Source organism: Streptomyces sp. NPDC002044 (assembly GCF_040296725.1).
In the GTDB taxonomy this organism is placed as follows: Bacteria; Actinomycetota; Actinomycetes; order Streptomycetales; family Streptomycetaceae; genus Streptomyces; species Streptomyces antarcticus.
Map to the genome: position 1 here is coordinate 1 of NZ_JBEOXU010000026.1, position 57,671 is coordinate 57,671.

Genomic DNA, 57,671 nt, shown 5'->3' on the forward strand with positions numbered 1-57,671 from the left:
GCCGCCCACCAGGCCCAGGCCCAGCCCCCGGCGCCGGCCGCCCAGGCCCCCGCCGGGCCCGCGGCCCCCGCGCCGTCCCCGGGCTCGGCCGCCGGCGCCGGGCAGATCCAGGCCATGTGGCCCTCCGTCCTGGAGGCGGTCAAGAACCGCCGCCGCTTCACGTGGATCCTGCTCAGCCAGAACGCCCAGGTCGCGGGGTTCGACGGCGCCGTCCTGCAACTCGGCTTCCCCAACGCCGGAGCCCGCGACAACTTCGCGAGCAGCGGCAGCGAGGAGGTGCTCAAGGCGGTCCTCGCCGAGCAGTTCCAGGTCAACTGGAAGATCGAGGCCGTGGTGGGCGGCGGCGGACCGGCCCCGGCCGTCTCCTCCTCGTACGCGGCCCCGGCCCCGCCCGCCTACAGCCCGGCCCCGGCCCAGCAGGCCCCTGCCGCCCCGTACCCGCAGCAGCCCCCGCAGCCCCAGCAGTCGTCACCCTCGCAGCAGCCCCCGGCGCGGCAGGCGCCGCCGGTGGCGCCCGAGGACGACGTCCCCGAGGAGGACGATCCCGACCTGGTCGACAGCGCCCTGACGGGTCACGACCTCATCGTGCGGGAGCTCGGAGCGACGGTTGTGGAGGAATACACGAACGAGTAGGCCCCCGTAGTTGGGTGGCCGCACGAATCCGGCCGCGCCGTCCCGGCTAGGCTGAGCGGCGTGAAGGTCCTCGTCATCGGCGGCGGCGCCCGCGAACATGCCCTGTGCCGCTCTCTGTCCCTCGACCCCGACGTCTCCGCCCTGTACTGCGCTCCCGGCAACGCCGGCATCGCCGAGGTGGCCGAACTGCGCCCCGTCGACGCCCTCAACGGCACCGCGGTGGCCCGGCTGGCCGCCGAGCTCGGCGCCGGCCTGGTCGTCGTCGGCCCGGAGGCGCCACTCGTCGCCGGTGTCGCCGACAGCGTCCGCGCCGCCGGCATCCCCTGCTTCGGCCCGACCGCCGCGGCCGCGCAGCTGGAAGGTTCCAAGGCTTTCGCCAAGGATGTGATGGCCGCAGCCGGGGTCCCGACCGCGCGCAGCTACGTGTGCACCACGCCCGAGGAGGTGGACGCGGCGCTCGACGCCTTCGGCGCCCCGTACGTCGTCAAGGACGACGGCCTCGCCGCCGGCAAGGGCGTCGTGGTCACCTCCGACCGGGCCGCCGCCCGGGCCCACGGGGTGGCCTGCGACCGCGTGGTCATCGAGGAGTACCTCGACGGCCCCGAGGTCTCCCTCTTCGCCATCACCGACGGCGTCACCGTGGTGCCGCTGCAGCCCGCGCAGGACTTCAAGCGCGCGCTCGACGGCGACGAGGGCCCCAACACCGGCGGCATGGGCGCGTACTCCCCGCTGCCCTGGGCCGACCCCAAGCTGGTCGAGGAGGTCATGGAGCTGGTCCTCCAGCCGACCGTCGACGAGCTGCGCCACCGCGGCACCCCCTTCTCCGGACTGCTCTACGCGGGGCTCGCGATCACCGGCCGCGGCACCCGGGTCATCGAGTTCAACGCCCGGTTCGGCGACCCCGAGACCCAGGTGGTCCTGGCCCGGCTGCGCACTCCGCTCGCCGGCGTCCTGCTGCACGCCGCCAACGGCACCCTGGACTCCGAGCCCCCGCTCAGCTGGCGCGACGACGCCGCGGTCACCGTGGTCATCGCCTCGCACAACTACCCGGAGACCCCGCGCACCGGGGACCCCATCGAGGGCCTCGCGGAGGTCGCCGAGCTGGACGCGCCCGACGCGTACGTGCTCCACGCCGGGACCCGGCAGGAGGGCGACGCGGTCGTCAGTGCGGGCGGCCGCGTGCTGTCGGTGACGGCGACCGGTTTCGATCTGGTGCAGGCCCGCGAGAAGGCGTATAAGGCCGTCGCGCGGATCCGGCTGGACGGCTCCCAGCACCGTACGGACATCGCGGCCAGGGCGGCCGAAGGGCGCTGAGCCGCGTCGAGGTGGAACCGCGGGCCCGGTACGCACGAGGTGCGTCCGGGCCCGCCGGCATGTCCCCGGGCGATTGCATCCGGCCGCGTTCGAACGCACCCACCTTTACCCAAAGCCATTCCATCGGGTGATCGTCACCCGGTCTGCCTGACGTCCGGGCGTGCCCCAACTAGGGTGCGGCGCAAGCATTCCGGCACTTGGCCCACCGGCATTGCGATGTCAGGGGCGGGTGTCACAGTGGGGGAGTGAGCAAAGCCGCCGCAGGGCAGAGGGGGTGAGGTCCGGCCGTGTCCGGAACCGGTTCGATCATGGAAGTGGGCGTGCCGTCCGCGCGTTCCCGCGCCCTGGCCGTGCTGCGGGTACGCAGCAGGGCCCTGGCCGTCGGGCTGCTGCCCGCCGCCCTCGCGGTGGTGCTGGTCGCCGCCCGGATGACGGGCCGGCTGGCCGGTGACCCCTGGCCCGCGGTGACCCTGGCCGTCTGCGCGGCCGCCGTGGTGGTCCTGCTCGTCTGGGGGGCCTTCGCCGCGGTGGTGCTGCGGGCGAGTCCCGCCGTGACCCCGACCGTCCCGCTGTCGGAGAGCGCCGCTCCCGACCTGTACCGGCTGGTGCGCGACCTGGCCGACCGGATGGACGTACCGGCGCCCTCGGCGATAGCCCTGACCCCGGACTGCGACAGCTGGCTCGAGGACCGAACCCACGCCGCGCACCGCCGCGGCGGCAGGTCCGCGGGGCCGGAATCGCAGCCGGGGGCGGCCCCGGTGCTGGTGATCGGCTCGCCGTTCCTGTGGTGGATGCGGGTCGCGGAGCTCCGGGCCGTCCTCGCCCCCGTCGTCGCCGGTACGGGCCCCTCCGCGCACCCCGACATAGCCGACGCGCGCGGCTTCGTACGCGGGCTGGACGCCGCCGTGGACGTGGGCGGCCGGCCCGGCCTCGGCTGGATCGCCGGGCCCGCGCGGCTGCTGCTGCGGCTGTGCCGGGTGGACGCCGCCGAGATGGAGCGCGGCGTGGCCGCGGCAGCCTCGGACCGTGCACAGGGTGTGGACTACGGGCTGCGCATCGTCGCCCAGGAGCAGGTCGGCCTCGCCTACGCGGGCTGGGACCGGCTGCTGACCCGGGTCGCGCTGCCCGCCTGGCGGATGGGCCGCTGGCCGGCGCACCTCGACGCCGGGGTGGTCTCCGCGCTGACCGAGCTGTCCCGGCGGGACCGGCTGGCCGAGGGGTTCACCTCGCGCCTCGGCGAGCGGCCCGCCTGTGACCTGCTGGACCAGCCCGGGGCGATCGACGAGGCGACGTCGCTGCTGGCCGCCCGCCTCTTCCACGGCGGCCCGTCCGAGCCCGGGCCCGACTGGTCCCCCGTGGACTGGACGGCGTACCCGGAGGAGGTCGTGGACCGCAAGTGGCGCACCGAGGCGGCCCGCCTGCACTCGGCCCTGGACGCCCTGTCCGCCCCCGCGGGCGCCGCGGCCCCGGCGGTTTCCGCCCCGGCCGTCCCCGCGGGCGCCCCCGGCAAGACCGCCCCCGGTACGCCGGTCCCCGCTGCGGCCGCCCCCGCGGGCACCGCTCCGGCCCCCCCGGACGCCTTCACCGGGCCCACGCTGGAACGGGTGCTGGGCTACCTCACGGATCCCGCCGGCGACGGCGCGCCCGGCGAGGCGCTGGCCGGCCGCCTCAGCGGGGACCTGGCCCGCGAGGAGCGCGCCTCGGGCCCGGCCGACGGGGCCGGGAAGGCCCGTGGCGCGGACGCCGTACCGCTGTTCCCGCTGCAGCCGCCCCGCAGCGGCCGGGACCTGCTGGCCGACCACGTGACCGCGATGGTGTGCTGCGCGGCGGTGGACTCGGCCGGCGCCGCCCCCGGGCTGGACTGGCTCGACGGGCCGGTCCTGCTGGTCGGCGGAGCCCGTCGTTCCGATCTGGCGCCGCGCGTGCTGTCGCTGGTCGAGGACGGCGACCCGGGGCCGCTGCGGGACTGGCTCGCGGACCTGGGCGTGCGCCCGGAAAAGCCCGTCCGGCTGGTCTGACCCCGCGTCCGGACGGGCCGCGCCGCCGGCCACGGCTCGTACAGGCAAGCGGACGGGAATGTTCCACTCACGTCAATTCGCGACGAACGGTGACGGAGTGCGTGCGTTATGTGATGTGCTGGGACCGGTCGCGGTCCGGTGACCGGAAACGGTGACCTGAACGGTGACCGGAAACAGTGCCGGCGCGACGGCCCGGTGCATGCCCGTTCGGGGGAGCGAGGGAGGGGAGAGGTCATGGGTGCGGACCAGATCCGGCGTTGGGAGTCAGGTGCGCTCGCGCACGCGGTGAACGACCCCTTCGGGCAGGGGCCCCTGCCCTGGTTCCGGGGCAGCGAGCTGTACTTCGACGACACCGGCCAGGTCGTGCCCTGGTACGTGGACCCGGCCGCCGCGGCCGCGGGCACCGGCCGGATCCCCCGCGCCCGGAGCAACGGCGGCCCCCGCACCGCCGACGACGTGCACCGCCAGATCAAGGGCTTCACCTCCACCGGCGCCGTCACCCCCGGCGAGGCCATCGACTTCCACATCACCGTCGACCCGCCCCAGCAGTTCTCCGTCGACGTCTACCGGATCGGCCATTACGGCGGCGACGGGGCTTCCAAGATCACCACCAGCCCCCGGCTCTCCGGCATCGTCCAGCCGGCCCCCCTCGCCGCCGACCGCACCGTCTCCTGCCACCACTGGTGGATGTCCTGGCGCCTCCAGGTCCCGAGCTACTGGAGCGTCGGGGCGTACGTGGCGGTCCTGACCACCGTCGACGGCTACCGCTCCCACGTCCCCTTCACGGTCCGCGACGACCACCCCGCCGACCTGCTGCTCCTGCTCCCCGACATCACCTGGCAGGCCTACAACCTCTACCCCGAGGACGGCCGCACCGGCGCCAGCCTCTACCACGCCTGGGACGAGGAGGGGCGGCTGCTCGGCGAGCGGGACGCCGCCATCACCGTCTCCTTCGACCGCCCCTACGCGGGCGCCGGCCTGCCCCTGCACGTCGGCCACGCCTACGACTTCATCCGCTGGGCCGAGCGCTATGGCTACGACCTCGCCTACGCCGACACCCGCGACCTGCACTCCGGCCGCGTCGACCCGACCCGCTACCGGGGCCTGGTCTTCCCCGGCCACGACGAGTACTGGTCGGCCCCGATGCGCCGCACCGCCGAGCGCGCCCGCGAGCACGGCACCTCGCTGGTCTTCCTCTCCGCGAACACCATGTACTGGCAGGTGGAACTGGGCCCGTCCCCCTCCGGGGTCGACGACCGGCTCCTCACCTGCCGAAAACGCCGCGGCCCCGGACGCTCCAGCCTCTGGCGCGAGGTCGACCGCCCCGAACAGCAGCTCCTCGGCATCCAGTACGCGGGGCGGGTCCCCGAGCCCGAGCCCCTCATCGTGCGCAACGCGACGCACTGGATCTGGGATTCCACCGGCGCCGGCGAGAACGACGAACTGCCCGGCCTGGTCGCGGGCGAGGCCGACCGCTACTTCCCGCGCACGCAGCTCCCCGAGCACCAGGACCGCATCCTGCTCGCGCACTCCCCGTACCTCGACGGCGAGGGCCACCGGCGCCACCAGGAGACCTCGCTCTACCGCGCCCCGAGCGGCGCGCTCGTCTTCGCCTCCGGCACCTTCGCCTGGTCCCCGGCGCTCGACCGGCCGGGCCACGTCGACGAGCGGGTCCAGCGGGCCACCGCCAACCTCCTCGACCGGATCTGCAAGCACGACTGACCCCCCGGGCGGTGCGGGGGCCTCCGTGCGGGAGAATGGGGGTGCGCTCGTACAGAACCACAGGGAGACCCCGTGTCCGGATTCGTCGAAAAGCCCGAGCCGGTCCAGGTGCCGGGCCTCGTCCACCTCCACACCGGCAAGGTCCGCGACCTCTACCGCGACGGGGACGGCCACCTCGTCATGGTCGCCAGCGACCGGATGTCCGCATTCGACTGGGTGCTCCCCACCGAGATCCCGGACAAGGGCCGCGTCCTCACCCAGCTGTCCCTCTGGTGGTTCGACCAGCTGGCCGAGCTGGTCCCCCACCACGTCGTCTCCACCGAACTGCCCGCCGGCGCCCCGGCGGACTGGGCCGGCCGCACGCTGATCTGCCGGAACCTCGACATGGTCCCGGTCGAGTGCGTGGCCCGCGGCTACCTCACCGGCTCCGGCCTCGCCGAGTACGAGAAGACCCGTACGGTCTGCGGACTCGCCCTCCCCGAGGGGCTCGTGGACGGCTCCGAGCTGCCCGCCCCGATCTTCACCCCGGCCGCCAAGGCCGCCGTAGGCGAGCACGACGAGAACGTCTCGTACGAGGAGGTCGCGCGCACCGTCGGCGCCGAGACCGCCGCCCTGCTGCGCCAGGCGACCCTCGCCGTGTACGGCCGCGCCCGGGACATCGCCCGCGAGCGCGGGATCATCCTGGCCGACACCAAGTTCGAGTTCGGCTTCGCGGACGGCACCCTGGTCGCCGCCGACGAGGTCCTGACCCCGGACTCCTCGCGCTTCTGGCCCGCCGACCAGTGGGAGCCGGGCCACAGCCAGCCGTCCTTCGACAAGCAGTACGTCCGCGACTGGCTGGCCTCCCCCGCCTCCGGCTGGGACCCCAAGGGCGAACTCCCGCCGCCCGCACTGCCGCAGGAGGTCGTCGAGCGGACCCGCGCCAAGTACGTCGAGGCGTACGAGCGGCTCACCGGCCTGTCGTGGACCGCGGCCACCGGGACCTGAGACACGAAGAAGCCCCCCGGCCAGTGGCCGGGGGGCTTCTTGCGCTGAGCGGACAACGCGACTCGAACGCGCGACATCCACCTTGGCAAGGTGGTGCTCTACCAACTGAGCTATGTCCGCATGCGCCGTAGCGCGGTACCCACTATACCCAACCCCGCTCCCGTGCGAGACGCACCGCCGTGTGCCGGTTCTCGGCCCCCAGCTTCGTCGCCGCCGAGGACAGGTAGTTCCGTACGGTCCCCTGCGTCAGCGAGGCCCGCTCCGCGATCTCCGCGACCGGCGCCCCGTCCGCCGCGAGTTCGAGCACCTCCGCCTCCCGGGCGGTCAGCGGCGAATCCCCCGCGCTGATCGCGTCGGCCGCCAACTCCGGGTCCACATAACGCCCTCCGGCGTGCACGGTCCGGATCAGCTCCGCCAGCCGCTGCGCCGAGACGGTCTTGGGGGCGAAGGCCCGCACCCCGGCCGCCAGGGCCCGCTTCAGATGGCCGGGACGGCCGTGGCTCGTCACGATCATGGTCTTGCAGCCGGGGAGTTCGGTCCGCAGCGATGTGGCCACGCTCACACCGTCCGCCCCCGGCATCTGGAGGTCCAGCACCGCCACGTCCGGCCGGTGGGCGCGGGCCATCGCCAGGGCCTCGGGCCCCGAAGCCGCCTGCGCGACCACCAGCAGGTCGTCCTCCAGCGCGAGCAGGGCGGCCAGCGCCCCGCGGATCAGGTGCTCGTCGTCGGCGAGCAGCACGCGTACGGGGTTCACACCCGCACCTCCTCTTCTTCGTCCTTCGCGTCGCCGCGCAGCCGCCGCGCGGGGATCTCGGCCCGGACCCGGAAGCGGCCGCCGGGCGCGGGGCCGGCCTCCAGGGTGCCGTCCAGTGCGGCCAGCCGTTCGCGGAGCCCGGCCAGCCCCGAGCCGTGCCCGCCGTCGCCCGGCGGGGCCACGGCGGGCGCCCCGTCGTTCTCCACGACCAGGACCAGGTCCTCCCCGGCGTCCACGGCCGCGAGCCGGATCACGCAGTGCCGCGGCTCCCCGTGCCGGAGCACGTTCGTGGTGGCCTCCCGTACCACCCAGCCCAGCGCCGACTGCACCGCCGGGGGCAGCGGCCGGCGGTCCCGCAGTTCCACCCGGCAGTCGATCCCGGCGGCGCTCAGCACGCCCCGCGCGCCCTCCAGCTCCACCGCCAGGTCGGCCTCGCGGTAGCCGCGCACGACGTCCCGTACCTCCCGCTGGGAGTCGCGGGCGATCTGCTGCACCTCGATCATCTGGTCCACCGCCTCCGGGCGTTCGCGCCGGGCCAGCTGGACGGCCAGCTCGCTCTTGAGGGCGATCACCGCGAGGTTGCGCCCCATCACGTCGTGCAGGTCCCGGCCGAAGCGCAGCCGCTCCTCGGCGACCGCCAGCTGGGCCTGGAGCTCCCGCGAATGGTCCAGTTCCCGTACGGCCCGCACCAGCCAGGCCGAGAACCCGCAGGCGGCGACGAGGAAGAGGCCGCTCAGCAGGATGCCGACGCCGTACCCGAGGGCCTCCCCGGCGGGCAGGCCCATGCCGAGCATCGCCAGCGCGGTGCCCAGCGCCATGGCGGGGGCCGTCAGCAGCATGTGGCGGACCTTGCGCATGCACAGGACCACCGAGCCGCAGGTGAAGCACGCCAGACCCACGACCAGCGTCGGAGCCGTCTCCGGGGGCCCGCTCAGCCCGGCCCGGCGCAGGAGGAGTACGGCCAGGCACACCGCGGCGGTCACGGTCACGGCGGCCACGGCGAGCCGCGTCGGCCGTTCGCGCCGCTCCACGTGCCAGTCCAGCGCCCTGGAGGAGAGCACCCCGCACAGGACGGAGTGGACGCACACGCCGAGGAAGAGCGAGACGGGCAGCAGCGCCGACCTGGTGGCGGTCATGGTCCCCAGCGCGGCGAGGCCGATCGTCGTGATCTCGATCAGCACGAAGAAGTGGAACGACCAGCGCGTGTACAGCTCGACCTTCCCCGCACTGCTGCGGTTCCTCCACCAGCCGGTCAGCTTCGACACGGCGCCTCCCCCCGGCTCGTCCCGCGTCCTAGCGGCGCGGTTCCCAGCGGAACCACCGCTGAACAGCAAACACGCTGATCGCCGTCCAGGCCAGCGTGGTCAGCGCGGCCGCCGCCAGGTCCCCGTCCGCGGCGCCCCCGGACCAGCCGGCCCGCACCAGGGCCATCACACCGCTGAGCGGCAGCAGTTCGCAGAACGAGGCCAGCGCGTCCGGCAGCACGTCCGCCGGCACGAACAGTCCCGAGCCGAGCGACGTCAGCAGGAACAGCGGCAGCGTGGTGATGCCCGCGCTCTCCACGTTCCGGGTGACGGCGCCGGTCAGCGCGGACATCCCGGCCAGCAGCACGATCCCGGCGGGAACGGCGGCGGCGATCAGCAGCGGTTCACGCGGCAGCGGCACGTCGAGCGCGAGGGACCCCGCGACGACGAGGATGGCGATCTGGCCGAGGGCCAGGACGGCGGCGGGCAGCGCGGTCCCGGCGAGGATCTCCAGGTCGCCCGCCTCGCCGGTCCGCAGCCGCTTGAGGACGAGCTCCTCGCGCCGGGCGACGTAGGCGGAGACGAGGTTCATGTAGACGACGAGCAGCAGCACCATGCCGATCCCGCCGGTCAGGGTGGCCTCCCCGATGGCCCTGGCACCGTCCAGGCCGGTCACCGACGTGCGCAGGACGAACACCATCACCAGCGGCATCAGCAGCGCCACGCTCAGCGCGGCCCGGTTGCGCACCAGCAGCGTGAGCTCGCAGCGGCCGAGCGCGGCGAGGCGCCCGGGGTTCAGGGTCATGGTGTTCACCGGGCCCCCGCCCTCGTGTTCCCGCTGCGGCCGTCGGCGCTCCGGCGGTGCTGCGCGATCTCCAGGAACGCCTCTTCCAGGGAGGCGGAGCGGGCGTCGAGCCCGCCGAGTTCCACGCCGTGGTCGTGGGCCCAGCGCAGCAGCTCGGTCAGGTCGCCCTGGAGCCGTTCGGTACGGATCTCCACGTCCCGGCCGTGCGCGGCCGCGCGCAGCGTCAGCGGCAGCCGGGCCGGGGGCACGTCCGCCGGCAGGGCGAAGCGGATCCGGGCCGGCCGGGTCGCCGTCACCTCGGCCGGGGTGCCGGTCAGGACGAGCTCGCCCTCGTGGAGGATCGCGAGGCGGTCCGCGAGCTCCTCGGCCTCCTCCAGGTAGTGCGTGGTGAGCAGCACCGTGGTGCCCTGCGCCCGCAGTTCCCGTACCAGCGCCCAGGTGTCCCGGCGCCCTTCCGGGTCCATGCCGGTGGTCGGTTCGTCGAGGAACAGCACCTCGGGCCGCCCCAGCAGGGCCATCGCCAGGTCCAGGCGCCGCCGTTCGCCGCCGGACAGCTGCTTGACCCGTACGGGGGCGCGCGCGCCCAGCCCCACCAGCTCCAGCGCCTGCGCCGCCGGCCGGGCGCCGGAGGTGACCCCGCCCCACATCCGTACCGTCTCGGCGACGGACAGGTCGGAGGGGAATCCGCCCTCCTGGAGCATGACGCCGGTACGGGGGCGGACCTCGGCCCGCCGCGTGTACGGGTCCAGCCCGAAGACCCGCACCCGCCCGCCGCTCGGTGCGGCCAGCCCCTCCAGCAGCTCCACGGTGGAGGTCTTGCCAGCGCCGTTGGTGCCGAGCAGGGCGAAGATCTCGCCGCGCCGCACGGAGAAGGAGACGCCCCGGACGGCTTCGAAGCCCCCCGAGTAGCCGCGGCGCAGGTCCTCGGCGTCGATCACGGTGTCAGTCATGTCTCCAGCCTCGCGGCGCCCGGAAAGGCCGGGCAGTGCGCGCTGTCATGGCCACCGATGACATTTGTCAGGCGCGCCGCCGACCGGTGACTCGGGGCGGTCCGTCCCGAAAGGACGGACACACGAAGAAGGCCCCGGTCGCAATGACCGGGGCCTTCTCACTCTGAGCGGACGACGAGACTCGAACTCGCGACATCCACCTTGGCAAGGTGGTGCTCTACCAACTGAGCTACGTCCGCATGCGCCGCGCTGAACTACGCGCTCGGCAATGCGTGCATCACTCTACCTGATCCACTGTGGTGGCCGGTAAAGCGATGCAGAGCGGGTGACAGGAATCGCACACTGCGCCTTCCCTCTGGAAGAGGGATGTTCTACTACTGAACTACACCCGCACGACCTGGGGGGCTTTGACCTGCGGCCTCGCCCCTCGGCGTGATCCACACACTAGCCGACACAGGGGGGTGGATGGCAAATCGGCTCTCAGTGGGCCGCGTTGTACGCCTCGTAGATCCTCTTGGGGATGCGGCCGCGCGGCGGCACCTCGTGCTGGTTGGACCGGGCCCAGGCCCGGACGACCGCGGGGTCCGGTGCGATGGCCGTGTGCTTGAAGGCCCTCCCGGAGCGGGACTGCCGCCGGCCGGCGGCCATGAAGGGGGCGAGGCCCTTCCGCAGTTTCTTTGCGTTGGCCGGATTGAGGTCGATCTCGTACGACTTACCGTCCAGAGCGAACACGACCGTTTCCGCCGCTTCTCCGCCGTCGATGTCGTCGGAGAGCGTGACTACTACGCGCTGCGCCACGGATATCGGTCCCTTCGCGCGATCACCACCGCCTACTGACGTGCGGTGATGTCGCCTGTGTGGATGTTTCGGAGCAATGCATCTTTCCGTCCCCGTTGCGAAGCGGCAAAAGTCACTCGCACCGGGTGATTCCTTTGTACCTTGATTCCCATTGCATTGCGAAGCCCAGTTAATTCTCTCCGCGTGTCCCGCCGCAATGCCGGGGGCGTGGTTTTCCGGGGGATTTTGCGAAGCGTTGGTGAAGCCGAATCCCTCCGGGGATCACGGTCGAAGGATATCTACCCGCGTAGAAATTTTCGCCGGGTACGCTGAGGGAACCGCCTTCGCACCAACCACCACACGGGAGTGCCAGTGGCACGCGTCGTAGTCGACGTCATGCTCAAGCCGGAGATCCTCGACCCCCAGGGCCAGGCGGTGCAGCGTGCACTGCCGCGTCTGGGCTTCGACGGGATCGCCGACGTCCGCCAGGGGAAGCGTTTCGAACTGGAGGTGGAGGGACCGGTCGACCAGGCCGCCCTCGACCGCATCCACACGATGGCCGAAACGTTCCTCGCCAACACCGTCATCGAAGACTTCACCGTGAAGGTCGAGGCCTGACGGTGACCACTCGCATCGGAGTCGTCACGTTCCCCGGAACGCTCGACGACCGTGACTCGCTGCGCGCCATCCGCCTCGCGGGGGCCGAGCCCGTCTCGCTCTGGCACCGCGACAAGGACCTGCACCAGGTCGACGCGGTCGTCCTCGCGGGCGGCTTCTCCTACGGGGACTACCTGCGCGCCGGGGCCATCTCCCGCTTCTCGCCGGTGATGGAGACCATCATCGAGCAGGCCAGGGGCGGCATGCCCGTCCTCGGCATCTGCAACGGCTTCCAGATCCTCACCGAGGCGCACCTGCTGCCGGGGGCGATGCTCCGGAACAACCACCTGCACTTCATCTGCCGCGACCAGAAGCTGCGGGTGGAGAACGCGGAGACCGCGTGGACCGGCGACTACACCGCCGGCCAGGAGATCTCCATCCCGCTCAAGAACGTGGACGGCCGCTACACCGCCGACGAGCGCACGCTCGACGAACTGGAGGCCGAGGGCCGCGTGGCCTTCCGCTACGTCGTCGACGGCGACGCCGCCGACGGAGCCGGCAACCCCAACGGGTCGCTCCGCGACATCGCCGGCATCAGCAACGCCGGGGGCAACATCGTCGGCCTCATGCCGCACCCCGAGCACGCGGTGGAGCCGCTGGTCGGCACCGGCCGCACCGACGGCATCCCGTTCTTCACGTCGGTCCTGAAGAAGCTGGTCAACGCATGAGCCTGGACACGGTCAAGAACGCCGCGGAGACCCCGGACGCGGCCCAGCCCTGGAAGGAACTCGGCCTCAAGGAGGACGAGTACGCCCGCATCCGGGAGATCCTCGGCCGCCGCCCCACGGGCGCCGAGCTCGCCATGTACTCGGTCATGTGGTCCGAGCACTGCTCGTACAAGAGCAGCAAGGTCCACCTGAAGCAGTTCGGCGAGAAGATCCCCGAGAACGACGCGATGCTCGTCGGGATCGGCGAGAACGCCGGCGTCGTCGACGTCGGCCAGGGATACGCGGTCACCTTCAAGGTCGAGTCGCACAACCACCCCTCGTACATCGAGCCCTACCAGGGCGCGGCCACCGGCATCGGCGGCATCGTCCGCGACATCCTGGCCATGGGCGCCCGCCCGGTCGCCGTCGTGGACCCGCTGCGCTTCGGCGCGGCCGACCACCCCGACACCAAGCGCGTCCTGCCGGGCGTCGTCGCGGGCATCGGCGGCTACGGCAACTGCCTGGGGCTGGCGAACATCGGCGGCGAGGTCGTCTTCGACGCCTGCTACCAGGGCAACCCGCTGGTCAACGCCGGCTGCATCGGCGTGATGAGGCACGAGGACATCCACCTCGCCAAGGCCTCCGGCCCCGGCAACAAGGTCATCCTCTACGGCGCCCGCACCGGCGGCGACGGCATCGGCGGCGTCTCGGTCCTCGCGTCCGAGACCTTCGACGATTCGAAGCCGACCAAGCGCCCCGCCGTCCAGGTCGGCGACCCCTTCCAGGAGAAGCTCCTCATCGAGTGCACCCTGGAGATCTTCAAGGAGAAGCTGGTCGCGGGCATCCAGGACCTCGGCGGCGCCGGGCTCTCCTGCGCCACGAGCGAGCTGGCCTCGGCCGGTTCCGGCGGCATGCGGGTCGAGCTGGACACCGTCCCGCTGCGCGACGCGACGCTCTCGCCCGAGGAGATCCTCATGAGCGAGTCGCAGGAGCGCATGTGCGCGATCGTCGAGCCGCGTCACGTCGGCCGGTTCATGGAGATCTGCGAGAAGTGGGACGTCATCGCCACCGTCATCGGTGAGGTGACCGAGGGCGAGCGCCTGGAGATCTTCTGGCACGGCGAGCAGATCGTGGACGTGCCCCCGGGCACCGTCGCCCACGAGGGCCCCGTCTACCACCGCCCGTACGCCCGCCCGCAGTGGCAGGACGCGCTCCAGGCGGACGACGCGAACAAGCTTCCGCGCCCGGCCACTTCGGCCGAGCTGCGCGCGCAGGTGCTCGCGCTGGTCTCCTCCCCGAACCAGGCCTCGAAGTCGTGGGTCACCGACCAGTACGACCGGTTCGTGCAGGGCAACACCGTCCTGGCGCAGCCCGAGGACGCGGGCATGATCCGCATCGACGAGGAGACCAACCTCGGCGTCGCCATGGCCACCGACGGCAACGGCCGCTTCGCCAAGCTCGACCCGTACACCGGCGCGCAGCTCGCGCTGGCCGAGTCGTACCGCAACGTCGCCGCGACCGGTGCCAAGCCCCTCGCGATCTCGAACTGCCTGAACTTCGGCTCGCCCGAGGACCCGGACGTCATGTGGCAGTTCGCCGAGGCCACCCGCGGTCTCGCGGACGGCTGCCTGGAGCTGGGCACCCCGGTCACCGGCGGCAACGTCTCGCTCTACAACCAGACGGGCTCCACCGCGATCCACCCGACCCCGGTCGTGGCGGTCCTCGGTGTGATCGACGACGTCAACCGCCGGACGCCCATGGCGTTCGCGGAGCCCGGCCAGCTGCTCTACCTGCTGGGCGACACGGCCGAGGAGTTCGGCGGTTCGGCCTGGTCCCAGGTCGTCCACGACCACCTCGGCGGCATGCCGCCGAAGGTGGACCTGGGCCGCGAGAGGCTGCTCGGCGAGATCCTGATCTCCGCCTCCCGCGACGGCATGGTCGACGCCGCGCACGACCTGTCCGACGGCGGTGTGATCCAGGCGCTCACCGAGTCCTGTCTGCGCGGCCGCAACGGTGCGCGGATCGTGGTCCCCGAGGGCCTGGACGCCTTCACCTTCCTGTTCTCCGAGTCCGCGGGCCGGGCCATCGTGTCCGTTCCGCGCAGCGAGGAGCTGCGCTTCACCGACATGTGCGGGGCGCGGGGTCTGCCGGCCGCCCGCATCGGCGTGGTGGACGGCGACGAGATCGAGGTCCAGGGCGAGTTCACGCTCCCGCTGGCCGAACTCCGCGAGGCCCACGAGGCGACGATCCCGGCGCTCCTCGCCTGATCCCGCTCCGTCGCGGGCCCCCGTCCGGACGCGTTCCGGGCGGGGGCCCGTTCGTGTCCGGACGGCTCGTACCGGCCTTGTGCGTGATTACGTCATCACGTAGTTTCGAGTCATGGAGCTTGAGGAGCGTGTCGCGGAGCTGGAACGCCGCCTGACCGAGGTGGAGTCCGGGCGCCGGGCCGCCGCCCGGCCGGAGCCCGCCGAGGGGGACTTCTGGGCCCTGGAGGGCTGGAAGGAGCAGCTCGGCGCGCTCGGCGCCGACGAGGGCGGGGTCCTGTTCACGGGCGCCGTCACCCTGCCCACCGGAGAGCGGTACGAGTGGCAGCAGGCCGCGGTCACCGGCTCCCTCCTCGGCGGCGCGGCGCACGACGCCTCCGAGGAAGAAGCCCACGGCGGGGCCGGCGGCGCGGGCACCGCCGAGTCCCTGGCGGCCCTCGGCAGCCCCGTACGGCTGCGGCTGCTGCGCGAGATCCTGGCCGGCCGGCGCACCGCCGCCGAGCTGACCGCCCTCGACGGGGTCGGCACGAGCGGGCAGGTCTACCACCACCTGCGCCAGCTGACCGCCGCCGGCTGGGTGCACCCGGTCGGCCGGGGCCGCCACGAGGTCCCCGGCGCGCGCGTGGTCCCGCTCCTGGTCCTGCTCTCCGCCGCGACCCCGTGAGGTGAACCCGCCGTGCCCAAGCCCTTCCACATCCTCTACCGGATCCTGCTGGTCCTCGCGTTCGCCATGATCGCGGTCGACCTCACCGTCGGCCTGCCCTTCGGCATGCTCTGGTTCCTGCTGTGCGCCGGAGCCGGCGCGCTGCTCCACGCGGCCGTCGGGGCGGGGGCGGCGCGCGGTGCCCGCACCGGCGAGCCGCCGATCGAGGTCGAACCGCCCGTCTCGGGGCGCTGGTCGGCACTCAACAGTCCGGCCGACCGGACGCCCAGCCACGGCACGCACCGCTACGGGCAGGCATGCGCCATCGACCTCGTGGCCGAGGGGGAGCCGGGCTCCGGCCGGGAGCGGCCCGCCTTCGCCACCTTCCGGCCGCTGGTCCGCCGCCCCGACGACTTCCCCGCCTTCGGCGCCCCGGTGCTCGCCGTCGCGGATGCCACCGTGGTCCGTACGAGCGACCGGGCGCGCGACCACCTGAGCCGCAACTCCGGTCCGGCCGCGCTCTACCAGATGCTCCTCGCCGGCGGTTTCCGCGACCTCGGGGGCGTCGGCCCGGTCCTCGGCAACCACCTGGTCCTGGACCTCGGCGAGGGCAGGTACGCCCTCTACGCCCACCTGCGCCGCGGCTCCCTCACGGTGCGCCCGGGAGACCGCGTCGCGGCGGGCCGGCGCCTCGCCGACTGCGGCAACTCGGGCAACTCCACCGAACCGCACCTGCACTTCCAGCTGATGGACGGCCCGGACCCCGACACGGCCCGCGGACTGCCCTTCACCTGGCGCGGCGTGGGCGTCCCGGCCGCCGGTGCCGTCTTCGACACCGCTGCCCCGGTGTTCCCCGGGCCGGAGAAGGCCGCCGAGTAGGGTCGGGGCCATGCCGCCCGCCAGGAAGAAGCAACGCGCCTACGACCCCGCCAAGATCCGCGCGGCCGTCACCGCGCAGTTCGGCCATGTCGCCCGCGCGGTGGGGCAGTTGCCCCCCGGGCAGCTGGCGCGGCCCAGCGGGCTCGGGGACTGGACCATCGCCGACCTCGCCGCGCACGTCGCGTGGATCGCGGACTCCCTCGCGGCGGGCCTGGACCGGCCGCCGGCCGCCGTCGCCGGGCTGCCGGCCGTCGAGTGGCCCTTCGCCACCGCCTCCCTCGCCGGAAGGATCTCGGAGGCGGCCCGGGAGACCCTGGTCGGCGCCCCGCTGCCCGAGCTGTACGAGCGGGCGGCCGCCCGGCTGGCCGAGGCCCTCGACGCCCACCCGGGCCACCGCGTGCTCGACCTGTGGATCGGGAACATGACCCTCGCCGACTTCATGGTCACCCGCACCGTGGAGCTGGTGGTCCACACCGACGACCTGAACCGGGCCGCCGGGCTGGAGATCCCCGTCGAACGCCAGGCCCTGGCCGCCTGCACCCGGCTGCTCGCCGACGCCCTCGCGGTACGGGCGCCGGGCGGGTCGGTCGAGGTACGGATCCCCCCGTTCGCGGTGGTCCAGTGCATCGAGGGGCCCCGCCACACCCGCGGCACCCCGCCGAACGTGGTGGAGACCGACCCGTTGACGTGGATCCGGCTCGCGACCGGCCGGACGCGCTGGGCGGACGCGCTCGACGCGGCCCTGGTGCGGGCCGGCGGGGAGCGGGCCGACCTGTCGGCGCTGCTCCCGCTGATGAGCTGAGCGGAACCGGGCCGGCCCGCCGACGAGCCGCGGAACCGGGCCGGCCCGCCGACGAGCCGCGCGGAACCGGCCCGTCCGGCCCACGAGCCGGGCGGAACCGCTCCGGCGGCCGTTCCGTCACAGGGGCATGCGTACTCTCCGGAACCTCACCCCCGGCCTGGCCCTCGTCCTCGCCCTCGCCGCCTGCGGCGGCGGAGCGGGGGAGGAGCCGGCCGATCAGCCGCCCGGCGGCCAGGGCTCCTGGCGCGTCGAGTCCCTGACGACCGGCGGCCGGACGCTCCACGCGCCCGCCGCGGCCCGCCTCGACCTCGCCGGGGACGAGGCCAAGGGCAACTACGGCTGCAACGGCTTCACGGCGAAGGTGGTCCCCGAGGGCGGGGCCGCCCTGACCGTCACCCCCGGCATGTCGACCACCATGGCCTGCGAGAACCAGGCGTTCGAGATCGAGTTCGCCAAGCTGTTCCGGGGCCGGCTCACCCTCGACCGCGGCCCCGACCGGCTCACCCTGAAGACCGCCGACGGGAGCACCCTCGCCATGACCTCCGCACCCGCCGACCCGGACGCCCCGCTGACCGTCACCGAGTGGACCGTCGAGTCCCTGATCAGCGGCGAGAGCGTGTCGTCCGTGCCGGCCGCGGCGGCCGGCAAGGCCCGCTTCACCCTCGCCGCAGACGGCGCCGCGAGCGGCAGCCTCGGCTGCAACCGGTTCAGTTCCAAGGCCACCGTCGACGGGGCCACCGTCGTCTTCGGGCCGCTCACCACGACCCGGATGGCCTGCCAGGGCCCGGAGGGCGAGGTCGAGCGCACCCTGACCGGCCTGCTGGGCAGCGGCCCGCTCACGTGGAAGGTCCAGGGCGGCACGCTGACCCTGACCGCCCCCGACGGCGCGGGCCTGGGCGCGAAGGCGGGCTCCGCCGCGGAGTGACCGCGCCCCGGCCCGCCGCGAGGAAGCCCGCGCCGCTGCCCGGGCGCCCCCTGCCCAGGGGGCGCCCGCACGGCGCCGGAACCCCTCCCGGCTCAGACCGGGTACGGCAGCAGCCCCGCGTCGGTCTTCTCCCAGGCCGCCCGCAGCTCCGCCAGCCGGGCCGGCTCCACGGCCGCCTTGTCGGCCTGCTCGCGGACGTCACCGGCCAGGTTGAACAGCTGGTCCCGGCCCGCCTTGCCGCGGTAGTACTTCCAGTCGCCCCGGCGCAGCGCCCGCTCCCCGCGCACCCGCCAGAACAGGTCCCGCTGGGCCGGCTTCTCGCCGCGCAGCAGGTATCCGGCCAGGCTCACGCCGTCCAGCGGGTACGCCCGGTGCGGCCGTGTCCCGGCCACCTCCAGCAGCGTCGCCGTCCAGTCCGGGCTGAACACCGGGACGTGGCTGACCTGGCCGCCCTCCAGACGGGCGGGCCAGCGGGCGATGTTCGGGACCCGGATGCCGCCCTCCTGCAGCGACGCCTTGTTCCCCGACAGCGGCCAGTTGTACGAGAACCGCTCGCCGCCGTTGTCGCTGGAGAACACCACCAGGGTGTTGTCCTCCTGGCCGGAGCGCTTCAGCGCCTTCAGCACCTCGCCGACCGACCGGTCGAGGTCCTCGACCAGCTGCTTGTACTTCTCGACCGAGCCGCCGTCCTGGTGCCACAGCGCCCGCCCGTCGCCCGCCTTGATCCGGCGGACGATCTCGGCGCTCTCCTCCGTGTCGCCCTCGGCGATCCACGGCCAGTGCGGGGTCGTGTAGTTGAGGTTCAGCAGCCACGGCTTGCCGTGATGCTCGCGGCCCACGAACTCGCTCGCCCGCTCGGTGATGATCCGCGTGTAGTAGCGCAGGTCCTTGTACTCGGTGTCGCCCTCGTAGAGGTCGTACTCGCCGCCCAGGCCGAGCTTGGAGTAGTACTCCAGGGCCCCGCCGAAGTTGCCGAAGAACTCGTCCCAGCCGGACTTCGTCGGGCTGTAGTCGGGCAGGTAGCCGGCGTGCCACTTCCCGATCAGCGCGGTGGAGTACCCCGCCTCCTTCAGCAGCGAGGCCAGCGTCGGGTGCGTGGGCTCCAGGCCCGCCGACTTGTCGGCGATCGGCTCGGCGAGACCGCCCTTGGTACGGGCCGGGTAGCGGCCCGTGTACAGGCTGAACCGGGTCGGGGAGCAGGTCGCCGAGCCCGAGTAGGCGTCGGTGAACCGGACGCCCTGGCGGGCCAGCCGGTCCAGGTTCGGGGTCTTGATGTGCGGGGACCCGTACGAGGACAGGTCGGCCCAGCCCAGGTCGTCACCGAGGATGAACAGGATGTTCGGACGACGGGACCGGCGGTCCCGCGCGGCGCGGAACTCCCGTTCCTCGGGGGCCGCGTGGCGCTCCTCGGCGGCCTGCGCCGGCGAGGCGCCCAGCCCCACCGCGGCGGCGGCCGCGGTCACACCGACCGCACCCCCGAAGGCACGCCGGGACAGGGGGGATTCGTTCGAGCTCACAGAGGTACTCCAGGGCACGGCCCGCCGGCCCGCCCGGGGGCGGCGCGCAGCGGCGCACGGCACGGCGGGGCGGGCTCGGACGGGGAGCAGGAAAAAGAAAAGGAAATGCGAAAGGGAAAAGGCGGATGCCTACGCGCAGCGACGACAGATGGCGCTCGCGACACGGACCAGGTCCACGTGCCGGCGCTCGACGAGGGTGACGGTGCGGTCACCGAGAGGCTGCATGGGGCGGAGCTTGTACGAACCGGCAGGCACCTGTCAACCAGGGCATTCCGGATTTCGAGACGGTCACCCTCCGCACGGACGGACCGACTGTCCGCACTGTGACTTTTTCCCGGCCGTCCCCAATTCGGACCAGTGGTCGATCTCGCCTACACTCGGTTCCGTGCCTCGTGGTGATGGACGACTCAACCACGACCTGCTCCCCGGAGAGAAAGGCCCCCAGGACGCTTGCGGCGTCTTCGGTGTCTGGGCTCCGGGTGAAGAGGTCGCCAAGCTCACCTACTTCGGACTGTATGCACTACAGCACCGCGGACAAGAGTCCGCGGGAATCGCTGTGAGCAACGGTTCCCAGATCCTCGTCTTCAAGGACATGGGCCTCGTTTCCCAGGTCTTCGACGAAACCTCTCTCGGCTCGCTCCAAGGTCATATCGCGGTCGGTCACGCCCGCTACTCGACCACCGGGGCCTCCGTCTGGGAGAACGCCCAGCCGACCTTCCGCGCGACCGCCCACGGCTCCATTGCCCTGGGTCACAACGGCAACCTGGTGAACACCGCCGAGCTCGCCGAGATGGTCGCCGACCTCCCCCGTCAAGACGGCCGTGCCACCCAGGTGGCCGCCACGAATGACACCGACCTCGTGACCGCCCTCCTCGCCGGACAGACCGACGACGACGGCAAGCCCCTGACCATCGAGGAGTCGGCCACCAAGGTCCTCCCGAAGGTCAAGGGCGCCTTCTCGCTCGTCTTCATGGACGAGGGGACCCTCTACACCGCCCGTGACCCGCAGGGCATCCGCCCGCTGGTCCTCGGCCGCCTGGACCGCGGCTGGGTGGTCGCGAGCGAGACCGCCGCCCTCGACATCTGCGGCGCCAGCTTCGTCCGCGAGGTCGAGCCGGGCGAACTCATCGCGATCGACGAGAACGGGTTGCGCACCTCGCGCTTCGCGGAAGCAAAGCCCAAGGGCTGTGTCTTCGAGTACGTCTACCTGGCGCGCCCCGACACCGACATCGCCGGCCGGAACGTCTACCTCTCGCGCGTCGAGATGGGCCGCCGCCTGGCGAAGGAAGCCCCGGTGGACGCCGACCTGGTGATAGCGACGCCGGAATCCGGCACGCCCGCCGCCGTCGGATACGCCGAGGCCAGCGGGATCCCGTACGGAGTCGGCCTGGTCAAGAACGCCTACGTCGGCCGGACCTTCATCCAGCCCTCGCAGACGATCCGCCAGCTCGGCATCCGGCTGAAGCTCAACCCCCTCAAGGAAGTCATCCGGGGCAAGCGCCTGGTGGTCGTGGACGACTCGATCGTCCGCGGCAACACCCAGCGCGCCCTGGTCAAGATGCTCCGCGAGGCCGGCGCGGCGGAGGTCCACATCCGGATCTCCTCGCCGCCCGTGAAGTGGCCGTGCTTCTTCGGCATCGACTTCGCGACCCGGGCCGAGCTCATCGCCAACGGCATGACGGTCGACGAGATCGCCACCTCCATGGGCGCGGACTCCCTCTCGTACATCTCGCTCGACGCGATGATCGAGGCGACCACCATCCAGAAGCCCAACCTCTGCCGGGCCTGCTTCGACGGCGAGTACCCGATGGAGCTGCCCGACCCGCAGCTCCTGGGCAAGCAGCTCCTGGAAACCGAGCTGGCCGGCGGCACGGACGCCGCCGACGCGCTCCGCCGCCCGTAGGCCGGATTCCCGTCCGGCCCGCTCCACCTGCGCCGGGCCCTGTCTTTGAGGCTTCTCCCAGGGCCCGGCACCACCCGCAGTAACGACACGAAAGCTCTCTCCTGTCATGACAGAGAAGACCACCGGTGCCAGCTACGCAGCCGCAGGCGTGGACATCGAAGCGGGCGACCGCGCCGTCGAGCTGATGAAGGAGTGGGTGAAGAAGACGCAGCGCCCCGAGGTCCTCGGCGGCCTCGGCGGCTTCGCCGGCCTCTTCGACGCCTCCGCCCTCAAGCGCTACGAGCGCCCCCTGCTGGCCTCCGCCACCGACGGCGTCGGCACCAAGGTCGACATCGCCCGCCAGCTCGGCGTGTACGACACCATCGGCCACGACCTGGTCGCGATGGTCATGGACGACATCGTCGTCTGCGGCGCCGAGCCCCTCTTCATGACCGACTACATCTGCGTCGGCAAGGTGCATCCCGAGCGTGTCGCGGCCATCGTCAAGGGCATCGCCGAGGGCTGCGTCCTCGCCGGCTGCGCCCTGGTCGGCGGCGAGACCGCCGAGCACCCGGGCCTGCTGGGTCCCGACGACTTCGACGTCGCGGGCGCCGGCACCGGCGTCGTGGAGTACGACCGCCTCCTGGGAGCCGATCGCATCCGTACGGGGGACGCCGTCATCGCGATGGCCTCCTCCGGCCTTCACTCGAACGGGTACTCGCTGGTCCGGCACGTCCTCTTCGACCGGGCCGGAATGTCCCTGGACCAGGAGATCGCCGAGCTCGGCCGCACCCTGGGCGAGGAGCTGCTGGAACCCACGAAGATCTACTCCCTGGACTGCCTGGCCCTCACCCGTACGGCCGAGGTGCACGCCTACTCGCACATCACCGGCGGCGGCCTCGCGGCCAACCTGGCCCGGGTCATCCCGGACCACCTGCACGCCACGGTCGACCGGTCGACCTGGGCCCCCGGCGCGATCTTCGACCTGGTCGGCAAGGCCGGCCGGGTGGAGCAGCTGGAGCTGGAGAAGACGCTGAACATGGGCGTCGGCATGATGGCCGTCGTCCCCGCCGAGTCGGTGGACGTGGCGCTGACCGTGCTGTCCGACCGGGGCGTCGACGCGTGGGTCGCGGGCGCCATCGAGGATCGACGCAGCCTGGACCGCGGCGACCACACCGGGGGCGCCACCCTGACCGGCACCTACGCGAGCTGAACAGCACCGAAACCCGGCCCGGGGCTATGCCCTGGACCGGGTTTCGGCTTTCTGTCCTGCTGTGCCGACGCCGTTGGCGTCAAGCGCCGCGGCGGTGTGCCGACGGACCGGACTCTTCGTCCTCGTCGTCGTCATCGCCGTTGTACCGAGCCGCGTACTGCGCGTACGGGTCGTCGTCGTCATCGTCCTGATCGTCATCGACCTCGACCGGCTCGCTGATAGGCAGCGGCTCCGTCGGCGATGCGCCCAGCTCGTTGGCCAGACGCGAGAGATCAGTCCCGCCGCTGTTGTACTTCAGCTGGCGGGCGACCTTTGTCTGCTTGGCCTTGGCCCGGCCGCGCCCCATGGCTCGACCCCCTCGGTGACGGGGCTCGACGGCCCCAGAGTCTGACACGCGTTCATGGTTCGGAGCGGGCTCTCCGTGGAGAGACCGTCCGTAGGGGTTTAACGGTACCTGCTTCCGCGGCCATACGGTACGCCGCCCGCATGACGCGCCCCGGTGCAGAACCAGCGGGGCACCCCGTCCTCGCTGGTCAGCTGCGATTTTAACCCTTTCCTGGCGGGCGACCCGCCGAAGCGCAGTGAGTTCCGTCTCGCCGCGCCCCCGGCGGGCGCCCCCAGGGGTCCCCGGAGGGGTCAGACCGCGCGCACGGCGCGGGCGTCGGACATCCGCTGCTCGGCGATCCGGTCGGCCGCGGCGGCCGGCGGGATACCGTCCGCCTTCGCACGTGCGAATATGGCGAGGGTGGTGTCGAAGATCTTCGTCGCCTGGGCCTTGCAGCGGTCGAAGTCGAAGCCGCGCAGCTCGTCGGCGACCTGGATCACGCCGCCCGCGTTGACCACGTAGTCCGGGGCGTAGAGGATGCCGCGGTCCGAGAGGTCCTTCTCGATGCCCGGATGCGCGAGCTGGTTGTTCGCCGCACCGCAGACGATCTTCGCGGTGAGGGCCGGCACCGTCTCGTCGTTCAGGGCCCCGCCGAGCGCGCAGGGGGCGTAGACGTCCAGGCCCGGAACGCGGATGAGCGCGTTCGTGTCCAGGACCGCCGTGACCTTCCCCGGGTGCTTCTCCAGGATCCGGTGCACGGACTCTTCCCGTACGTCCGTGATGACGACCTCGGCGCCGTCCTCGAGCAGGTGCTCGACCAGGTAGTGGCCGACCTTGCCCACGCCCGCCACGGCGACCTTGCGGCCGCGCAGGGTCGGGTCGCCCCACAGGTGCTGCGCGCTGGCGCGCATGCCCTGGAAGACGCCGAAGGCGGTGAGCACGGAGGAGTCGCCCGCGCCGCCGTTCTCGGGGGAGCGGCCGGTCGCCCAGCGGGTCTCGCGGGCCACGACGTCCATGTCGGCCACGTAGGTGCCGACGTCGCAGGCGGTCACGTAGCGGCCGCCGAGAGACTCCACGAACCGGCCGTAGGCCAGCAGCAGTTCCTCGCTCTTGAGGACGTCGGGGTCACCGATGATCACGGCCTTGCCGCCGCCGAGGTCGAGACCGGCGAGGGCGTTCTTGTACGACATGCCGCGCGAGAGGTTCAGCGCGTCCTGGACGGCCTCCTCGTCGGAGGCGTACGCGTGGAAGCGCGTACCGCCGAGGGCGGGGCCCAGGGCGGTGGAGTGGATCGCGATGACGGCCTTGAGGCCCGTGGCTCGGTCCTGGCACAGCACGACTTGCTCGTGGCCGCCCTGTTCCGTACGGAACAGGGTGTGCAGGACGCCGTCGGTCATTTCGGTCACGGTGGTGACTCCCATGGAAGAGATGCGGCGGAATGACGCCCGCCCTGCGGGTGGGGGAGGGCGTGCTGGGAGCAGCGTAAGACCTGCGGGGCCCGCTGAGGCGACCTGTCCGGGGATCGGAACCCTCCCGGAGTACGGACCCCCGGGCGCGGGGGTTCCGGGGGCGCCCGCGGCCGTCCGCCACGCCGCCGGCGCCCCGGAGGTGAACCCGGCGCCCAAAGGGGGGAGGTAGGAGGGCGTGAGTGAATCCCCCGAGCCCCAGCTGCCGGCTGCCCGCACGGCGCCGACCGTCCCGTACGCCTCCTACCTGCGCGTCTACGAGCCACTGGCCGCCTTCCCCGAGCCGGAGCGTGCCCACTGGGCCGACTACGCCCGGCGCGGGGTGAGCCCGACGGCCCAGGACGAACTGCGCCGGTCGCTGGCCGACTTGGTGCGGGTGCCCGTGGTCGGGGTCCCGGCGCAGGAGAGCGCCGACGCCTTCACGGCGGAGGTCGGCGGGGTGCTGCTGGTCTGCCCGTGGCGCACCCGGCTCCGGGGCTGGCTGGCGCTCCAGGAACTGGTGGAGTGGTTCCCGCTCCCGGTGCTGGACGCGGCGCTCCCGCCGGACGCGCGCCGCCGGGCGACCGACGACTACGAGCGCTGGCGCGAGCGGAACCCGGACGCGCGCCCCTGGATCCGTACGGGGGTCTGGCAGGTGCCGCTGCGCTGGTTCGTGCTGGTGGCGGACGAGGAGCGGGAGTACGTGCCGGGCCGGCGGCTGCGCTACCGGACGCCGATGGTGCAGGCGCGCCGGCGGCTCGCGCGGGCCCTGCGGGTCCTGCGGGAGGCGGAGGGGTACGGGATGCTCGCCGACGGCCTGGTGGAGGTCGGCAGCTGGCTGGAGGAGTTCCACCCGGGCTCCATGGTCGAGCTGGACTACGGCGGGCTGCTGCACGCGCTGCCGGCGGACCGGCTGGCGGGAGACCGCTCGGCCCGGGACCTGGCCTCGGGCCTGGACGCGCTGCGGACGGGCGACACCGAGGGTGCGGTCGAGACGTACGAGGAGCTCGCGGAGCGCTGGAGGGCGGTGCGGGAGAGGCTGTTCGCGAATTAGGCCAGAAGTCGCCGCTACGGCCGGATCCGACCCCTGAAGGGGGCGCACGTACCGCTGTCTATCGGTCGATCAGCCATAAGTGCCTGATCAGAGCCCTGATCGTGAGATTTGGGACGTAGTGCCAGGACCTTCGTCCCGATACGGGCCATTGGCCCAAGCGTGACGGACCGCACTATCTACACCCTTGCGCCCTTCCCCTACCCTCGTGCCAAAATAGGACAAGGAGTCCGGGGAGGGTTCCTTCCGTCCAACTAAGGGTGGAATGCTCGGCATTGCGCTCTACGGGGGGTCTGACGACTCCTGATCGCTCTGTGACTGATCGTCACAGTGGGGTGACTGTCCGTTATGGGGCGGTCCATCGGCTTCCGCCGCTGATGAACACCTCGGAGGGCAATTCCGTCGGTTTGGCCCTTGGGGCTGGACGGATGGTGTAGTTGTAGTGCCGAGGACAAGCCGTTCGTCCTATAACCGACTCGGCCCGCGTATGTCCATTTCGGGCACCGCGGGCCAAGGTGCAGAATTTAGAGGAAAGAACCGAGATGGTTCGGTTCTCCCGAGGAGGCCGCTCATGACCGCTCGCACCCCTGATGCCGAGCCGCTGCTGACCCCGGCTGAGGTTGCCACGATGTTCCGCGTGGACCCGAAGACGGTCACCCGCTGGGCCAAGGCTGGCAAGCTCACGTCCATCCGCACCCTGGGTGGACACCGCCGTTACCGCGAGGCTGAGGTCCGCGCACTGCTTGCGGGAATTCCGCAGCAGCGCAGCGAGGCCTGAGGTTCCGCAGCACCCCTGTTTTAACGGGTCGTATTCGGGTCCCCCAATCCGATGAAACCCACATTGCTTCATGCGGCCGAACCTGCCCCAACAGGTTCACCGGTCGTTGATCGCGCTGGACTCCGCCGGGTCCAGCGCGATTTTTTTATGCCCAGGTCAGGGCGGTATCGGGCCGGACCGGGTCGCGCGGAGCGTTAGGTGCCATTGCACATATTAAATCGAGAGTGCGTAGGGGTGCGATAAAAGTACACGTCTCAAAAACCCGTACGGTGACTCCCGTCACAGATGATCACTCTTGTACATCCGGCAATGCACCCCGTAAGGGGAGGTCCCGCGCGAAGCGCGTCATGCGAACGGGGGATTCTGCGGCCCGAGCGGCCCGGCCCGCTGCCCCGGGAGCCGGAGCGCGGTCCCGCCCGTGGCCGCCGGACCGGTCAGGCGCGCGCCTGGGCCGTCGGGGCGGGTGTCCGGGGTGTTGGAGCGCCGGCGGCTCCCGGGGGGCCCCAGGGGCCGCCCAAGGCCGCCGCCGGGACTGTCCCCGTCAACGCGTCAGGGCCCGTATCCCCTGGGGGATACGGGCCCTGACGTTTCCTGCGAACCTGACGGGACTTGAACCCGCGACCTCCACCTTGACAGGGTGGCGAGCTAACCAACTGCTCCACAGGTCCTTGCTTGCTGCCGATCACCCGGCTGCGAAACAGACTGTACAGCAGCTCAAGGGGTGCAGTCGAACCGGTCAGGGGGCCGCGGCGTCCACCGCCTTCACGATCCGCTTGTCGGAGACCGGGTACGCCGTCCCGAGCGCGTGGGCGAAGTAGCTGACCCGCAGTTCCTCGATCATCCAGCGGATGTCGGTGACCGCGGCCGGCACCGGACGGCCCTTCGGCAACTGCTCCAGCAGCCAGGCGTACTCGTCCTGCATCTCGTGGACCTTCTGCATCCGCGTGGTGTCGCGCTGGACGCCCGTCGGCATCTGCTGGAGCCGCCGGTCGACCGCCACCAGGTAGCGCATGAGGTCGCCGAGGCGGCGCAGGCCGGTGAGCGTCACGAAGCCGGCCGGCATCAGCGCCGCCAGCTGCGTCTTCACGTCCTGCAGGTTCGCCACCAGGGTCAGGCTGTTCGTCGCCTTCAGCCGGCGCTCGCAGGCCTGCCAGGCGGCCAGCACCTGCTGCACCTGCGCGACCGTGCGGACGGTCGTGTCCACCAGGTCGGCCCGGACGGCCTCGTAGAGCGTGCGGAAGGCCGCCTCGTCCCACGCCGGGCCGCCGTGGGCGGCGATGAGCCGGTCGGCCGCCGCGGTCGCGCAGTCGTCGAACAGCGCCTGGATGGAGCCGTGCGGGTTCCGGGACAGGGCCAGCTTCTGCTGGTTGGTCAGGTGGTCCGAGGCGAACTTCGCCGGGTTCACCGGAATGTTCAGCAGGATCAGCCGCCGGGTCCCCAGCCACATCGCCCGCTGCTGCTCCGCCTCGGTGTCGAAGAGCCGTACGGAGACCGTGCCCGCTGCCGCTCCCTCGTCCACCAGCGCCGGGTACGCCTTCACCGGCTGGCCCGCGCGCCGGGTCTCGAAAACCCTGGCCAGCGTGCCGATGGTCCAGTCGGTCAGCCCGGAGCGCTCCACCGACTCCCCGCCCGCCCGCTCCGCGGTCGCCGCGGCGGCCTGGGACAGCGCCTTGCGGGCCTTGGGCCTCAGGCGCAGCCGCAGGGCCTCCAGGTCCTTGTCCTCGGCGAGGTTCTTGCGGCGCTCGTCGACGATCCGGAAGGTGATCTTGAGGTGGTCCGGGATGCGGGTCAGGTCGAAGTCCTCGGCCGCGACCGGCACTCCGACCATCCGCTGCAGCTCGCGCGCCAGCGTCACGTGCAGGGGCTCCTGCAGCGGCACGGCGGTCGCCAGGAAGCGGCCCGCGAAGTTGGGCGCGGGCACGTAGTGACGGCGGACCGGTTTCGGCAGCGAACGGATCAGCTCGGTGACGACCTCCTCGCGCAGCCCGGGGATCTGCCAGTCGAAGCCCGCGTCGGTGACCTGGTTCAGCACGTGGAGCGGCACGTGCACGGTCACGCCGTCCGCGTCCGCCCCCGGCTCGAACTGGTAGGTCACCCGGAACTTCAGCTGCCCCTGGTGCCAGGAGTCCGGGTAGTCGGCCTTGGTGACCCCCGCGGCCTTCTCCGTCAGCAGCATCTCGCGCTCGAAGTCGAGGAGTTCGGGCTCCTCGTGCTTCTTGTGCTTCCACCACGAGTCGAAGTGCGCGCCCGACACCACGTGGTCGGGGATCTTCTGGTCGTAGAAGTCGAAGAGGGTCTCGTCGTCCACGACGATGTCGCGGCGCCGGGCCCGGTTCTCCAGCTCCTCCACCTCGGTGAGGAGGCGGCGGTTGTCGGCGTAGAACTTGTGGTGGGTCTTCCAGTCGCCCTCGACCAGCGCGTTGCGGATGAACAGCTCGCGCGAGACCTCGGGGTCGATCCGGCCGTAGTTGATCTTCCGCTGGGCGACGATCGGCACGCCGTACAGCGTGACCTTCTCGTACGCCATGACGGCCGCCTGGTCCTTCTCCCAGTGCGGCTCGCTGTACGTGCGCTTGACCAGGTGCTGCGCGAGCGGCTCGACCCACTCGGGCTCCACCCGGGCGTTGACCCGGGCCCACAGCCGCGAGGTCTCCACCAGCTCGGCCGACATCAGGAACTTCGGCTGCTTCTTGAACAGCGACGAGCCCGGGAAGATCGCGAACTTGGCGGACCGGGCCCCCAGGTACTCGTTCTTGTCGGTGTCCTTCAGGCCGATGTGCGACAGCAGGCCGGCCAGCAGCGAGACGTGGATGACCTGCTCGGGAGCGTCGGCCTCGTTCACGTGGATGCCCATGGACCGGGCGACCGTGCGCAGCTGCGAGTAGATGTCCTGCCACTCCCGGATGCGCAGGAAGTTCAGGTACTCCTGCTTGCACATCCGGCGGAACGAGGAGGAGCCGCGCTCCTTCTGCTGCTCGCGGACGTAGCGCCACATGTTCAGGAAGGCCAGGAAGTCGCTGGTCTCGTCCTTGAAGCGGGCGTGGTTCTGGTCGGCCTGCGTCTGCTTGTCCGAGGGCCGCTCGCGCGGGTCCTGGATGGACAGGGCGGCCGCGATGACCATGACCTCGCGGACGCAGTTGTTCTTGTCGGCCTCCACCACCATGCGGGCGAGGCGCGGGTCCACGGGCAGCTGGGACAGCTGGCGGCCCATCGGCGTGAGCCGCTGCCCCTTCCTGCCCTCCGCGGAGGACTTCTCGCCCTGCTCCAGCGCGCCGAGCTCCTGGAGCAGCTGGACGCCGTCGCGGATGTTGCGGTGGTCCGGCGGGTCGATGAAGGGGAACTTCTCGATCTCGCCGAGGCCGGCCGCGGTCATCTGCAGGATGACGGAGGCCAGGTTGGTCCGCAGGATCTCGGCGTCCGTGAACTCCGGACGGGAGAGGAAGTCGTCCTCGGAGTAGAGCCGGATGCAGATGCCGTCCGAGGTACGGCCGCAGCGGCCCTTGCGCTGGTTGGCGCTGGCCTGCGACACCCGCTCGATGGGGAGGCGCTGCACCTTGGTGCGGTGGCTGTAGCGGGAGATCCGGGCGGTGCCCGGGTCGATCACGTACTTGATGCCCGGGACGGTCAGCGAGGTCTCGGCGACGTTCGTGGCCAGAACGATCCTGCGGCCCGTGTGCTGCTGGAACACCCGGTGCTGCTCGGCGTGCGAGAGGCGCGCGTAGAGCGGGAGGATCTCGGTCAGGCGGAGCCCCCGCTTCTCCAGCGCGTCCGCGGTGTCGCGGATCTCCCGCTCGCCGGAGAGGAAGACCAGGACGTCGCCCGGCCCCTCGGCCTGCAGTTCGTCCACGGCCTCGCAGATCGCGGTGATCTGGTCCCGGTCGCTGTCGTCGCCCTCCTCCTCCAGGAGCGGGCGGTAGCGGACCTCCACGGGATACGTGCGACCGCTGACCTCCACCACCGGAGCGTCCCCGAAGTGCCGGGAGAACCGCTGCGGGTCGATGGTCGCCGAGGTGATGATCACCTTGAGGTCGGGGCGCTTGGGCAGCAGCGTGGCGAGGTAGCCGAGCAGGAAGTCGATGTTCAGCGACCGCTCGTGCGCCTCGTCGATGATGATCGTGTCGTAGGCGCGCAGCTCGCGGTCCGTCTGGATCTCGGCGAGCAGGATGCCGTCCGTCATCAGCTTCACGAAGGTCGCGTCCTGGTCCACCTGGTCGGTGAACCGGACCTTCCAGCCGACCGTCTGGCCGATCTCGGACTTCAGCTCCTCGGCGATGCGTTCCGCGACCGTGCGGGCCGCGATCCGGCGGGGCTGGGTGTGCCCGATCATGCCCCGGACGCCACGGCCCAGCTCCATGCAGATCTTGGGGATCTGCGTGGTCTTGCCGGAGCCGGTCTCGCCCGCGACGATCACGACCTGGTGGTCGCGTATCGCCTCGGCGATCTCGTCCTTCTTCTGGCTGACGGGCAGGTTCTCGGGATACGTGACCTCCGGCATCCGCGAGGCGCGCCCGGCGAGCCGCTCGGCGGCCTTCGTGGCCTCCGCTGCGATCTCGTCGAGCACGGCCTGCCGGGCCTCGGGCTGGCGGATACGGCGGGCGCCCTCGAGGCGGCGGCCGAGGCGGTGCGCGTCACGGAGGGAGATCTCACCGAGAAGCGTCTGCAGGGCGGCGAAGGAAGTAGACATACCTGGTCGAGGATCTCACCCGGGGCGGCCGGGTGGCGAACGCATTTGTGCCCCTCCCCGTACCATTTCGGGACGAGTACCCCAGTTGTGTGAGTGAGAGGCAGCCCACCTTGTCCCGCCGTCGCCGTGTGTGGTGCCTCGCGGCAGCCGCGCTCGCGATGCTGCTGGGGGTGCTGGCGGGTCCGCCGGCGACGGCGGCGCCCGGATCGGGCCCGGCGCCGGTCTCCCCCGCGGTCCTCGCGGGGGCCGCGGCTTCCGGCACGGTGCAGGCGGCCTTCGCGGCGGCCCCCGGCGACCGGGGCCCCGTCTGCGATCCGGGGGCCGCCGGCCACGGCGTCCCCGCCGTCCCGGCGCGTTCCGGGGCCGACCACGCGCAGGCCCCGGCGGCCCGGCCGGCGCCCGAGGAGGCCCGGCCGCACGGCACGGCGCCCGTACGGGTCCCCGTACGCGGGCCCGACCGGCCGGCGCCCGGCCCGGTGGAGCTCTCCGTACTGCGGCACTAGACGGACCGGTCCCCCCCGGTCCGCCCCACCACCCCACCCGCAGTCCTGGAGCACCCGCATGCCCTCTTCCGCGTCCTCTTCCTCCCGCAAGCCCCTGCTGTACGCCGCCGGGGTCGCGCTCGCCGCGATCACCCTCGGTCTGGTGTCCTGGCAGGCCACCGCCCCCACCGAGCGGCCCTCCGGCGGGCCCGCGGCCGCCGCCTCCGGGCCCGCGGCCGACTCCGCCGCCGACCCGGCCGCCGCGCTGAAGGCGCTCGCCCGCCGCGAGTCCGGCGACAGGCTGGCGGTGGGCCGCGCCGACGCGCCCGTCGTCCTGATCGAGTACTCCGACTTCGCGTGCGGCTACTGCGGCAAGTTCGCCCGCGACGTCGAACCCGCGCTGGTGAGGAAGTACGTCGACGACGGCACCCTGCGCATCGAGTGGCGCAACTTCCCGATCTTCGGCGCCGCGTCCGAGGCGGCCGCCCGGGCCGCCTGGGCGGCCGGGCAGCAGGACCGGTTCGCCGCCTTCCACGCCGCCGCGTACGCCGACGGCTCGAAGGAGAAGGGGTTCGGCGAGGCCCGCCTCCTGGAGCTGGCCCGCCAGGCCGGCGTCCCGGACCTGGAGCGCTTCGCCCGGGACGCGGCCGGCGAGCGGGCCGCGTCCGCCCTGGCCGAGGACCGGGAGGAGGGCTACTCCATCGGCGTGACCTCCACCCCGTCCTTCCTCGTCAACGGTCAGCCGATCGCGGGCGCCCAGCCGCTGGCCGCCTTCGACGCCGCCATCGCCAAGGCCGGGGCGGCGGCCCGGAAGTGACCGGCATCGGATACCTGGCCGCCCTGCTCGGCGGCCTCCTCGCCCTGCTCAGCCCGTGCAGCGCGCTGCTGCTGCCCGCCTTCTTCGCGTACTCGATCGACTCGGGGTCCCGGCTGCTGGCCCGGACCGGGATCTTCTACGCGGGCCTGGCCACCACCCTCGTACCCCTGGGCGCGGCCGGCTCGTACGCGGGCCGGTTCTTCCACGGCAACCGCGACGCGCTGGTCCTCGCCGGCGGCTGGCTGATCATCGCCCTCGGCCTCGCCCAGATCCTCGGCCTCGGCTTCGCCTCGAAGCGCGCCTCGGAGCTTTCCGGGCGGATCCGGCCGACGACCGCCCTGTCGGTGTACGCGCTCGGCGCGGTGTACGGGCTGGCCGGCTTCTGCGCCGGGCCGATCCTCGGCAGCGTCCTGACGGTGGCCGCGGTCAGCGCCAGCCCCGCCTACGGCGGCCTGCTGCTGGCGGTCTACGCCCTGGGGATGGCCGTACCGCTGTTCGTGCTGGCGCTGCTCTGGGAGCGGTTCGATCTCGGCCGTCGGCGCTGGCTGCGCGGGCGGGCCTTCACGGCGGGCCGCTTCGAACTGCACACGACCTCGCTGCTGTCCGGGCTGTTCTTCGTCACCCTGGGCGCGCTGTTCCTCGCCTACGACGGGGCGAGCGCGCTGCCGGGGCTGCTGGACGTCGACGATTCGTTCGCGGTGGAGCAGCGGGTCCGCTCGCTGGCCGGCGGGGTTCCGGACGGGGCGCTGCTCGGGCTGGTCGCGGCCGGGGCGGCCGCCGTGGGCCTGATCCGGTGGCGCCGCCGGGCGCGGCCGGCCGCCGGGACCGGCGGAGCGGCCGGGGCCGCCGAGGGGGAGTAACGGCGAAGGCCCCGTCCGATGGACGGGGCCTTCTGGTGGTGGCTGGGGCCGGGGTCGAACCGGCGACCTATCGCTTTTCAGGCGATCGCTCGTACCAACTGAGCTACCCAGCCACGAAACCGTTTCCGGCTTCAGCGAACCTGACGGGACTTGAACCCGCGACCTCCACCTTGACAGGGTGGCGAGCTAACCAACTGCTCCACAGGTCCTTGCATTGTGCGAGAACAAGTCTCGCACATGGTGTTGCGTACCCCCAACGGGATTCGAACCCGTGCTACCGCCTTGAAAGGGCGGCGTCCTGGGCCACTAGACGATGAGGGCTAAAGGCCCGCCGGGCGCTTCTCAGCGCGTCGGGGACGTCAGAAGCATATGGGATCCGGGGAGCTATCGCCAAAACGGTTTCCTCCGGAGGGACAATGGCCCGGTGCTGGAGATGACGCGCGAGGAGTTCGAAGAGCTCGTCGCAGAGGCCCTGGACCGCATCCCGCCGGAGCTCACGCGGCTGATGGACAACGTGGCGGTGTTCGTCGAGGACGAACCTCCCGCCGACGACCCCGAGCTGCTGGGGCTCTACGAGGGGACTCCGCTGACGGACCGCGGCGAGTGGTACGCCGGGGTGCTGCCGGACCGGATCACCATCTACCGCAACCCCACGTTGCGGATGTGCGAGGACCGGGAGAGCGTGGTCGCCGAGACGGAGGTCACCGTGGTGCACGAGATCGCCCACCACTTCGGGATCGACGACGACCGCCTGCACGAGCTGGGCTACGGGTGACCCGGCCGGTCCCCGGCGGTGACGGCGGCCCGGTCGACCCCGACGTCGACCTGCGCGTGCCGGCGCAGCGCGCCGAGCCGCAGGGCCGGGTCCTGGCGGCCGTGGCGGCGGGCGGTGCGGCCGGGGCGTCGGCGCGGTACGGGATCGGACTGCTGTGGCCCGCCGCGCCCGGGGCCTTCCCGTGGGCGACCTTCTGGGTCAACGCGGCCGGCTGCGCGCTGATCGGCGTACTGATGGTGCTGATCGGCGAGGGCGGCCGTCCGGGGCGCCCGCTGGTGCGGGCCTTCGCCGGGGTCGGGGTGCTGGGGGGCTTCACCACCTTCTCCGCGTACGCCCTGGACTTCTCGCGGCTGCTGGACGAGGGGGAGGCGGGGACCGCGCTGGCGTACGCCGGGCTCACCGTCGTGGCCGCGCTCGGCGCCGTCTGGGGGGCGGCCGCGCTGACCCGGCGTGCGGTCGGGGGGCGCGGGTGAACTGGCTGCTGGTGGTGGCGGGCGCGGTCGTCGGGGCGCCGCTGCGGTACCTGACCGACCGCGCGGTGCAGGCGCGGCACGGCACGCTCTTCCCCTGGGGCACCTTCACGGTCAACGCGGCCGCCTGCCTGGTGCTCGGCGCGCTGGCCGGGGCGGCGCTGGCCGGGGCCTCCTCCTCGCGGCTGGACCTGCTGCTGGGGACCGGGCTGTGCGGGGCGCTGAGCACGTACTCGACGTTCTCGTACGAGACGCTGCGGCTGGCCGAGCGCGGCCGGACCTTCCTGGCCGCGGCGAACGTGGGCGCTTCGGTGCTGGTGGGGCTGGGCGCCGTGCACCTCGGGTCGCAGGTGGCGCGGCAGCTGTTCGCCTGACGGCGCCGGGCTTCGCGCGCAGCGGGTGCGCGCGGGGGCGTGTCCCTCACGGGTCAAAGGGAGTTGGGCACATTGACCCGCACATGCGGACTGCTCATCGCCTCATCACCCATGCTCCGGAGGTGCCCCGTGCGCCAGTTGTCCGCATCCCTCCGCCTGGCCGCAGCCGCGCTCGCGGTCGCGGCCTCGGCGGGCTGCATGAGCGTCGGCGAGGACGCCGCCACACCCGGTCCCTCCTCCTCGGCCGACCGCGGCGGCGCCGCGTCGGGCGGAGCCTCCGGCACCGGCCGCGGCTCGGGGGTCCACGGCAACGGGCAGGGCGTCAAGGACGGTACGGGGACCCGCGACGGCAAGGCCAGGGAGGACGGCAAGGGCTCCGGCGCGACCGGTGCCACCCCGAGCCCGGGCGCCCCGAGCGGCCCGCCGGGGGCGCCCTCCCCGTCGGCGGGACCCGGGGGCGGCGCGGGCGGCCAGGGCCCCCAGCAGCCCCCGCCGGGCGGCTCGGGCGGAACCGCGGGCGGCGGTTCGGGCGGGGGCTCGGGCGGCGGCCAGCCGCCGGCCAGCCCGCCACCGGAGCCGCCGCCGCCGACGCCCCCTGTGACGGAACCCACTCCGTCACCGCCGGTCCAGCCGACCCCGGAACCGGAGCCCAGTACCCAGCCGCAGCCGCAGGTGTAGCCGGCGCGGACCGCCTGCCGTGACGTCGGCAGGCCCTCCCGGGATCGGACATCGTCGCAGTTCAGGGCGGTGTTGGGTGGGGCGACTTGCCAGACCCGGGGGAGGGTGCGTATGGTTATAGATCGTTTGATCCCATTGCCCGGCGCCGACTCCGAAGAGCGCCGTGTGGCGCGTACTCTCCCCAACCGTGGCTGACCGCATTGAGGCGGTCGATTTGCGATTCACGGAGTTTGGGCGCGTGCCGAGACTCCGGAAGGTTTCGCATTTCGCATGTCCATTTCCAGTTCTGACCGTTCCGTCATGCCCGAGAACGACTCCAACGAGATCGTCGACGCCGAGGCCCTTGTGGTCACCGAAGCCATTGAGGCCATCGAGGCGGACGAGATCATCGAGGCCCTCGAGGCCGACGTGAGCAACACCGACGTCCACACCGACGACGAGTCCGTCGCGTCCGACGACTCCGACGAGTCCTTCGAGGACTCCGCCGCCGACTTCGACGACGACAGCGACGACACCGACGCCGACGCCGAGCCCACGCTCACCTTCAGCGACCTCGGTCTGCCGGACGGCATCGTGCGCAAGCTCGCCCAGAACGGCGTCACCGCGCCCTTCCCGATCCAGGCCGCGACCATCCCGGACGCCCTGGCCGGCAAGGACATCCTCGGCCGCGGCCGCACCGGCTCCGGCAAGACCCTCTCCTTCGGTCTGCCGACCCTGGCCTCGCTGGCCGGCGGCCACACCGAGAAGAAGAAGCCCCGCGCGATCATCCTCACGCCGACGCGTGAGCTGGCGATGCAGGTGGCGGACGCCCTCCAGCCCTACGGCGACGTGCTCGGCCTGAAGATGAAGGTCGTCTGCGGCGGTACCTCCATGAGCAACCAGATCTTCGCTCTGGAGCGCGGTGTCGACGTCCTCGTCGCCACCCCGGGCCGTCTGCGCGACATCATCAACCGCGGTGCCTGCTCCCTGGCGAACGTCCAGGTCGCGGTCCTCGACGAGGCCGACCAGATGGCCGACCTGGGCTTCCTGCCCGAGGTCACCGAGCTGCTCGACCAGATCCCCGGCGGCGGCCAGCGCATGCTCTTCTCCGCCACCATGGAGAACGAGATCGGCACCCTGGTCAAGCGCTACCTGACCAACCCGGTCACGCACGAGGTCGACAGCGCCCAGGGCAACGTCACGACCATGACGCACCACGTCCTCGTCGTGAAGCCGAAGGACAAGGCGCCGGTCACGGCCGCCATCGCCGCCCGCAAGGGCCGCACGATCATCTTCGTCCGCACCCAGCTGGGCGCCGACCGTATCGCCGAGCAGCTCGTCGAGTCCGGCGTGAAGGCCGACGCGCTGCACGGCGGCATGACGCAGGGTGCCCGTACCCGCGTCCTCGCCGACTTCAAGGACGGCTACGTCAACGCGCTCGTCGCCACCGACGTCGCCGCCCGCGGCATCCACGTCGACGGCATCGACCTGGTCCTGAACGTGGACCCGGCCGGTGACCACAAGGACTACCTGCACCGCTCGGGCCGTACCGCCCGCGCCGGCAAGTCCGGTGTCGTGGTGTCGCTGGCGCTTCCGCACCAGCGCCGCCAGATCTTCCGCCTGATGGAGGACGCGGGCGTCGACGCCACGCGCCACATCGTCCAGGGCGTCGGCGCGTTCGACCCGGAGGTCGCCGAGATCACCGGTGCGCGTTCGCTCACCGAGGTCCAGGCCGACTCCGCGAACAACGCCGCCAAGCAGGCCGAGCGCGAGGTCGCCGAGCTCACCAAGCAGCTGGAGCGCCTGACCCGCCGTGCCGGCGAGCTGCGCGAGGAGGCCGACCGCCTGGTCGCCCGCTCCGCCCGTGAGCGCGGCGAGGACCCTGAGGCCGCTGTCGCCGAGGTGGCCGAGGCCGCCGAGGCCGAGGTCGCGGCTGCCGCCGCTGCCGCCGCCGCCGAACTGGCCGCGCAGGAGCGCCGCGAGGAGCAGCGCGCCTCGCGTGACGACCGCGGCAACTTCGAGCGCCGTGACAACCGCGGCGGCGACCGCGGTGGTGACCGTGGCGGCTTCCGCGGCGGCGACCGTGACAACCGCGGTGGTGACCGCGGTGGTGACCGTGGCGGCTTCCGCCGCGACGACCGCGGTGGCGACCGTGGCGGCCGTCCGTCCGGTGGCTTCAACCGTGACGACCGTGGTGGCGACCGTCCGTCCGGCGGCTTCCGTCGTGACGACCGCCCGTCCGGTGGCTTCCGTTCCGGCGGCGACCGTCCGACCGGTGGCGGCTTCCGTCGCGACGACCGCCCCTCGGGTGGCTTCAACCGCGATGACCGCGGTGGCGACCGTCCCTCCGGTGGCTTCCGTTCCGGCGGCGACCGACCGTCCGGTGGCTTCCGTCGCGACGACCGCCCCTCGGGTGGCTTCAACCGTGACGACCGTGGTGGCGACCGTCCCTCCGGCGGCTTCCGTCGCGACGACCGCCCCTCGGGTGGCTTCAACCGCGATGACCGTGGTGGCGACCGTCCGTCCGGTGGCTTCCGTTCCGGCGGCGACCGTCCGACCGGCAACGGCACCTTCCGCCGCGACGACCGTCCGACCGGCGGCAGCTTCCGCCGTGACGACCGCCCGGCCTCCGGTGGCTTCCGCTCCGGCGGCGCCGGCGACCGTCCGTACGGCCGCCGCGACGACAACCGCCCCTCCGGCTCCGGCTCGACCGGTTCCACGGGTTCCTTCGGTGGCCGTCGCGACGACAAGCCGCGCTGGAAGCGCAACGGCTGATCCCGGCCTCCGCTCGGCCGGTCCGGCTGAACTGAACGCCTGACAGGGCCCCTACGACATCGTCGTAGGGGCCCTGTCGCGTCCGCGACCCGGCCCCGGCCGCCGGCCGACAGGCCGGGCACGCGATACCCGATCGGCTGACCGGCGCTGTCCGGCTATGCTCTGGGGTGAGCGCGTGGAGGGCCATTAGCTCAATTGGCAGAGCAGCGGACTTTTAATCCGTTGGTTGTCGGTTCGAGTCCGACATGGCCTACTCGTCGCAGCGTCGGCTGGGACGTTCTGGCGTGCTCGTTCTGTGGCCCGCCCGGGATCCTCCGGGCGGGCCACAGCGCTGTGTACGGGCCCACGACGCGGGTGATGCGGCGCGGGAGTTCCCGACAGCCGTGCTCTTCCCCGGTGTTCGGGCGCGTCCGGGGGCGCGGAAGCGGCTGCGCGGTTCCCGTGAAGGGTCGGCCTCCTGGGGCAGTTGTAGGGCTCTGACCTGCGGTGATGGCCCTCTCCTGGGCTGTCGGGAGGTTAATTGGCCGGGGCTTCCCCCCTGATGGCGTAGAGTTGTGTTTACCGACGCGGGGTGGAGCAGCTCGGTAGCTCGCTGGGCTCATAACCCAGAGGTCGTAGGTTCAAATCCTGCCCCCGCTACTCAGTACGAAGGCCCGGTTCCCCTTGGGGAGCCGGGCCTTCGTCGTGTTCCCCCGACCTGCCGTGCCGTCACCCGGTCGGCCTCCGCCGGGTCGCCCCGGAGGTACCCGGGCGCCAGCCTGGAGGGGGAAGGCGGCGGCGGCCCGCACCCGTGCGAGGACCGGGCGGCAGGAGAGCGGCGTGGCGGGGCTGGGCCAGCGGGACGGCGGGGAGCGCGCGGGCGGTGCCGGGAACGGCGGGGGTGCCGGGAACGCCGGGGGCGGTGCCGGGAACGGCGTGGCGCGCCGGGTCGTGCGGGTCCTGCCGGGCGCGCTGATCGCGCTGGGGCTCTTCTTCGACGTGATGACCCCGCCCAGTTTCACCGGGTCCCCCTTCTTCACGGCGGCTCCGCTGATCGCGGCGCCGCTGTTCAGCTTCCGGGCCACGGCGCTGACCGGGGCCCTGGCCTCGCTCGCGGTGGTCCTGCTGCACCTCCACAACGGCACCACCTGGAAGGTGGAGGCGATGACCGAACTGGCCACCGTCCTGACCGTGTCCGGGCTGGCGCTCCTGATCAACCGGGTGGTGCGGCGCAGCGGGGAGCGGCTCGCCTCGGCGCGCGGGATCGCCGAGGCCGCGCAGCGGGCGGTGCTGCCGACGCCCGCCGAGCGGATCGGCGGCCTGCACGTCTGCGCCGCGTACGAGGCCGCGCAGGCCGACGCCTTCATCGGCGGGGACCTGTACGCCGTCCAGGACACCCCGTACGGGGTGCGGCTGGCGGTGGGGGACGTACGGGGGAAGGGGCTGGGGGCGGTGGAGGCCGTCGCCGTGGTGCTGGGCGCCTTCCGGGAGGCGGCGGAGAGCGAGCCGACGCTGGAGGGCGTCGCGCAGCGGCTCGAGCGCGCGCTGGCCCGGGAGGGCAGCCGGCGGGACAGTCTGGACGCGGTGGAGGGGTTCACGACGTGCGTACTCGGTGAGATCCCCCCGGGGGCGGAGGTGCTGCGGCTGGTGAACCGGGGCCACCCCGAGCCGCTGCTGCTGCACGCGGACGGCAGACTGGCCGTCCTCGCCCCGGCGGACCCGGCCCTGCCGCTGGGCATGGGCGAGCTCGGGGGGTGGCCGGACCGGGCGCAGGAGTGGGCCTTCCCGGCGGGAACCACGCTGCTGCTGTTCACGGACGGCCTGACCGAGGCCCGGGACGGCGCGGGAGTCTTCTACGAACCGGCGGAGCGGTTGCGGGGGCGGGTCTTCCCCGGCCCCGACGCGTTGCTCAGCGCGCTCGGCAGCGATGTGCGCCGGCATACGGGCGGCGGGGCGACGGACGACATGGCCCTGCTCGCGGTGGGACGGCCGGCGCAGGGGCAGCCGGAGCGGCGGCGGACCGTACCGGTGGTGCCGCGGGACGACGGAATGTGACCGTCTGTGCGCGAAGAGACGCTCTCCGCAAGTGATGTGACGAACCATCATGTCGCGTCTGTGGCTGGAGGGGTGCCGGAATCGGTTGGGTTTTGCGGGTATTGATCAGGCTATGAGGCGGAAAGTGATGGCCAAAGCCACTCGGTGAGTGGCCGATTGGTGCGAACGATCAATCGCAACAGCTTGGAATCACTCCCCTGCGTCTATTACCGTTCGATAACGCAGCGCGGTCGTCGCGGCCGTCGCAAGAGACGGCGCCGTGCGTGTGTTCGCCATGAGGAGTGTGCCCCGGTGGCCTCCAACCTGCCCGCTCCCGAAGGCACCGAGATCCAGGAGCAGCCCACTGCGGGTGCCTGGGGCGAGTGGAATCCCACCGAGGACTCGGTCCGTCCGGTCCGCGGCAAGCACCGGGTGGCCCGGCAGCGCGGCGGACTCGCCCGCAGCTCCACCGTGCTGGGCGTCGGCGTCATAGCGGCGGTCGGCGCGGGCGGCATCGCCACGGCGCAGGACCGGCCCCAGGTCGCGATATCCCTGCCCTCCCTGCCCTCGCTGTCGGACGTGATGGACACGGGATCCTCCGGCGGCAACGCGCGCCAGGAGGACGGCGGTTCCGGCGGGGCGGCCGCCGCGGCCGCCGGGAGCGGGATCATCCCGCGCCAGGCGGACCGGGGCACCGACGCCGGAGAGGTGCTGCGCAACCGCATCCTCCAGCAGGCCGAGTCCCAGCAGGACGCCGCCGAGGCGCAGGTCCGGGCGGAGGCCGAGCGGATCGCCCAGGAGGCCGCCGCCGAGGAGGCCAAGGCCAAGCGCGAGGACGCCCGCAAGGCCGCGGAGAAGGCGGCCGCCGAGGCGGAGGCGAAGACCGTCCGGGAGGCGGCGCAGGCCCGCGAGGCCGCGGAGGCCAAGGCGGAGCAGGCCCAGCAGGCGGAGCGGGCCGAGCGGGACCGCGCCGCCACACCGTCCGGCGCCTACTCCCTGCCCACGTCCGCGTACACCCTCACCTCCCGCTACGGGGCCTCCGGCTCGATGTGGTCCTCCGGGCACCACACCGGTCTCGACTTCGCCGCCCCGACCGGCACTCCGGCCAAGGCCGTGGCCGCGGGGAAGATCGTCTCGGCCGGCTGGTCGGGCGCGTACGGCTACCGGATCGTGCTGGAGCTGGAGGACGGTACGGAGGTCTGGTACTGCCACCTGTCCTCGATGTCGGTGACCTCGGGCTCCGTCGCCCCCGGCGAGACCATCGGCCGTGTCGGCGCCACCGGCAACGTGACCGGCCCCCACCTCCACCTGGAAGTGCGCACGGGCGGATCGACGGTGGACCCGATGGCGTGGCTGAACTCCAAGGGCCTGAAGGTCTAGGGCGTCTGCGCCCTACGGCCCCGGGACGGGCCTGGTCCGTCCCTCCGCGAAGGGCGGCCTCGGACCCGGTACGCCCGTCGTGCCCGGTACGCCCGTGCCGCCCGCCCGTGCCGGCGTACCCGCGGCGGCCATCGGTCCGGGGCGGTACGGCGCGTCGTACGAGGGCGGCAGCAGTTCCTCCATGGCCGCCGCCCGGACCAGCGCGGGTCCCGCCGTCGCCCGGCGCTGCCAGAGCCGGTGCAGCAGTTCCCGCTCCCGTCCGGCGAAGTCCGCGTGCCCCGGCGGGCCACCGCGGCGGGCCCGGTTGCGCAGCAGTGCCAGGGCGGCCGCGTCCGCCTCGTACCGGGCGACCGCCCGTCCGGCGGCCCGGCCCCCGCTGCGCCGGGCCAGGGAGCGGGCCAGTGCCCGGGCGGGCATGGAGGCCAGGGCCGGAACCTCGGCGGGAGCGAGCCAGCCCGCGGCCGCGTACACGGCGAGTTCCCCGGCGACGGCCCGCAGCCGGCGCCGCCGTATCCGTACGGCCAGCCACACCAGCAGCCCGAACACCGGAGCCATCACGCAGCCGTAGATCACGTAGAACCCGTACGCGCCGAACCGCGACGAGCCGTTCCACAGCGCGTGCAGGCCCATGGCGGCCGCCAGCCCGAGGAGCGGCAGACCCACCCGGGACGCGCGGCGGGAGGCGAGGGCCGCGGCGCCGAAGCCGAGGCCGGTCAGCACGGTGAACAGCGGGTGCGCGAACGGCGACAGCACCACGCGGACGAAGAAGGTCGCCGCGGTGACCGAGTCGAGCACGGGGGTGCCGTGGGCGAGGTCCTCGTCGAAGGCGGTGCCGAGGTAGAGGATGTTCTCGGTGAAGGCGAAGCCGGTGGCGGTGAACCCGGCCACGACGAAACCGTCGGCGGGGCCGGTGAAGTGCCGTCTGCGGAACACGAACACCAGCAGCAGGGCGGCCGCCTTGGCGCTCTCCTCCACCACCGGGGCGATGGCCACGGAGCCGAGCTGGTCGGCGTCGGAGGGGTCCGCGGTGGCCGCGGCTATCCACTGGGTGGCGAAGCTGTTGGCCAGTATGGCGATCAGCGCGGCGGTACAGGCGCCCCAGCCGAAGCAGAACAGCAGTTGGTGCCGGGGCGCGGGCGCGGCCCGCCCCAGCCACCGGAAGGCCGCCAGGAGCGGCGCCACCGGCACCAGGGCCAAGCCGAGGCCGACGAGGAACCCGCGCGTACCGGTCTGCTCCCGCACGAGTTCGAGGATCGAGACGCCGGTGACGGCGAGCAGGACGACGAGCACGCTCGTGCGGACCGCGCCCGACGGACGTGCGAGCACACGGGGGAGCGCTCGGAACACGTCATGACCCTACCGAGCCGGTCCGACACGGGCGGTGACGTTGTCAGTTCTGCGTGCGACGGAAGAGCAAGTCGTGTACGAGGTGGCCCTTGTCCAGGCCCTGGCCCTCGAAGCGGGTCAGCGGGCGGAACCCGGGGCGGGGCGCGTAGCCGCCGTCCTCCTGGGTGTTCTCGAAGTCGGGGTGCGCGGTGAGGACTTCGAGCATCTGCTCGGCGTACGGCTCCCAGTCGGTCGCGCAGTGCAGCACGGCTCCGGGGGCCAGCCGCGTCGCGGCCAGGGTGAGGAACTCGGGCTGGATCAGGCGGCGCTTGTGGTGGCGGGCCTTGGGCCACGGGTCGGGGAAGTAGACGCGCAGGCCCGCCAGGGAGTCGGGCGGCAGCATCTCGCGGAGCAGGATGATGGCGTCGCCGTTGGCCACGCGGACGTTGGTCATCCCGCCGCGCTCGGCGAGGGCCAGCAGGTTGCCCTGGCCGGGCGTGTGGACGTCGGCGGCGAGGATGCCGGTGTGGGGGTCGGCGGCGGCCATCTGGGCGGTGGCCTCGCCCATGCCGAAGCCGATCTCCAGGACGACGGGGAGGCCGTCGAAGAGGGCCTTCAGGTCGAGGACGTCGTGGCCGTCGATGTCGAAGCCCCAGGTGCCCCACAGGCGCTTGAGGGCTTCGCCCTGGCCGGTGGTGACCCGGCTGCGGCGGGGCTGGAAGCTCCGGATGCGCCGCTCGTGGTGCGAGCCGGCCGGGTCCGGCGAGGGGCCGTCGGGGAAGCGGGGCTCGGTGCGCCACTTGGGCGGCACGTACGAACCCGCCTCCGGCGCGGTGTCCGGGAGGCGGGGCGACTGGGGGTTCAGGGACTCAGGCACAATGCGCTGATTCTACGACGGGACCCCGCACCTGGCCGCTCGGCCGGCGAGCCCGTCCACCCCGCCGGCTCCTGCGAGGCCCACCCCGCCCGGCGGGGCCACAACCGGACCCCGCCGGAGTTCGGGGGACACGACACAGCCTCGCCGGCGTTTGAGGCGCGGGGTCCGTGGCGGAGCGCCGGGTGCCGGTCAGCCGCGCGGGCCCGGCGTTCCGGAGTCCGGGGGCACGGCCCCCGGGGGCCCGGTCAGGCCGAGCCGAGGGTTCGAAGAGCTCGGGCGGCGATCTCGCGGCCGATCGGGAGCGAAGCCGTCGCGGCCGGCGACGGTGCGTTCAGGACGTGCACCGTGCGCGGCGCCTCCCGGATCAGGAAGTCGTCCACCAGGGTGCCGTCGCGCAGCACCGCCTGCGCGCGGACCCCGGCGCCGGCGGGGCGGAGGTCCTCGGGGGTGACGGCCGGCAGCAGCCGGCGCACGGCCTGGGCGAAGGCCCGCTTCGACAGCGAGCGGTGGACCTCGCCCGCGCCGTACCGCCAGTGCCGCGCGGCCATCCGCCAGGAGCCCGGCCAGGCCAGCTCCGAGGCCACGTCCAGCGGCCGGACCGTGCCCCAGTCGTAGCCCTCGCGGGCCAGGGCCGGCACGGCGTTCGGGCCGACGTGGACACCGCCGCCGATGCCCCGGGTGAGGTGGACTCCGAGGAACGGGAACGCCGGGTCCGGCACCGGATAGACCAGGCCGCGGACCAGGTCCGGCCGGTCGAGGTCGTAGTACTCGCCCCGGAAGGGGATGATCCGCATGCCCGGGTCGTCCCCGGCCAGCCGGGCGATGCGGTCGCACTGCAGGCCCGCGCAGTTCACCAGGACCCGGGCCCGGACCACCAGCCCGGACGTGGTGCGCACCGCCACCGCCGAGGCGCGGCGGGAGATCAGGTCCACCGCGCCGCCGTAGACGATCTCCGCGCCCGAGGACTCCGCCAGCTGCGCCGCGACCCGCCCGTAGTCCACGATCCCGGTGCTGCCGACGTGGATCGCGGCCAGGCCCCGCACCTCGGGCTCGTAGTCCGAGATCTGCGCCGGGCCCAGCTCGCGGACCGGGATGCCGTTCTCCCTGCCGCGCTGGACGAGGGCGTGCAGCCGCGGCAGCTCCTCGCGCTCGGTGGCGACGATCAGTTTGCCCGTCACCTCGTGCGGGATGCCGTGCTCCGCGCAGAACTTGACCATCTCCGCGGCGCCGCGCACGGCGAAGCGCGCCTTCAGCGACCCCGGGCGGTAGTAGATCCCGCTGTGGATCACACCGCTGTTGCGGCCCGTCTGGTGCCGGGCGGGCCCGGCCTCCTTCTCCAGGACGACCACACGGGTCCCCGGAGCCAGGCGCGCCAGGGCGTGCGCCGTCGACAGGCCGACGATCCCGCCGCCGATCACCAGCACATCGCAGTCCACACCGCCGCCCACGCTGACACCTCCCACCCCTGCATACTGCACCCCGCCACCGACAACACGACTACGCGGGGGCCACCAGCAGCGGGCGGGCCCGTTCGCGCAGCTCCGCGACGCGCGGCTCGTCCCCGTACGGTTCCAGCCGGTGGAGCAGGTCCCGTACGTATTCGGTGGTCCGCGCGGACGAGATCCGGCCCGCCACCTCGACCGCCCGGGTGCCCGCCGCGCACGCCGCGTCCAGATTCCCCGATTCCAGCTCGGCAACCGCGCTCACGACCAGCCGCAGCCCGTGCGAGCGCACGTACTCCTCGGTGGGCCGGGACAGCGCCTGCTCGGTGAAGCGCCTGACCTGGCCGGGGAGTTTGAGATCCCGGTAGCATTCCGCCGCATCGGCCGCGAACCGGTCATAGGAGTAGAAACCAAGCCAGGTCGGATCCGGGTCGCCGGCGCGGGCGCGCTCCAGCCAGCCCTCGGCCGCCCGCAGCGCCGCCCCGGCGGCGGCCGAGTCGCCCGCCTTGGCGTGCGCGCGGGCCTCGACGAGGCGGAAGAAGCTCATGGTGCGGGCGGTGGCGAGGCCGCGGTTGCGCTCGACCGCGGCCTGCGCGAGGTCCACGCCCTCGTCCGGGAAGTCCCGGTAGGTCGCCTGGAGGGACATCGAGGCCAGGACGTACCCGCCGAGGGGGACGTCCCCGGCCGCACGGGCGAGCCGCAGCGCCTGGATGTAGTAGCGCTGGGCGGCCTCCTGCTGGCCGGTGTCGAAGGCCATCCACCCGGCCAGCCGGGTCAGTTCGGCGGTCGCGCCGAACAGCGCGCGCCCCACCTCGTCGGTGTACGAGCCGAGCAGCAGCGGCGCCGCGTCGACCCGCAGGCACTCCGGGACCATGGACGAACGCCAGTCCCCGCCGCCGTACTTGGAGTCCCAGCGGCGCGCGTCCTCGGCGGCCTCGCGCAGCTTCGCCACGTCGCTGTGGCCCACGCGCTGCGGGGCCGGGTCGGACGACTGCGGCTGTGACTGCGGCTGAGGCTGAGGCTGGAGCGGCTGATGCGCGGACGGTTGCGGTTCGGGGCCGGCGGGGCCCGCGGGCCCCTGCTCGCCCGACGGCTGTACGGGCACCGCGACGGCCGCCGGGGCCGGGCCCGCCGGGGCGGGGGCCGGGCCCGCGGGCTCCCGTGCCACCGAGCCGTCCGCGGGGGATATCAGCCACCGCGAGGCGGGCGTCGCGTACGCCGCGACGGAGAACGACCCCGCGAGCGACTGCCAGATCCCGCCACCGCCGCGCCGGCCGGCGAGGTCGAGCCGGTAGAGGTCGGTGGCCGAGCGCACCGCCGCGCCCATGTCCCGGGGAAAGGCGAGGCCGACCTCGGGCGCGGGGTCCGCGTCCGCCAGTCCGATCTCGTGCAGCGGCACCGGCCGCCCCAGTTTCGCGCCGATCGCGGCCGCGATCAGATGCGGGGCGGCGCCCTGCGGCACCATCCCCTTCGACACCCAGCGGGCCACCGACGTCTTGTCGTACCGAAGCGTCAGACCGCGCTGTGCGCCGAGATCGTTGACCCGCCGGGCCAGTCCCGCGTTGCTGATGCCCGCGAGGGCGAGGACGGCGCCGAGCTTCTCATTGGGCTCGCGGAGCTCCCTGGACATGCGCCACCCCTCGTCACACGCGGAACGCAGACGCCGCCGGGGCATAGGCGCCCGGCATTTCGTAAACCCAGCGTAGTTCCCCGCCTCCCAAGCGTTAAGGCCCCTCCGTCCGTATGGCGGGATTGTTGTCCGTTTGCACAGTCGGGCCCCGGGCCGGACCCGGGGCGCACGCGCCGCGGCGTGCTCCGGCCGTGTGGCCGTGCGCCCGCCCGTGCGCTCTGTCCCGTCCCGGGAAGCGGCGATTCGATGTGCGGTGCGTGGGTCGGCCCACTGCGCGGATCGGGCGGGCCGGGGGATGCCGTCACCTCAATCCCCGCGGGTGGCGGAACGGTCCGGGGGGCGGTTTCCGCCTCCCGCACCGCGCCCGCACAGCGGCTGCCGGGGTCACACCTCGGCTCTCGGTACGGTCGAAGAATGGCCGAAAGCGACCTATGGGACGGTGGGAACGGAACGCCAAATACCGCATGGTCGGGGCGTGTTCGTTTGCATGTGCGCCCCCTTTAACCCCTCTCGCACGCCTGTCCCGTGGCAGCATGGACCCGAGCCACCCGGGGTCCCGTCGGCCGCGCCCTCAGCGCCGTCCGTGCTGCCTGTGCCCCGGTCATGTGCCCACGGGCTGGGGAGGCGGCGGTGCGCTGGTTGGTGGGTTGGAGCAGTATCGCCGCGAGCTTCGGCACGGCCGGCCGCGTCTCCGGGCACGGCGCCGCACGGGCCCCCGGCCACGGGCCCCGGCACGGCTCCGGCCAGGGCGGATACGACTCCAACGGGCACGGCCCCCAGGGGTACGGCTCCAACGGATACGGATCCGACGGGTACGGATCCAACGGATACGGTGCCAACGGATACGGTGCCAACGGATACGGCCACCCCGACAGCGGCTACGCCGACGCCGGCGCCCCCCTCCGCGGCGGCATCGCGGACGCCGCTCACCCCGGTGACCCCGGCGCGGACGCCGAGCGCACCGTCCACCCCGTCGGCGCCCAGCTCCTGTGGGGCGACCCCGACCCCCTGTGGGCCGTCGGCGACTGGCGCCCCGACGAGATCCGCATGCTCACCGCCGACCCCGCCGACCCCTTCACCCGCCTCGCCGTCCTCGGCGTCTGCGGCGCCACCGACGCCGAGCTGCGCCGCGCCCTGTACGCCGCCCGCGGCGGGGCCCTGCGCCACCTCACCCAGTGGTCCGGCAGCTACACCGCCGTCGTCCAGGCCGGCCGCCGGATCACCGTCGTCGGTGACCTCGCGGGCGCCCGGCCCGTGTTCTACACGCCCTGGGCGAGCGGAACGGCGTACGCCACCGCCGCCCTCCCCCTCGCCGACCTCATCGAGGCGCAGCTCGACATCGGCCACCTCGCCGCCCTGCTGGCCTGCCCCGAGAGCCCCGAGGCACTGGGCGACGGCACACCGTACGCCGGAGTCCGGCGCATCCCGCCCGGGCACGCGCTCATCCTCCGCGAGGGCTCCCGCGAGATCACCGGCTACGAACCGGTGGCCTCCCTCGCGGTGGCCGCGCCCGAGGCCGACCCCGAGCGCGCCGTGGAGGGCGTACGCGAAGCTCTGGTGGACGCCGTGCGCGCCCGGCTCACGGCGCCGCGCCATGCCCCCGACGCGATGCCGCCGTACGATCCCGGCCCCGTACCCGGAATGGGCCCCGCCGACCGGCGCGCGGCCCGCGGCGCCCCGGCCCCCGGCGTCGGCGCCGACCTCTCCGGCGGCAGCGCCTCCGCCACCCTCGCCCTGCTCGCCGCCGGCCTGCCCGGAGCGCCGGGCACCCTGCTGAGCCCCGCCGGGGCCCGCTTGCTCGCGGTCACCTTCAACGACCTGGCCACCCCGCAGGGCCGCGAGCCCGAGATGGAGCGGGCCCACGCCATCGCGGCGGACCCGCGCCTGCACCACGTCGTCGTGGCCGCCGCCGAGGAGGCCCTCCCGTACGCCGACCTCGATGGGCCGCTGACCGACGAACCCGGCCCCTCGCTGGTGTTCGCCGCCCGCGAGCGGCGCCGGCTGGCCGCCGGCTCCGCCGACCACTTCACCGGCCACGGCGCCCGCCAGGTCCTCGACGCGCACCCGGCCCGCCTCGCCGACCTCCTGATGGACCGCCGGCGCCGGTACCTGCTGCGTCCGGTGGCCGCCCTGGCCCGCTCGGCGTCCGCGTCGGGCGAGTCGCTGCTGGTCCCGCTGACCGTGTACTCCGCCGCCCGCCGCCTGGCCCGTACGACCTACCGCGCGGGCATGGAGGCCGCGGCCGCCCGGCTCCGCGAGGGCGGGGTCGCCGTACGCCCCTCCGGCCCGGTGGACGCCTCGCTGGCCGCCCTGACCTGGTCCCGGCCCGGTCCGGCGGCGGGCTGGCTGACGGGAGAGGCGCTCGCGGAAGTATCGATCCGTCTCATCGCCGCGGCCGGCCGGCCGCCCCTGTCCCTGCGCCCCGGCGAGGCCCGCGCCCGCTCGGTGCTCGCCCGGCACGCCGCCGACCACCGGGTGTTCGAGCAGGCCGTGGAGGTCCGCAGCCAGCGCCTGCACGCCCCGTTCCTCGACAACCAGGTCGTCCGGGCCTCTCGCGCCCTCCCGGAATCCCTCCGGGTCCAGCCCGGGGCCCGGGCCGCGATCCTGCGCACCGTCCTGTCCTCGACCGGCGTCCGCGAACTCCCGCCCGGCTGGGGCGTCACCGCGCACACCCCGAACGAGACGGCGACCCGGCTGGGACTGCGGGCCGCCCTCGAAGAACTCCTGGCCCTGTTCGCCGCGCCGCTGCTCGCCGACGCCGGGCTCATCGACGCCCGGGTCGTCCAGCAGGCCCTGCTCGACGCGGCGGACGGCCGGCCGGTCCCGCTGGACGGGCTGGCGGAGCTCGTCTCCATGGAACTGTGGCTCGGCCGCCTCCTGGCCCGGCGGGGCACCTGCTGGACGGGCACCACGGCGGCCCGGCGGCGCGCGGTACCGGAAGGGGTGCCCGTACACCGTCCGGCGCTGTCCTGAGGGGTCGCACACCGGAGGATCACAGGGGGCACGGGCAGGGGCACGGGCACGGAAGGGCGGGCGGGATGAGCGACGCGGTGGACGCGATCGTCGGACAGTGGGCGACGGAGCGGCCCGACCTGAAGGACGACCTGTGGCCGGTCGAGGTCCTGGCCCGCATCCAGCGGATCAACCGGATCGCGGAGAGGCGGCTCAAGGGTTTCGCGGCCGAACGCGACCTGGAGGCGGGCGAGGTGGACATCCTCCTCACGCTCCGCCGGTCCGGGCCCCCGTACGCGATGACGGCCGGCGCGCTCGTCCCGGCCGCGATGGTGACCTCGGGCGCGATCACCAACCGGATCGACCGCATGGAGGCCAAGGGCCTGGCCCAACGGGTCCGGGACGGCCCCGACCGGCGCACCGTCCACATCCGCCTGACCGGGCGCGGCCTGGAACTCACGGAAGCCCTGATGACGGACCAGCTGCGCCACTACGGGGACCTCCTCGCCCCCCTGGACCCGGCCACCCGCACCACGGTGGCCGCCGCCCTGCGCACCCTCCTGGAGGCCGCGGGCGACAACACCTCCCAGCCGTAACGCCCCCTCCCCGCACGGACGGACGAAACCCGGCCCGCCCCCGAGCCCCCGAGCGGAACGCCCCGGGCGGTGCCGAACGCGTCCCCGGCCCCGGCCCTGACCGCCGACCGGGGTGCGGAACCCGGGTGAGCCCGGCGCGGGCCGGGGTGCCGGGGGCGGTCCCGGCCCTGACCGCCGAGGCGACGCGAGCCGGGGCCGCCCGGGGCGCGTGAGCCCGGGGCGCGTGAGCCCGGGGTGGCCCGGCTGCGCGCACCTACCGGGGGCTCTGCCCCACCCCGCTGCCCGCGCGCCGCGCGCGGGCAGCGGGGTGGGTGGCCCTGATCGGGACCGGCCTCGCCGAACGCGTCCCAGCGGGCCCCGCCGGGACCACCGCACGGCCTGGCCTGCGGGCCGTCGTCCCCAGCCGCCCCGACGGCTCCCGAGCCGACGGCGGCCGCTGCCACCTTCACCCCCGCGCCACCCTCCCCGCAGGGCTCAGCGGCAGCTGATCACGGCGTCGGCCCAGCTCGCCAGCGCCGGCAGGCTGCCCCCGCCGGCCCGCTCCACCACCAGCCGCAGCGACGTACGGCCGGTCAGCGGGACCTGCACCGCCACGGCCGGGTCCCGGTACCCCAAGGCGCCGGACTGCCACAGCCGCTGCCCGTCCGCGTACACGGAGAACCGCACCGTGGCGTCGGTGAACACCGACAGACCGTCCACCCCGGCCCGCGCCGAGAACGCGCCGCACTGCCGGTTCAGGGTGATCTCCACCGAGGAGTGGGAGTTCACGGTGATGCCGTGCCGGAACCGCCGGTCGCCGACCTCCAGCCCCCAGCGCTGCCACACCCAGCTGCTGCGCCAGGTCTGCACCTCCGGACCGGTGTGGTTTCCGTACGCGGAGTGCCCCAGCGAGGCCAGCTGGAAGCCCTGCGCGGGCTTCGGCGCGGGCGGTGTCGGCCTGGCCGGGGACGGAGAGGGCCGCACCCGGCTCGGCGACGGAGACGGTGACGGTGACGGAGCCGGCGCGGGCCGCGACGCCGCGGGCGAGGGCGCCGGGGACGCGGGCGCGGGCGGCTTCGACGGCGCGGGCGACGTCTTGCGCGCCGCCGGTACGGAGACCCGCGCGGCCGGCGGCTGCGCCACGGGCGGCTCCGGCTCCGGCGGTGCGGGCGCGGGGGAGTCCGGTACGACCGGCGCCGCGACGCTGGGCGCGGGCTGCGCCCGGGCCTGCGGCTCGGCATCGTCGCCGGTCAGCGCGAAGACCACCCCGGCGGCCGCGGCGACCGCGATCCCGGCGGCGATGGCGGCCTTGGCCGGCATCCCGAGCCCCTCGGACACCACGGCCCCCCCGGCCCCGGCTCCCGCCCCGCCCCCTCCAGCCGCCCCGGCGGCACCACCGGCCCCGGCAGCCCCAGCCGATCCACCGACGGCAGCCGATCCACCGGCAGCGGCCGACCCACCGACGGCGGCCGCCGCGGCCCCGGCCCCGCCGGCGGCGACGGCTCCCCCGGTGACGACTCCGGCCGCCTTGGCCGCGTACCCGGCGGCGAACCACCCGATGACCGCGACCGGAAGCAGCGCCGGAATGCCCGCGTTGACGTCCTTGAGCTCCCCGGCCGCCAGCCGGCACTTCACGCACTCCTCCAAGTGCTTGCGGAGCCCCCGCTCCGCCCGCATCCGCAACCCGCCGCGCGCGTAGGCGCCCAGCCGGTCCGCGTACCGCGCGCAGTCGCCGCCCTCGCTCAGCGCCGCACTCACATGGGCCTGGAGATACGCCTGCTTGAGCCCCTCACGGGCCCGACTGGCCAGCACCGCGGTCGCGTTGGCACTCAGCCCGAACAGCGGCGCGACCGCGCTCGGCGACGCCTCCTCCACGGTGGTGTGCCACAGCACGGCCTGCCACCGTTCGGGCAGGCTCCGGAACGCCTGCATGGCCAGCGACTGCTCCGCCTCACGCATCGCCCGTACGTCCGCGCCCAGTTCGAGCGTGTCGTCCCCGGACAGCCCGCCGAGGCCGCCGCCCTCCGCCCCCGTGGCCGCCTGCTCCGCGAAGACGGCGAAGTCCTCGACGAGCTGCTCCCGCCGGGCTGTCTTCGCCCAGGCCGCCGCGACCCTGCGGACGGTGGTCAGCAGGTACGCCCGCACCGACTGGTCCGGACCGGCCCCGCCCCGTACCGCCTGCAGGGTCCGCGCGAACACCTCGGCCGTGAGGTCGTCGGCGGTGTGCCCGTCCCGGCAACAGGTCCGCGCGTAGCGCCGTACGGAGTCGGCGTGACGTCGGAAGAGCTCCTCGTAGGCACCGTCGTCGCCGCCCCGCATCCGGGCGATCAGGTCGGCATCGGACGCGGGCAGGTCGCCCCCGGGCGTTCCGGCCGCACCGGCGCCCCCGGAGCCGGCAGCGGCGGCGTGCCTCCCGCCCGGTTCCCGCTGGGCCGGCACCTGCCGGGCGGGCAGGCTGCCCGCCTCGACCTCGCCACCGGCTCCGCCGGCGCCACCGAGTGGCTCTTCCCGCCCGTCAACGCCCATCGAGGAAGCCCCCGCACGACACACTCAACCGGTACACCGATCCAGCGTGGCACACGGCGGACACGCGCCGAGCCGCTCTCCGCACCATCCACTCGTCCGGGCACACTTCGGCCAACCGCCGTGCCGTTCACGGGCTGTTCGAGCGGACCGCCGCCCGCGCCCGCGACCACCGACGGACCGAGACACCGCCCGCCCGGACCACCCACCCGCCGGACCGAAACCGCCCGCCCGGACGGCAAGCCCGCCCGCCCGGCCGTTCAGCCGTTGCTCACACCGTCCGGGACCGCAGTCCCTCGAGCAGGATGTCGAGCAGACGGGTGGAAGCCGCCGCCTGCTGCGCCGGGTCGGGCAGCGCGGGCGCCGCCGTCGCTATCACCAGCAGCACGTCGGCCACCGTGACGTCACCGCGCAGCTCACCGGCCCCCCTGGCCCGGTCCACCAGCCGGCCGACGACCTCCAGCAGCGCACCCGCGCCCGCGTCCTGCGAGGGCTCGTCCTCGGCGGCCGGGCGCGCGCCCACGACCCGCAGGTCCGGCCCGGCCGGGGCCACCTGGGCCTGGCGCTGGTGCGGAACCCGCGCCGCCTCCGCCTCCTCGACGCCGTCCTCGCTCGCCGAGCCGACCCGCAGCACCTGCGGCGGCAGCAGCCGCCCGGCGCCCGAGGCGACGGAGGTGCGCAGGAAGCGCGACAGCGCCTGCCACGGCTCCTCCTCCTGGCCCAGCGCGGTCCTGGCCTGCTCGGTCAGCCGGGCGGTCTCCTCCTCGGCTATCCGCCGCACCAGGACGTCCTTGCTCGGGAAGCGCCGGTACACGGTGCCGACACCGACCCGCGCGCGCCGCGCCACGTCCTCCATCGGAGCGCCGTAGCCCAGCTCGCCGAACACCTCGCGCGCCGCGCGCAGGACGTGCTCCAGATTGCGCTGCGCGTCGACGCGCAGCGGCGTGGAGCGGCCTACGCCGTGCGTGGTGGCGCCGTTCGCGACAGCACGACCGCCGGTCTCGACCGAGAGTGCGGTCGCAGAACCATGGAAATCGGAAATGTTCATGTGTATCCCCCGGTAATCATTTGTCTCCCCCCGGAGACACTCCCCGCCTTCGCGTCGAGGGGGCCACGGTCAGCTGGGCCCGGTCCTACTCCTCGACGAGATACGAACATAGTTGAGCCAGAGTCAATTCAGAAGAGGCAGCCCCGGACGGACCACCGCCCGATCGGAGCATTCACCCCCACTTTTCCCTTCCGTACCTCCGGAATCAGTCATTCCGCACCTTCTGACCTGCACTCCTGTACCCCCACCCGACACCCGGGACCACTCCGTCCCGGTACTCACTCCGGTCACACAATGTGTCGGGGCTGTGGACAAACTCCCAGCCACGATGCGTCATGGGGTGGTGAAGGCTGCTAACTCACGGGGCACGGCCCCCGGTACTCCGCCCCGTACGCGCATCCTGATCGTCGGCGGCGGCTACGTCGGCATGTACACGGCGCTCCGGCTCCAGCGAAGGCTGAGAGCGGGCGAAGCCGAGATCACGGTGGTCACCCCCGAGCCGTACATGACCTATCAGCCCTTCCTCCCGGAAGCCGCCGCGGGCTCGATCTCCCCCCGCCACGTCGTGGTCCCCCTGCGCCGCGTCCTCGACAAGTGCCGCATCGTCATCGGCGAGGCCAAGCGCATCGACCACGCCAAACGCACCGCGACCGTCACGACCCTCGCCACCGAAGAGGAGAAGACCGGCGCCGTCGAGATCGAGTACGACGAGCTGGTCCTCGCCCCCGGCTCCGTCTCCCGGACCCTCCCCGTCCCCGGACTGGCCGAGTACGGCATCGGGTTCAAGACCGTCGAAGAGGCCATCGGCCTGCGCAACCACGTCATCGAACAGATGGACATCGCCTCCTCGACGCGCGACCCCGCCCTCCGCGACGCCGCCCTCACCTTCGTCTTCGTCGGCGGCGGCTACGCGGGCGTCGAAGCCCTCGGCGAACTCGAGGACATGGCCCGCTACGCGGCGCGGTACTACCACAACATCAAGCCCGAGGACATGAAGTGGGTCCTGGTCGAGGCCAGCGACCGGATCCTCCCCGAGGTGGGCCCCGAGATGGGCGTCTACACGATCCGCGAACTCCGCCGCCGCAACATCGACCTGCGCCTGGAGACCCGGCTCGAATCCTGCGAGAACCGCGTCGCCGTCCTCAGCGACGGCGCCCGCTTCCCCACCCGCACCGTCGTGTGGACCGCCGGCGTCAAACCGCACCCGGTCCTCGCCGCGTCCGACCTGCCCCGCAACGAGCGCGGCCGCCTCGCCTGCACCGCCTTCCTCACCGTCGAGGGGGTCGAGCACGCCTGGGCCGCCGGCGACGCCGCCGCCGTCCCCGACATCACCGCCGAGGAGAAGGGCCGCGAGTGCGCCCCCAACGCGCAGCACGCCGTCCGCCAGGCCAAGGCCCTCGCCGACAATCTCGTCGCGGCCCTGCACGGCGAGGTCCTCACCGAGTACGCCCACAAGTACGCCGGCTCGGTCGCCTCCCTCGGCCTGCACAAGGGCGTCGCGCACATCTACGGCCGCAAGATCAAGGGCTACCCCGCCTGGTTCATGCACCGCGCCTACCACCTCAGCCGCGTCCCCACCTTCAACCGCAAGATGCGGGTCCTCGCCGAATGGACCCTCTCCGGCCTCTTCAAGCGTGAGATCGTCTCCCTCGGCTCCCTCGAACACCCCAGGGCAGAGTTCGAACTCGCCGCCGGCGGCGGCCCCAAGGCCCCGCCCCCCGACCCCGCCCCCAACCCCCCGCAGGACAGCCAGGGCTGACGTTGTCAGTGCGGTCGGCCACACTGGACGTGTGACCATAGGTGGGCTCACACCTGCACAGAGTGACATCGTCCAGTCAGCGACCGACCACGAGCGACACAGCGACCACTTGCGACACCACGAGGCTTGAACGCAGTGAACTTCACGCGCTGGAGCGCCCGGTTCCCCGGAACACAGCGCCGGGCCGCCGCCCGGACCGAACACGCCGCCGCCCAGGCCAAGCGGGGTGAAGGCGCCGTCCCGGCAGCCCGCGGCGGCCGAGCCGACCCCGGCGGCGAGCGTCCCGCGCCCGCCGCCGACGGCTGCCCCGCCGAGCCCACGGTCTCCGGCCCGGGCACCGCCCCGCCCGCCACCGCGTCCCGTACGGGCGCTCCCGCCACGGTGCCCTCCCCCGACGAGCTGTCCGTACGCGAGGTCCTCGGCCGCCTCCCGGCCCTGGTCGCCCTCGTCCACGGCCCCGAGCACCGCGTCGCCTACGTCAACGACGCCTACACCGCCGGCTTCGGCGCCCGCCCCACCGGCGCCCCCGCGCACGAGGCCCTCCCCGAACTCGGCGATCTCGGCCTGCTCCCGCTCCTCGACCAGGTCCAGCGCGGCGGCAGACCCCGTACCGCCAAGAACCGCACCGCCCCCGGCGGCACCCACTCGTACACGGTCACCTGCACCCCGGTGGAGTTCCCCGACCCCGGCACCGACGGCGGCCGGCCCGCCCACCACGCCGGCGTCCTGGTCCACCTCGCCGACGTCACCGACCACGCCGAGGCCGTCGAACGCCTGCGCGCCAGCGAACGCCGCCAGCGCGAGGCCGCCGTCACCCTCCAACGCTCCCTCCTCCCCCAGGAGCTCGAACAGCCCGACGACCTCCGCGTCGCCGCCACCTACCAGCCCGGCGGCACCGAGGCCGCCGTCGGCGGCGACTGGTACGACGTCATCACCCTCGGCGCCGGCCGCACCGCCCTCGTCATCGGCGACGTCATGGGCCGCGGCGTCCGCGCCGCCGCCGTCATGGGCCAGCTCCGCACCGCCGTCCGCGCCTACGCCCGCCTCGACCTGCCCCCGCACGAGGTGCTCCAACTCCTCGACGGACTCGCCGCCGAGATCGACGCCAGCCAGATCGCCACCTGCGTGTACGCCGTCCACGACCCCAGCGAGGGCCTGCTCGCGTACGCCTCCGCCGGCCACCTCCCGATCCTGGTCCGCGACGAGGACGGCACCGTCCGCCGCGCCGCCGACCCCACCGGCCCCCCGCTGGGCACCGGCGGCTGGCTCCACACCTCCGGCACCATCGCGCTGGGCCCCGGCTCCACCGCCGTCCTCTACACCGACGGACTCGTCGAACGCCGCGACGAGGACATCGACGAGGGCGTCGCCGCCCTGGAACGCGCCCTCTCCGGCGCCCAGGGCAGCCCGGCCGTCATCTGCGACCGCCTGATGCGCGCGCTGGGCGTCGACGCCGACCACGACGACGACGTCGCCGTCCTGGTCCTCCAGCAGCCCGCCCGCACCGGAGCCGACGCCGAGCTCTTCCACAACGCCGCCCTCGAACTCCTCGGCGGCATCGAGGCGGCTCCCCGCGCCCGGGCCTTCGCCCAGGGCGTCCTCGCCTCCTGGCGCTTCCCGGTCGAACTGTGCGACCTCGGCGTCCTCGCCGCGAGCGAGCTCGTCGCGAACTCCCTCCAGCACGGCACCCCACCCATGCGCCTGCGGCTGCGCCGCACCGACCGCCGGCTGATCATCGAGGTCACCGACGGCGACGACCACCTGCCGCGCCGCCGCCGCGCCGAACCGGCCGACGAGACCGGCCGCGGCATCTCCATCGTCGCGACGATCGCCTCGTCCTGGGGCGGCCGCCCCCCCCGGGGGGGCGCCAAGGCCGTCTGGTGCGAGTTCGCCCTGCCGGACAAGCAGCCGTAGGACGCGAAAGGCCCCGGTCCACCGGACCGGGGCCTTCCCACCACATCTCTCCGTACGACGGCCCGCGACTACGCGTGCGCCGGCTCGGCGGCCTGCGCCGCGGGGG

At 73.4% G+C, this 57,671-nt stretch carries 46 protein-coding genes, 9 tRNA genes and 1 pseudogene (1 of these 56 running past the window's edge); 32 read left to right on the forward strand and 24 right to left on the reverse strand.

Annotated features, from left to right (window positions below):
* From ABT106_RS09670 to ABT106_RS09690, 5 genes and pseudogenes are all read left to right on the forward strand, one after another.
* Positions 1-633 (forward strand): annotated as a pseudogene (locus ABT106_RS09670) (DNA polymerase III subunit gamma and tau); the annotation flags it as partial.
* 60 nt (positions 634-693) lie between these two features.
* A complete protein-coding gene (gene purD, locus ABT106_RS09675) occupies positions 694-1,947 on the forward strand; it encodes a phosphoribosylamine--glycine ligase (protein ID WP_351274798.1) in 1,254 nt (417 codons plus the stop codon).
* A gap of 287 nt (positions 1,948-2,234) precedes the next feature.
* Positions 2,235-3,965, forward strand: a complete 1,731-nt coding sequence (locus ABT106_RS09680; protein WP_502979281.1) for a M48 family metalloprotease — start codon at positions 2,235-2,237, stop codon at positions 3,963-3,965.
* A 234-nt stretch (positions 3,966-4,199) separates the two neighbouring features.
* On the forward strand, positions 4,200-5,687 hold the full coding sequence (locus ABT106_RS09685) for a N,N-dimethylformamidase beta subunit family domain-containing protein (protein ID WP_351274800.1): 1,488 nt from the start codon (positions 4,200-4,202) through the stop codon (positions 5,685-5,687).
* Between the two features lie 72 nt (positions 5,688-5,759).
* Positions 5,760-6,674, forward strand: a complete 915-nt coding sequence (locus ABT106_RS09690; RefSeq protein WP_351274802.1) for a phosphoribosylaminoimidazolesuccinocarboxamide synthase — start codon at positions 5,760-5,762, stop codon at positions 6,672-6,674.
* Positions 6,675-6,721: 47 nt separating this feature from the next.
* On the opposite strand, the gene ABT106_RS09695 is transcribed toward ABT106_RS09690, so the two are convergent.
* From ABT106_RS09695 to ABT106_RS09730, 8 genes are all read right to left on the reverse strand, one after another.
* Positions 6,722-6,794: transfer RNA gene (locus ABT106_RS09695), tRNA-Gly, on the reverse strand.
* A 22-nt stretch (positions 6,795-6,816) separates the two neighbouring features.
* Positions 6,817-7,428, reverse strand: a complete 612-nt coding sequence (locus ABT106_RS09700; RefSeq protein ID WP_351274804.1) for a response regulator — start codon at positions 7,426-7,428, stop codon at positions 6,817-6,819.
* On the reverse strand, positions 7,425-8,693 hold the full coding sequence (locus ABT106_RS09705; protein WP_351274806.1) for a sensor histidine kinase: 1,269 nt from the start codon (positions 8,691-8,693) through the stop codon (positions 7,425-7,427). Before ABT106_RS09705 ends, ABT106_RS09700 begins: the two co-directional genes overlap by 4 nt.
* A gap of 28 nt (positions 8,694-8,721) precedes the next feature.
* Positions 8,722-9,477, reverse strand: a complete 756-nt coding sequence (locus ABT106_RS09710; protein WP_351274808.1) for an ABC transporter permease — start codon at positions 9,475-9,477, stop codon at positions 8,722-8,724.
* Between the two features lie 5 nt (positions 9,478-9,482).
* Entirely contained in the window at positions 9,483-10,427 is a 945-nt protein-coding gene (locus tag ABT106_RS09715; RefSeq protein ID WP_351274810.1) for an ABC transporter ATP-binding protein, read from the reverse strand.
* A gap of 166 nt (positions 10,428-10,593) precedes the next feature.
* A tRNA-Gly gene (locus ABT106_RS09720) sits at positions 10,594-10,666 on the reverse strand.
* Positions 10,667-10,747: 81 nt separating this feature from the next.
* Positions 10,748-10,819: transfer RNA gene (locus ABT106_RS09725), tRNA-Gly, on the reverse strand.
* 88 nt (positions 10,820-10,907) lie between these two features.
* A complete protein-coding gene (locus ABT106_RS09730; protein ID WP_351274812.1) occupies positions 10,908-11,225 on the reverse strand; it encodes a histone-like nucleoid-structuring protein Lsr2 in 318 nt (105 codons plus the stop codon).
* Positions 11,226-11,576: 351 nt separating this feature from the next.
* On the opposite strand from ABT106_RS09730, the gene purS reads away from it, so the two are divergent.
* The 7 genes from purS (at position 11,577) to ABT106_RS09765 (ending at position 18,021) form a co-directional block, all read left to right on the forward strand.
* The gene (gene purS, locus ABT106_RS09735; protein WP_283457338.1) at positions 11,577-11,822 is read left to right on the forward strand and encodes a phosphoribosylformylglycinamidine synthase subunit PurS; all 246 of its coding nucleotides are present in this window, start codon (positions 11,577-11,579) and stop codon (positions 11,820-11,822) included.
* Between the two features lie 2 nt (positions 11,823-11,824).
* Positions 11,825-12,529: a phosphoribosylformylglycinamidine synthase subunit PurQ gene (purQ, locus tag ABT106_RS09740; protein ID WP_267721629.1), complete on the forward strand. Its 705-nt coding sequence runs from the start codon at positions 11,825-11,827 to the stop codon at positions 12,527-12,529.
* Entirely contained in the window at positions 12,526-14,775 is a 2,250-nt protein-coding gene (purL, locus tag ABT106_RS09745; protein ID WP_351274815.1) for a phosphoribosylformylglycinamidine synthase subunit PurL, read from the forward strand. Before purQ ends, purL begins: the two co-directional genes overlap by 4 nt.
* 112 nt (positions 14,776-14,887) lie before the next feature.
* Positions 14,888-15,436, forward strand: coding sequence for an ArsR/SmtB family transcription factor (locus ABT106_RS09750; protein ID WP_351274817.1), 549 nt, complete (start codon positions 14,888-14,890; stop codon positions 15,434-15,436).
* 66 nt (positions 15,437-15,502) lie between these two features.
* Positions 15,503-16,294: a M23 family metallopeptidase gene (locus tag ABT106_RS09755; protein WP_351274865.1), complete on the forward strand. Its 792-nt coding sequence runs from the start codon at positions 15,503-15,505 to the stop codon at positions 16,292-16,294.
* 10 nt (positions 16,295-16,304) lie between these two features.
* Positions 16,305-17,096, forward strand: a complete 792-nt coding sequence (locus ABT106_RS09760) for a maleylpyruvate isomerase family mycothiol-dependent enzyme (RefSeq protein ID WP_351274819.1) — start codon at positions 16,305-16,307, stop codon at positions 17,094-17,096.
* A 127-nt stretch (positions 17,097-17,223) separates the two neighbouring features.
* On the forward strand, positions 17,224-18,021 hold the full coding sequence (locus tag ABT106_RS09765; protein WP_351274821.1) for an META domain-containing protein: 798 nt from the start codon (positions 17,224-17,226) through the stop codon (positions 18,019-18,021).
* Between the two features lie 92 nt (positions 18,022-18,113).
* On the opposite strand, the gene ABT106_RS09770 is transcribed toward ABT106_RS09765, so the two are convergent.
* Both ABT106_RS09770 and ABT106_RS09775 read right to left on the reverse strand, forming a co-directional pair.
* On the reverse strand, positions 18,114-19,538 hold the full coding sequence (locus ABT106_RS09770) for a sulfatase-like hydrolase/transferase (protein WP_351274823.1): 1,425 nt from the start codon (positions 19,536-19,538) through the stop codon (positions 18,114-18,116).
* A 129-nt stretch (positions 19,539-19,667) separates the two neighbouring features.
* On the reverse strand, positions 19,668-19,763 hold the full coding sequence (locus ABT106_RS09775; protein WP_312847264.1) for a putative leader peptide: 96 nt from the start codon (positions 19,761-19,763) through the stop codon (positions 19,668-19,670).
* Between the two features lie 160 nt (positions 19,764-19,923).
* Here ABT106_RS09775 and purF point away from each other — a divergent pair, with 160 nt between their 5' ends.
* On the forward strand, positions 19,924-21,441 hold the full coding sequence (purF, locus tag ABT106_RS09780; RefSeq protein ID WP_267721639.1) for an amidophosphoribosyltransferase: 1,518 nt from the start codon (positions 19,924-19,926) through the stop codon (positions 21,439-21,441).
* Positions 21,442-21,547: 106 nt separating this feature from the next.
* Positions 21,548-22,633 (forward strand): phosphoribosylformylglycinamidine cyclo-ligase, encoded by a 1,086-nt coding sequence (gene purM, locus ABT106_RS09785; protein ID WP_351274826.1) that lies wholly within the window; start codon positions 21,548-21,550, stop codon positions 22,631-22,633.
* Positions 22,634-22,712: 79 nt separating this feature from the next.
* Here the strand turns inward: purM and ABT106_RS09790 are convergent, their stop codons facing one another.
* Positions 22,713-22,979 carry a DUF3073 domain-containing protein gene (locus tag ABT106_RS09790; protein WP_351274828.1) on the reverse strand — a complete coding sequence of 89 codons (267 nt, stop codon included), beginning with the start codon at positions 22,977-22,979 and terminating at the stop codon, positions 22,713-22,715.
* A gap of 290 nt (positions 22,980-23,269) precedes the next feature.
* Complete coding sequence (locus ABT106_RS09795; RefSeq protein WP_351274829.1) at positions 23,270-24,364, reverse strand: Leu/Phe/Val dehydrogenase; 1,095 nt, start codon at positions 24,362-24,364, stop codon at positions 23,270-23,272.
* 238 nt (positions 24,365-24,602) lie between these two features.
* On the opposite strand from ABT106_RS09795, the gene ABT106_RS09800 reads away from it, so the two are divergent.
* Positions 24,603-25,457: a DUF8083 family protein gene (locus ABT106_RS09800; RefSeq protein ID WP_351274830.1), complete on the forward strand. Its 855-nt coding sequence runs from the start codon at positions 24,603-24,605 to the stop codon at positions 25,455-25,457.
* Between the two features lie 568 nt (positions 25,458-26,025).
* Positions 26,026-26,232, forward strand: a complete 207-nt coding sequence (gene bldC / locus ABT106_RS09805; RefSeq protein WP_003949541.1) for a developmental transcriptional regulator BldC — start codon at positions 26,026-26,028, stop codon at positions 26,230-26,232.
* Between the two features lie 594 nt (positions 26,233-26,826).
* On the opposite strand, the gene ABT106_RS09810 is transcribed toward bldC, so the two are convergent.
* Both ABT106_RS09810 and hrpA read right to left on the reverse strand, forming a co-directional pair.
* Positions 26,827-26,900 (reverse strand) — tRNA-Asp (locus tag ABT106_RS09810).
* A gap of 68 nt (positions 26,901-26,968) precedes the next feature.
* Positions 26,969-30,916, reverse strand: coding sequence for an ATP-dependent RNA helicase HrpA (gene hrpA / locus ABT106_RS09815; protein ID WP_351274831.1), 3,948 nt, complete (start codon positions 30,914-30,916; stop codon positions 26,969-26,971).
* 89 nt (positions 30,917-31,005) lie between these two features.
* Between hrpA and ABT106_RS09820 the strand changes: the two genes are divergently transcribed.
* The 3 genes from ABT106_RS09820 to ABT106_RS09830 are packed head-to-tail and all read left to right on the forward strand — an operon-like array spanning position 31,006 to position 33,075.
* Positions 31,006-31,419, forward strand: a complete 414-nt coding sequence (locus ABT106_RS09820; protein ID WP_351274833.1) for a hypothetical protein — start codon at positions 31,006-31,008, stop codon at positions 31,417-31,419.
* 58 nt (positions 31,420-31,477) lie between these two features.
* Positions 31,478-32,215, forward strand: coding sequence for a DsbA family protein (locus tag ABT106_RS09825; RefSeq protein WP_351274835.1), 738 nt, complete (start codon positions 31,478-31,480; stop codon positions 32,213-32,215).
* Entirely contained in the window at positions 32,212-33,075 is an 864-nt protein-coding gene (locus tag ABT106_RS09830) for a cytochrome c biogenesis CcdA family protein (RefSeq protein ID WP_351274837.1), read from the forward strand. Before ABT106_RS09825 ends, ABT106_RS09830 begins: the two co-directional genes overlap by 4 nt.
* Positions 33,076-33,111: 36 nt before the next feature.
* Here ABT106_RS09830 and ABT106_RS09835 read toward each other — a convergent pair.
* The 3 genes from ABT106_RS09835 to ABT106_RS09845 form a co-directional block, all read right to left on the reverse strand.
* Positions 33,112-33,188: transfer RNA gene (locus tag ABT106_RS09835), tRNA-Phe, on the reverse strand.
* Between the two features lie 22 nt (positions 33,189-33,210).
* Positions 33,211-33,284, reverse strand: a tRNA-Asp gene (locus ABT106_RS09840).
* A gap of 39 nt (positions 33,285-33,323) precedes the next feature.
* Positions 33,324-33,396, reverse strand: a tRNA-Glu gene (locus ABT106_RS09845).
* 103 nt (positions 33,397-33,499) lie between these two features.
* Here ABT106_RS09845 and ABT106_RS09850 point away from each other — a divergent pair.
* The 9 genes from ABT106_RS09850 (at position 33,500) to ABT106_RS09890 (ending at position 41,519) form a co-directional block, all read left to right on the forward strand.
* Positions 33,500-33,850 (forward strand): metallopeptidase family protein, encoded by a 351-nt coding sequence (locus ABT106_RS09850; protein WP_266935388.1) that lies wholly within the window; start codon positions 33,500-33,502, stop codon positions 33,848-33,850.
* Positions 33,847-34,323, forward strand: coding sequence for a fluoride efflux transporter FluC (locus tag ABT106_RS09855; RefSeq protein WP_351274839.1), 477 nt, complete (start codon positions 33,847-33,849; stop codon positions 34,321-34,323). Before ABT106_RS09850 ends, ABT106_RS09855 begins: the two co-directional genes overlap by 4 nt.
* Positions 34,320-34,694 carry a fluoride efflux transporter CrcB gene (crcB, locus tag ABT106_RS09860; protein WP_267721651.1) on the forward strand — a complete coding sequence of 125 codons (375 nt, stop codon included), beginning with the start codon at positions 34,320-34,322 and terminating at the stop codon, positions 34,692-34,694. The genes ABT106_RS09855 and crcB overlap by 4 nt, the downstream gene beginning before the upstream one ends.
* Positions 34,695-34,832: 138 nt before the next feature.
* Positions 34,833-35,372 carry a hypothetical protein gene (locus tag ABT106_RS09865; protein WP_502979283.1) on the forward strand — a complete coding sequence of 180 codons (540 nt, stop codon included), beginning with the start codon at positions 34,833-34,835 and terminating at the stop codon, positions 35,370-35,372.
* 270 nt (positions 35,373-35,642) lie between these two features.
* The gene (locus ABT106_RS09870; RefSeq protein WP_502979284.1) at positions 35,643-38,126 is read left to right on the forward strand and encodes a DEAD/DEAH box helicase; all 2,484 of its coding nucleotides are present in this window, start codon (positions 35,643-35,645) and stop codon (positions 38,124-38,126) included.
* Between the two features lie 180 nt (positions 38,127-38,306).
* Positions 38,307-38,379, forward strand: a tRNA-Lys gene (locus ABT106_RS09875).
* Positions 38,380-38,691: 312 nt separating this feature from the next.
* A tRNA-Met gene (locus ABT106_RS09880) sits at positions 38,692-38,765 on the forward strand.
* 189 nt (positions 38,766-38,954) lie between these two features.
* Positions 38,955-40,160, forward strand: coding sequence for a PP2C family protein-serine/threonine phosphatase (locus ABT106_RS09885; RefSeq protein ID WP_502979289.1), 1,206 nt, complete (start codon positions 38,955-38,957; stop codon positions 40,158-40,160).
* A 291-nt stretch (positions 40,161-40,451) separates the two neighbouring features.
* Positions 40,452-41,519 (forward strand): M23 family metallopeptidase, encoded by a 1,068-nt coding sequence (locus tag ABT106_RS09890; RefSeq protein WP_502979286.1) that lies wholly within the window; start codon positions 40,452-40,454, stop codon positions 41,517-41,519.
* 12 nt (positions 41,520-41,531) lie between these two features.
* Here ABT106_RS09890 and ABT106_RS09895 read toward each other — a convergent pair whose 3' ends face one another.
* From ABT106_RS09895 to ABT106_RS09910, 4 genes are all read right to left on the reverse strand, one after another.
* Complete coding sequence (locus tag ABT106_RS09895; protein ID WP_351274845.1) at positions 41,532-42,866, reverse strand: PrsW family intramembrane metalloprotease; 1,335 nt, start codon at positions 42,864-42,866, stop codon at positions 41,532-41,534.
* Between the two features lie 43 nt (positions 42,867-42,909).
* The gene (gene trmB, locus ABT106_RS09900; RefSeq protein WP_351274871.1) at positions 42,910-43,656 is read right to left on the reverse strand and encodes a tRNA (guanosine(46)-N7)-methyltransferase TrmB; all 747 of its coding nucleotides are present in this window, start codon (positions 43,654-43,656) and stop codon (positions 42,910-42,912) included.
* A 311-nt stretch (positions 43,657-43,967) separates the two neighbouring features.
* Complete coding sequence (lhgD, locus tag ABT106_RS09905) at positions 43,968-45,200, reverse strand: L-2-hydroxyglutarate dehydrogenase (protein ID WP_351274847.1); 1,233 nt, start codon at positions 45,198-45,200, stop codon at positions 43,968-43,970.
* A gap of 19 nt (positions 45,201-45,219) precedes the next feature.
* Positions 45,220-46,794 (reverse strand): NsdA family TPR-like regulatory protein, encoded by a 1,575-nt coding sequence (locus ABT106_RS09910; protein WP_351274849.1) that lies wholly within the window; start codon positions 46,792-46,794, stop codon positions 45,220-45,222.
* A gap of 630 nt (positions 46,795-47,424) precedes the next feature.
* Here ABT106_RS09910 and ABT106_RS09915 point away from each other — a divergent pair.
* Both ABT106_RS09915 and ABT106_RS09920 read left to right on the forward strand, forming a co-directional pair.
* Positions 47,425-49,767 (forward strand): asparagine synthase-related protein, encoded by a 2,343-nt coding sequence (locus tag ABT106_RS09915; RefSeq protein ID WP_502979287.1) that lies wholly within the window; start codon positions 47,425-47,427, stop codon positions 49,765-49,767.
* 65 nt (positions 49,768-49,832) lie between these two features.
* Positions 49,833-50,342: a MarR family winged helix-turn-helix transcriptional regulator gene (locus ABT106_RS09920; RefSeq protein WP_351274853.1), complete on the forward strand. Its 510-nt coding sequence runs from the start codon at positions 49,833-49,835 to the stop codon at positions 50,340-50,342.
* A 474-nt stretch (positions 50,343-50,816) separates the two neighbouring features.
* Here ABT106_RS09920 and ABT106_RS09925 read toward each other — a convergent pair whose 3' ends face one another.
* Positions 50,817-52,847: a sigma-70 family RNA polymerase sigma factor gene (locus ABT106_RS09925; protein WP_351274855.1), complete on the reverse strand. Its 2,031-nt coding sequence runs from the start codon at positions 52,845-52,847 to the stop codon at positions 50,817-50,819.
* A 268-nt stretch (positions 52,848-53,115) separates the two neighbouring features.
* Positions 53,116-53,892, reverse strand: coding sequence for a TetR/AcrR family transcriptional regulator (locus tag ABT106_RS09930; protein ID WP_351274857.1), 777 nt, complete (start codon positions 53,890-53,892; stop codon positions 53,116-53,118).
* A gap of 328 nt (positions 53,893-54,220) precedes the next feature.
* Between ABT106_RS09930 and ABT106_RS09935 the strand changes: the two genes are divergently transcribed.
* The gene (locus tag ABT106_RS09935) at positions 54,221-55,651 is read left to right on the forward strand and encodes an NAD(P)/FAD-dependent oxidoreductase (protein ID WP_351274859.1); all 1,431 of its coding nucleotides are present in this window, start codon (positions 54,221-54,223) and stop codon (positions 55,649-55,651) included.
* A gap of 135 nt (positions 55,652-55,786) precedes the next feature.
* Positions 55,787-57,565, forward strand: coding sequence for an ATP-binding SpoIIE family protein phosphatase (locus tag ABT106_RS09940; RefSeq protein ID WP_351274873.1), 1,779 nt, complete (start codon positions 55,787-55,789; stop codon positions 57,563-57,565).
* A gap of 68 nt (positions 57,566-57,633) precedes the next feature.
* Here ABT106_RS09940 and ABT106_RS09945 read toward each other — a convergent pair whose 3' ends face one another.
* Positions 57,634-57,671, reverse strand: partial view of an MFS transporter gene (locus tag ABT106_RS09945; protein ID WP_351274875.1) — the final stretch only. Its footprint extends 1,255 nt past the window's final position; only the last 38 of its 1,293 coding nucleotides appear in the window; the start codon falls outside the window, past its right edge — the gene reads right to left on this strand; its stop codon occupies positions 57,634-57,636.

Coding starts and splice junctions, on each gene's coding strand:
- ABT106_RS09715 (WP_351274810.1), bottom strand. CDS start 10,427: ATGACTGACACCGTGATCGACGCCGAGGACCTGCGCCGCGGCTACTCG.
- ABT106_RS09755 (WP_351274865.1), top strand. CDS start 15,503: ATGATCGCGGTCGACCTCACCGTCGGCCTGCCCTTCGGCATGCTCTGG.
- purL (WP_351274815.1), top strand. CDS start 12,526: ATGAGCCTGGACACGGTCAAGAACGCCGCGGAGACCCCGGACGCGGCC.
- ABT106_RS09790 (WP_351274828.1), bottom strand. CDS start 22,979: ATGGGGCGCGGCCGGGCCAAGGCCAAGCAGACAAAGGTCGCCCGCCAG.
- ABT106_RS09750 (WP_351274817.1), top strand. CDS start 14,888: ATGGAGCTTGAGGAGCGTGTCGCGGAGCTGGAACGCCGCCTGACCGAG.
- ABT106_RS09710 (WP_351274808.1), bottom strand. CDS start 9,477: ATGACCCTGAACCCCGGGCGCCTCGCCGCGCTCGGCCGCTGCGAGCTC.
- ABT106_RS09930 (WP_351274857.1), bottom strand. CDS start 53,892: ATGAACATTTCCGATTTCCATGGTTCTGCGACCGCACTCTCGGTCGAG.
- ABT106_RS09825 (WP_351274835.1), top strand. CDS start 31,478: ATGCCCTCTTCCGCGTCCTCTTCCTCCCGCAAGCCCCTGCTGTACGCC.
- ABT106_RS09925 (WP_351274855.1), bottom strand. CDS start 52,847: ATGGGCGTTGACGGGCGGGAAGAGCCACTCGGTGGCGCCGGCGGAGCC.
- purM (WP_351274826.1), top strand. CDS start 21,548: ATGACAGAGAAGACCACCGGTGCCAGCTACGCAGCCGCAGGCGTGGAC.
- ABT106_RS09775 (WP_312847264.1), bottom strand. CDS start 19,763: ATGCAGCCTCTCGGTGACCGCACCGTCACCCTCGTCGAGCGCCGGCAC.
- ABT106_RS09685 (WP_351274800.1), top strand. CDS start 4,200: ATGGGTGCGGACCAGATCCGGCGTTGGGAGTCAGGTGCGCTCGCGCAC.
- ABT106_RS09870 (WP_502979284.1), top strand. CDS start 35,643: ATGTCCATTTCCAGTTCTGACCGTTCCGTCATGCCCGAGAACGACTCC.
- bldC (WP_003949541.1), top strand. CDS start 26,026: ATGACCGCTCGCACCCCTGATGCCGAGCCGCTGCTGACCCCGGCTGAG.
- ABT106_RS09935 (WP_351274859.1), top strand. CDS start 54,221: ATGCGTCATGGGGTGGTGAAGGCTGCTAACTCACGGGGCACGGCCCCC.
- ABT106_RS09910 (WP_351274849.1), bottom strand. CDS start 46,794: ATGTCCAGGGAGCTCCGCGAGCCCAATGAGAAGCTCGGCGCCGTCCTC.
- ABT106_RS09920 (WP_351274853.1), top strand. CDS start 49,833: ATGAGCGACGCGGTGGACGCGATCGTCGGACAGTGGGCGACGGAGCGG.
- hrpA (WP_351274831.1), bottom strand. CDS start 30,916: ATGTCTACTTCCTTCGCCGCCCTGCAGACGCTTCTCGGTGAGATCTCC.
- ABT106_RS09765 (WP_351274821.1), top strand. CDS start 17,224: ATGCGTACTCTCCGGAACCTCACCCCCGGCCTGGCCCTCGTCCTCGCC.
- ABT106_RS09760 (WP_351274819.1), top strand. CDS start 16,305: ATGCCGCCCGCCAGGAAGAAGCAACGCGCCTACGACCCCGCCAAGATC.